The following is a 57492-nucleotide window of genomic DNA, read 5'->3' as shown; positions in this document are numbered from 1 at the left end:
CCGGCGGCTCCGACGGCGTGCTGGGCATCGCCCCGCAGGCCAGGATCCTGCCGGTGCGGGTGATCCTCGAGGACAAGGACCCGCAGCGGAAGAAGGCCCGCACCACGCGCGGCAGCGCCCTCGCCGACGGCATCCGCTGGGCCGCCGACCACGGCGCCGACGTCATCAACCTCTCCCTCGGCGACGACAGCCGCACCGCCCACCCCGAGGCGCAGGAGGACGACGCGATCCAGTACGCCCTGCGCAAGGGGGTGGTCGTCGTCGCCTCCGCCGGAAACGGCGGCGAGCAGGGCAACCGGGCCTCCTACCCGGCGGCGTACCCGGGCGTCATCGCGGTGGCCGCCGTCGACCGCTACGGCTCCCGCGCCGCCTTCTCCACCCGCCGCTGGTACGCGACGGTCGCCGCGCCGGGCGTCGACGTCGTGATAGCCGATCCCAACCGCCGCTACTACGAGGGCTGGGGCACCAGCACCGCCTCCGCGTACGTGTCGGGCACGGCCGCGCTCGTCCGCTCCGCCTACCCCAGGCTCAGCCCCGCCCAGGTGAAGCGGCTGCTGGAGGACACCGCCCGCAGTTCCCCGGCGGGCGGCCGCGACGACGCCGTCGGCCACGGCCTGGTGGACCCGGCGGCCGCGCTGAAGGCGGCGGCGAAGGTCAAGCCCGAGGCCGTCGTGCCGAGCGCCGTCCCCTACACGCGCAAGTACTTCGGCGCCGGTCCCGACGCGGCGAAGGCGGCCGCGGCGGCCGACGGGGACGCCCTGGGCGACGGCATCGCCGTGGTCTTCGCGGTCGCGGGCACCGGACTGGTCGCCGCGGCGGCCCTGTTGTGGCTGCGGCCCCGGCTCACGAACTCCCGGAACGGCCGGCGGCGCGGCTGAAGGAGCCGACCGCCGCCCGCGCGGCCCGTTCCACCAGCGTGATGCCCGCGGCCTGCGTCGTGCTGCCGCGGGAGACCACGGCGACCAGGTACGTCCGCCCGCCGGCCCGGACCCGGCCGATGCTGTTGATGTCCCACAGCCCGGTCGTACTCCGCCGCAACCAGCCGTTCTTGACCTCGTAGGAGCCGTCGGCCGCGGTCGGCACGCCCCAGGCCTGCCCGGCCGCGACGCGTCCCATCAGCCGCCGGACATACGCGCGGGACGCCGCGTCGAGGGCGCCGTCGGCGCCGAAGACCCCTTGCAGCAGCGTGAGCTGGTCGGCCGCCGTGGTCTGGGTCAGCCCCCACAGCGGCCCGCTGCCCGCCGTGGTCGAGGTGAGCCCGAGGCGGTGGTTGGCGGCGTCCAGCCCGGCGCCCCGGCCTATCGCCCGCCACAGCGCGGTGGCCGCCGCGTTGTCGCTGTCCTCGATCATCACCTCGGCCCAGGCCTTCTCCTGCGCCGTCAGGTCCCGCCCTGCGTCCTGGGCCTGGAGCAGCAACGCCGCCAGGATGTCGACCTTGACGATGCTCGCCGTGTCGTACAGCCCGTCCCCGTGCACCGCACGGCCGCCCGTGGCGGTGTCCAGCACCGCCACCGAGTAGCGCGCCCGCGGGTCCCCGGACACGTCCCGCAGCGCCGTCGCCAGTACCTCGCTCCACACCATCCGGGGCTCCTCGCTCACCTTCACGATCGCCACGTTCGCCGCCCCGCCGGCCCCGGCCCCGGTCGTGATCACCGCCGCCGTGCGCGGCGGCGACGCCGCCCCGTACGTCGCCGTGCCGAGCACGGCGCACGCCAGCAGCGCGGTCGCCGTCACCGCGCGCACGGTGCCGCGAGGGGCGCGGGAGGCAGGGCCGGCGACGTCCGTGCCGCCGGGACGAAGTGCGGCGGGGTTCTCGTAAGCCATGCCCAGGGAAGCTAGGGACGGAAACTGCGCGGTCCGTGAGAGGCGGATGAAGGGGGCGTAAGAAATCGCGGCCCGGCAGCCCCGATACCCTCGGGAGGTGGCTCTCAAGAACATCCCCGACTCCGGCTTCTCCGACGACGACGGCACCGCCGACCCCCGGCTCGCGGCGGCGCTCGCCGCGTACGACGCCGATCCGTCGGCCGAACCCGAGGTGCTGGCGGCGCTCCCCGGCGCGCGCTTCCTGGTGCCGGTGGTGGCGCTGCTCGGGGAGGTCGAGGAGGGACCGGGAGGGCTGCGCCGCGAGAAGACCAGCGACATGGCGGTGCCGACCCTCCAGGCGGCCGACGGCCGCAAGGCGCTGCCGGCCTTCACCTCCACCGAGGCCCTCGCGCGCTGGCGGCCGGACGCGCGGCCGGTGGCGGTGCCGCTGGGCCAGGCGCTGCAGGCGCTGGCGCACGAGAAGGCCGACACCCTGCTGATCGACATGGCCGGGCCCGTGCCGTACGCGCTGACCGGCGGCGCGCTGCGCGCCGTCGCCTCGGGCCGCGCGGACGCGGACCCGCTGGCGGACCCCGCGGTCCGCGATGCCCTGCGGGCCGCGGTGGGGACGGCGCCGGAGGTGGTCCGTGCCCACCTCGTCCCCTCGGCGGACGCCGACGGCACGCTGGGGCTGGTCCTGGACGCGGGCGCCGACGTGCCGCAGGTCGCGCAGCGCGTCGCGGCGACGCTCGCGGCGGACGAGGTGCTGCGCGGCGCGCTGGTGCGCGGCATCGAGCTGGCGCTGCTCCCGGCGGACACCCGGCTGCCCGGCGAACCGCTCTTCACACGCTGACGGCGCCGCCCCACCGGGGGCGACGCCGTCTCGAACGTTCGGGAGGTGCGGCCGGCCTAGCCGTGGACGGGGCCGGTGAACTTCTCGCCGGGGCCCTCGCCCGGAGCGTCGGGGACGACGGACTCCTCACGGAAGGCGAGCTGCAGCGACTTCAGGCCGTCCCGCAGCGGGGCGGCGTGGTAGGAGCCGATCTCGGTCGCGCCGGCGGTGACCAGGCCGGCCAGGGCGGTGATCAGCTTGCGTGCCTCGTCGAGGTCCTTGTGCCGGTCGCCGTCCTCCGCGAGGCCGAGGTTCACCGCCGCCGCGCTCATCAGGTGCACCGCGACCGTGGTGATCACCTCGACCGCCGGGACGTCCGCGATGTCGCGGGTCATCGTGTCGAAGTCGGGGCGGTCCGCGGAGGGGGACTGGTGCTGGGGGCTGGCGTCACTCATGCCTCACACGATAGGGCCACGTCGGCCGATTACGGTCTGCGGTCGGACACTGGTATGCTTGACGATCGACCGGCTGGACACCCCGTGGACGTCACGGAAACGGAGCGCTTCAGCCCACAAGTGGAGGCTCCGATCTCCCACCTTGCCGGCCCCTCGAGGGCGGCGGGTCACCGGTCAGGTGCCGTGTCCCCGGAAGAGGACGCGGTGCCCGACGCGCCCCGCGGAATGCCGCGGCGGTGCTCCCGGTTGTGAGGAGCATCCGCCTGTGACCCGTATGGGGCGTTTTTCACGCCTCCTCACGGGCCGGACCAAGTTTTCAGACGTTACGCGCCTGTCAATCCAGTCAGTCGCGTGGTGCTACCGAGGAGGCCCCATCAGCGCCGAGCCCCGCATCAACGACCGGATTCGCGTCCCCGAGGTGCGACTCGTCGGTCCCAGTGGCGAGCAGGTCGGCATCGTGCCGCTTGCCAAGGCACTGGAGCTTGCGCAGGAGTACGACCTCGACCTGGTCGAGGTGGCGGCGACCGCACGCCCGCCGGTCTGCAAGCTCATGGACTACGGCAAGTTCAAGTACGAGTCGGCCATGAAGGCCCGTGAGGCGCGCAAGAACCAGGCGCACACGGTCATCAAGGAGATGAAGCTCCGGCCGAAGATCGACCCGCACGACTATGACACCAAGAAGGGTCACGTCGTCCGGTTCCTCAAGCAGGGCGACAAGGTCAAGATCACGATCATGTTCCGCGGTCGTGAGCAGTCGCGCCCGGAGCTGGGCTTCCGACTGCTGCAGCGGCTCGCCGACGACGTCCAGGACCTGGGCTTCGTGGAGTCCTCGCCGAAGCAGGACGGCCGCAACATGATCATGGTTCTCGGTCCGCACAAGAAGAAGACCGAGGCGATGGCCGAGGCCCGCGAGGCGCAGGCCGCCCGCAAGGCCGGTCGCCTGCCGAAGGACCCCGACGAGCCGGAGCAGGAGCAGGAGCTCGAGCTCGAGCACGAGCAGGACGCTCCCGCCGACGCCAGCTGACGCCGTCTGACGGCGTTGCCAGGACCCGGAGTTCGCTCCGGGTAACGCAATGAAGGACTGACGCTCTCCGTCCGCCCCCGGGCGGACGGGAGGGCCAGCGACGAGGAGACTACGGCGCATGCCGAAGAACAAGACCCACAGCGGTGCGAGCAAGCGATTCAAGATCACCGGCTCCGGCAAGGTGATCCGCGAGCGCGCCGGCAAGCGCCACCTGCTTGAGCACAAGCCGTCGACGAAGACCCGTGCCCTCACCGGCACTGTCGTCCTGGCCAAGCCCGACGCCAAGAAGATCAAGAAGCTTCTCGGCAAGTGACGGCACGCCCCCTTCGACCAGGGGGCGCGATGCTGGACCGGGACCCATTCGTTTTCGGGCCGTGTGAGCACCCCCACGGTCCCTTAGAAGGAGTTATCTAGTGGCACGCGTCAAGCGGGCAGTCAACGCCCAGAAGAAGCGCCGGGCGATCCTCGAGCAGGCCAGCGGTTACCGCGGCCAGCGGTCCCGCCTGTACCGCAAGGCGAAGGAGCAGGTCACCCACTCCCTCGTCTACAACTACAACGACCGCAAGAAGCGCAAGGGCGACTTCCGTCAGCTGTGGATCCAGCGCATCAACGCCGCTGCCCGCGCCAACGGCATCACCTACAACCGCTTCATCCAGGGTCTGAAGGCTGCCAACGTCGAGGTGGACCGCAAGATCCTCGCCGAGCTGGCCGTGAACGACGCCAACGCGTTCGCCGCGCTGGTCGAGGTGGCCCAGAAGGCCCTGCCGAGCGACGTCAACGCCCCCAAGGCGGCCTGACCCACGCTCTTCCGGACCCGCAGGCCCTGCGCCTGCGGGTCCGTGCTGCGTTCCGGAGCGCCGCGCCGCGCTTCCGGCCGGACACCGACGACCGAAGTGAGTGCACCGCCCATGCCCGGCCCCGAGCTGACCTCCCTGCGATCCCCCCGAGTCGTCGCCGCGCGGCGCCTCGCCAAGCGCAGCTTCCGCGGCAAGGAGCGGCGCTTCCTCGCCGAGGGACCGCAGGCCGTGCGCGAGGCCATGGCACACCTGGTCGAGGTCTACGTCACCCCCGAGGCCGCCGCCCGGCACGAAGGGATCGTCGCCGCGGCCCGCGCCGCCGGGGTGCCCGTGCTCACCGCGACCGACGAGGTCGTCGCCGAGATGTCGGACACCGTCACCCCGCAGGGGGTCATCGGGCTGTGCCGCTTCCTGGACACCCCGTTCGAGGAGGTGCTGCGCGCCCGGCCGAAGCTCGTCGCCGTCCTCGCCCATGTGCGCGACCCCGGCAACGCCGGCACCGTGCTGCGCTGCGCGGACGCCGCGGGCGCGGACGCGGTCGTCCTCACCGACGCCTCCGTCGACCTGTACAACCCCAAGGCCGTACGCGCGTCCGTCGGCAGCCTCTTCCACCTTCCGGTCGCCGTCGGCGTTCCCATGGAGACCGTCGTGGACGGCCTGCGCGGGGCCGGGGTACGGCTGCTCGCCGCCGACGGCGCGGGGGAACGCGACCTCGACGCCGAACTCGACGAGGGCACGATGGGCGGCCCCACCGCCTGGATCTTCGGAAACGAGGCCTGGGGCCTGCCGGAGGAGACCCGCGCACTCGCGGACGAGGTGGTGCGCGTCCCCATCCACGGCCGCGCCGAGAGCCTCAACCTCGCCACGGCCGCCGCCGTGTGCCTCTATGCCTCCGCTCGCGCGCAGCGTGCTCCCGGAGGGTGCCGCTCCGTAACGATGAGCTAGTAGTGTGACGCCCCGGGGACCGCCCTGGAGAGGGGGTTACGGGGATGGACGTCAGGATGAACGGCGGCACGCCGCCGAGCGCGCCGGAGGGCTGGCCGACCGTCCTGACCGAACTCGGCGTCACAGCCGACGAGCTCCCGGACGGCCTCGTCGTCGCCGACGAGCACGGGATCGTGCTCTGCTTCAACGCCGCCGCCGCCCGGATCACCGCGCTCGACCCCGCCGACGTCCTCGGCCGCCCGATCGAGCAGGCGCTGCCCCTGGAGGACCTGGACGGGCGCCGCTGGTGGCAGCTCACCGACCCGTACGCGGGCCTGGCCACCCGCACCGGGCAGCCCGAGCGCAACCTGCTGCTCCCCGGCGGCCGCGAGGTGCTGGTCTGCGCCCGGTACGTCCGCGACCACCCCACGGGACCGGTGCGCCGGCTGGTCGTCGCGCTGCGCGGCACCGAGGCGCGGCGGCGCACCGAGCGCAGCCACGCCGAGCTGATCGCCACCGTCGCGCACGAGCTGCGCTCCCCGCTCACCTCGGTCAAAGGCTTCACCGCCACGCTGCTGGCGAAGTGGGAACGCTTCACCGAGGACCAGAAGAAGCTCATGCTGGAGACCGTGCACGCCGACGCCAACCGCGTCACCCGGCTGATCGCCGAGCTGCTCGACATCTCCCGCATCGACTCCGGCCGCCTGGAGGTGCGCCGGCAGCCGGTCGACATCGCCGCGGCGGTGCGCCGCCACGTGGACGCCCTCGTCGCCGCCGGACAGCCCGCGGACCGCTTCGCCGTACGGGTCGCGCAGTCGCTGCCCTCGCTGTGGGCCGACCCCGACAAGGTGGACCAGATCCTGGGGAACCTGCTGGAAAACGCCGTGCGCCACGGCGAGGGAACTGTCACCATTGACGTAGCACCCTCGTCGTCTCCGCGCGAGCGCGGATGGTCCGGAACAGCGGTGACCGTGAGCGACGAGGGACCCGGCATCCCGGAGGAGTCCATGAACCGCGTCTTCACCCGCTTCTGGCGGGGCAGCAAACGCGGCGGCACGGGCCTGGGGCTGTACATCGTCAAGGGCATCGTCGAGGCCCACGGCGGCTCGATCACGGTGGGTCGCGCGCCCGGCAAGGGCGCCCAGTTCCGATTTACCCTGCCCGTCGGGGCGCCGGCCTTCGCGGCCTGAGCATCGCGTGGTGATCCACCGGCCCCGACGGGCGTGACCAGCCTCTCCCCGTGGCCCCGATAGACTCGACCCTTGGCATTCAGCGGTCGGGCGAGCAGGTCGGCCACGCCATCACCCACATCGGAACGGGAAGAAATGTCGGCACCGAACAAGTCGTACGACCCTGTCGAGGTCGAGGCACTGAAACCGGAAGAGATCGAGCGCCGGCGCGACGAGGCGCTCGCCGCCATCGCCGAGGCCGCCGACCTCGACGCACTGCGCGAGGTCAAGGTGGCCCACACCGGGGACCGCTCGCCGCTCGCCCTGGCCAACCGTGAGATCGGCGCACTGCCGCCGCACGCCAAGGCGGACGCGGGCAAGCGCGTCGGCCAGGCCCGCGGAGCGGTCAGCCAGGCACTCAAGGCCCGGCAGGAGGTGCTGGAGAGCGAGCGCGACGAGCGCGTGCTGGTCGAGGAGGCGGTGGACGTCACCCTGCCGTACGACCGCGTCCCGCGCGGCGCCCGCCACCCGCTGACCACGCTCTCCGAGCGCATCGAGGACGTCTTCGTGGCCATGGGCTACGAGGTGGCCGAGGGCCCCGAGGTCGAGGCCGAGTGGTTCAACTTCGACGCCCTGAACATCTGGGCGGACCACCCGGCCCGCACCATGCAGGACACGTTCTTCGTCGAGGGCGACAAGCCCGCCGGGACCGGTCCCGAGGAGAGCGGCGTCGTGCTGCGCACGCACACCTCCCCGGTGCAGATCCGCTCCCTGCTCGACCGCGAGCCCCCGGTCTACGTGATCTGCCCCGGCCGGGTCTACCGCTCGGACGAGCTGGACGCCACGCACACCCCGGTGTTCAACCAGGTCGAGCTGCTCGCCGTGGACGAGGGCCTGACCATGGCGGACCTCAAGGGCACCCTGGACCACATGGTCCAGTCCCTGTTCGGCGAGGACATCACCACCCGGCTCCGCCCGAACTACTTCCCCTTCACCGAGCCGTCCGCCGAGATGGACATGGTCTGCTACGTCTGCCGCGGCGAGTCCGTCGGCAACCCGGACCGTCCCTGCCGCACCTGCGGCAGCGAGGGCTGGATCGAGCTCGGCGGCTGCGGCATGGTCAACCCCCGGGTGCTCACCGCCTGCGGCGTCGACCCGGAGAAGTACAGCGGCTTCGCCTTCGGCTTCGGCATCGAGCGCATGCTGATGTTCCGTCACAACGTCGAGGACATGCGAGACATCGTCGAGGGTGACGTGCGCTTCACCCTTCCGTTCGGGATGGAGATCTGATGCGGGTCCCGCTTTCTTGGCTGCGGGAGTACGTCGACCTGCCGACCGGCGAGTCCGGCCGCGACGTCCAGGCCAAGCTCATTTCCGCCGGTCTCGAGGTCGAGACCGTCGAGCAGCTCGGCGCCGGCCTCAAGGGCCCGCTGGTGGTCGGCAAGGTGCTCACCATCGAGGAGCTGAGCGGCTTCAAGAAGCCGATCCGCTTCTGCACCGTCGACGTCGGCACCGCCAACGGCACCGGTGAGCCGCAGGAGATCGTCTGCGGCGCGAGCAACTTCGCCGTCGGCGACAAGGTCGTCGTCATCCTCCCCGGCGGCGTGCTGCCCGGGAACTTCGAGATCTCCGCGCGCAAGACCTACGGGCGCAACTCGCACGGCATGATCTGCTCCGCCCGCGAACTCGGCATGGGCGACGACCACGACGGCATCATCGTCCTGCCGCCGGAGCACGAGGCCGGCACCGACGCGATCGAGCTGCTGGAGCTCGTCGACGAGGTGCTGGACATCGCGGTCACCCCCGACCGCGGCTACTGCCTGTCGCTGCGCGGCGTCGCCCGCGAGGCCGCCATCGCCTACGGTCTGCCGCTGCGCGACCCGGCACTGCTCGACGTGCCCGGCCCGAACTCCTACGGCTACGAGGTGAAGGTCTCCGACCCGGCCGGCTGCGACCGCTTCACCGCGCGCACCGTCACCGGCCTGGACCCGGAGGCCGGCTCGCCGATCTGGCTGCAGCGCAGGCTGCAGAAGGCCGGCATGCGCCCGATCTCACTCGCCGTGGACGTCACCAACTACGTGATGCTGGAGCTGGGTCAGCCCCTGCACGCCTACGACCGGACCCGCATCGAGGGCGTCATCGGCGTCCGCCGGGCGCAGCCGGGCGAGAAGCTGACCACGCTCGACGGCCAGGTCCGCGTCCTCGACCCCGAGGACCTGGTGATCACCGACAACCGGGGGCCGATCGGCCTGGCCGGTGTCATGGGCGGCGCCAACACCGAGATCGACGACGCCGGCGCCTCGACGACCGACGTCGTCATCGAGGCCGCGCACTTCGACCCCGTCGCCATCGCCCGCACCGCGCGCCGCCACAAGCTGTCCTCCGAGGCGTCCAAGCGCTTCGAGCGCGGTGTCGACCCGCAGGCGGCGGCCGCCGCCGCCCAGCGCACCGTCGACCTGCTGGTGCTGCTCGCGGGCGGTACCGCCGAGGCGGGCGTCACCGAGGTCATCGCGCCCTCCGCGCCGCACACCATCACCATCCCCGCCGACCACCCGGACAAGGTGGCGGGCATGGCGTACGGCCGCGAGACCGTGGTGCGCCGCCTCCAGCAGGTCGGCTGCGACGTCTACGGCGCCGACGAGCTGATCGTCACCGTGCCGTCGTGGCGGCCCGACCTGCGCGACCCCAACGACCTCGCCGAGGAGGTCATCCGGCTGGAGGGCTACGAGAACCTGCCCTCCACCCTGCCGAACCTGCCCTCCGGCCGCGGTCTGACCGAGTCGCAGAAGCTGCGCCGCCGGGTCGGCCGTGCGCTCGCCGGGGCCGGCTACACCGAGGTGCAGAACTACCCGTTCCTCGGCGAGGCCGTCTTCGACCAGCTCGGCCTCGACGCGGACGACCCGCGCCGCATCACCGTCAAGCTGGCCAACCCGCTGTCGGACGAGGAGCCGGCGCTCCGCACGACCATGCTCCCCGGTCTGCTCCACGCCCTGCGCCGCAACGTGGGGCGCGGCGCGCACGACCTCGCGCTCTTCGAGACCGGCCTGGTCTTCCGCCCCAGCGGCGAGGAGCCCGCGCCGCCGCGGCTGCCGGTCGACCGGCGCCCGACCGACGCCGAGATCGCCGCGCTCGACGCCGCCCTCCCGCGGCAGCCGAGGCGCGTCGCGGTGGTCCTGGCCGGTGCCCGCGAGCAGGCCGGCTGGTGGGGCCAGGGCCGTCCCACGCAGTGGGCCGACGCCATCGAGGCCGGGCGGGTCGTCGCCGCCGAGGCCGGGGTCCAGCTGATCGTCCGCCAGGACCAGCAGGCACCCTTCCACCCGGGCCGCTGCGCCGCGCTCCTCGCGGTCGTCGACGGCGAGGAGGTGCTGGTCGGCAACGCCGGAGAGCTGCACCCCCGCGTGATCAAGGCACTCCACCTGCCGGAGCGGACCTCCGCCATGGAGGTCGACCTCGACCGTCTGGAGCGCGCCTCCGGCGGCCCCGTCGTCGCGCCCCGGGTGTCCACCTTCCCGGTGGCCACCCAGGACGTCGCCCTGGTGGTGGACGGCTCCGTCCCGGCCGCCGAGGTGGAGGGCGCCCTGCGCTCGGGCGCCGGCGAACTGCTCGAATCGCTGCGGCTGTTCGACATCTTCACCGGTGAGCAGATCGGCGCGGGCAAGAAGTCGCTGGCCTACAGCCTGCGCTTCCGCGCCCCGGACCGCACGCTCACCGCGGAGGAGGCCTCCGCCGCCCGTGACGCGGCCGTCGCCGCCGCGGCGGAACGCACGGGAGCGGCCCTGCGCGGCGCCTGACACCCGCGACGTCGCGTTCCAGTGGGGCGTTCCCGGTCCGCCGGGGGCGCCCCACCGGCGTTCCCGCCGGTCACGTAGCCCGATCGGGTGAAATGACTCCCCTGGGTACCCGGTTCGTCGCACCGAGTCGCCACAATCGTTCGGAACCAGGGCCCACTCGACGCGGGGGCTGTGTCGTCGCCGGCCGCGTCAACGGCTTCAGGGGGAGCCCCGAGGCATGATCCGACCCAGGGCGGTGAGCCGCCGGAGCGGCAGCAGGGCACGGGGGCTGGCGATCCTGTCGCTTCCCGGTCTGTGGGTGGCCGCGGTGCTGGGCCTGGTGTACGCGGTGCCCGGCGGAGTCCAGTGGGCGCCCGCCGCGGTCGCGGCCCCGGTGATCGCCTGCGCCGGCACCGGACGCCGCCGCTGCGTCCTGGTCAGCGGCGGGCTCGCCGTGGCGGCCGTCGCGGTGCCGGACACCGGACAACGGCTGGGTACCGAGGTCGCCGTCCTCGCCGTCCTGGCCGTCTGCTTCCGGCTCGCCGACCGCAGGGCCCGGCTCGCCGCCGAACTCGAGCGCACCCGGGAGATCGCCGCCGCCGCCCAGCAGGTGCTGCTGCCCCCGCTGCCGCGATGCGTGGGCGGCCTCGCGGTGGCCGGCGACCACCTCTCGGCCAGCCGCGGCGCCCGCGTCGGCGGCGACCTGTACGAGGTGCTCGCCACGCCCTACGGGGTGCGCGCGGTCATCGGCGACGTACGCGGCCACGGCCTCGAGGCCGTCGCAACCGTCGCTGCGCTGCTCGGCAGCTTCCGCGAGGCCGCCCACGACGAGCCGGAACTCGGGGGCGTACTCCACCGCCTGGACCGCGCGCTCCACCGGCACCTGCGGGGGCGTGCGCACGCCGCCGAGGAGTTCGTGACGCTGATGCTGCTCGAACTGGACGAGGACTGCGGCGTCCAGGTCATCAACTGCGGCCATCCGCAGCCGTACCGGCTCTGCCCCGGCCACCCCGGGCAGCCGGGCGCCCGCCCGCTGGAGACCGGCGAACCGTTCCCGCCGCTCGGCCTGTTCGAGCCCGGTCCCGACCCGAAGGCGGTCCCCTGCGGGGAACTCCAGCCCGGCCAGGCGCTCTTCCTGCACACCGACGGCGTGATGGACGCCCGGGACGCCGCCGGGGAGTTCTTCCCCCTGCTGCCGGTCCTGGAAGAGGCCGCCCAGGCGGCCGCCCACGACGGCGCGTTGTCCGCACCGGACCTGGTCGACGCGGTGCGGGCGTCGTTCCTGCGGCACACGCGGGGCCGGCTCACCGACGACATGGCGCTGCTCGTGCTCCACCGGGACGCCCCACGGGTGCCCGTGCAGGCGGGTGCGCAGGCAGGTTCCGCCCGTACCGCAACCGGGGTTCCCGGAGTGCCGCGCCCTTGATCCCGCCCAATCCTTGGTAAACCTGGGTCGATCCGCGAGCAAAACGCCCATTGCCCGCATACCGGCCAGAACGAGGAGAGGGGCAGGCATGGCGACCCCCACCGTCAACGGAGCCGATCTGTCCACGCCCACGGGAGAACTGATCGCCGTGGTCGGGCCGCCCGGGCCGCAGCGGTCCGCGCTGCAGCTCGCCCTCAACAACGCACCCTGGAGCCGGGGTCCCTCCGTCACGACGACCGTCATCAGCCGCGGCGCGTGGAGCGAGCTTCGGCGGGTGGCGGCGGCGGGGATCACGGTCGTCGCGGCGTGCGACAGCGTGGTGGCGGTGGATGCGGGGGCGCACCGGGTGGTGCTGCTGCCCGATCCCGATGGCGTCGCGTGACGTTGTGCGTTGCCCTGTGCGGCCGGTTGTTGTGTGCGGGTTGTTTGCGCCTGCGGGCGGCTGCGCCGGGCTGCCCGGGGGGTGCCCCCTGCGCCCGGTGGTTGTGTGCGGGTTGTTTGCGCCTGCGGCGGGCTGTCTCCCGCCCTCCCGCCCGTTTGCCCGGCGCGGTCAGTGACCGCCTCGCACCGTGTGCCTGGGTCGGTGCCGCGCCGGCGCACGTCCTCAACGCTCGCGGTTTACCCCCACATCATTCCGCGCCGCACTTAACCGCTCGTCTTTTCCGGGCGCACCCCGCCACACCCCCTCCGGCCGTGTGGGCGCATGACGGCCGGAGGGGGGTAGAGGGAGGGCGCCCCTCCCCGCACCGCTGGGACTGCCCCCAGCAGGGGCGTCCTCCGACTGGAGGCCGAGACAGGGTGCGCGCACCGGTGGCACGGCCAACCCGGCGCCCCCTCGCCCTTCCGTCGTGTCGGCGCATGACGGCCGGAGGGTGGTGAGGAGCGGTCCGGGTGGCCGCATGCGCCTTACTGAACGCCCGCGGCCGTCAGGCCTCCATGGGGAACGGAGCAGATCGGACCGGCCGGGTTATCGGAGCACGGATCGCACTGCCAAGCGGCCCGTTGTCGTGCGCGCGTTCCCGCCCTCCCTCAGTCTTCAGCCGACGGCCGCCTCAATCGCTGCGGGATGGCGTCCCGCCAAGTGATGTAGCCGATCATGCTGGCGGAATCCGCAGGTAGCGTCCCGAATCGTGCTCGCCGGAGGCCGTGTTGAGGCTCCCCGAGCCGGGACCAGCGGTGATCGCACGACGCCGCGCATGGGCACGTGCCGGACGGCGCCGAAGCGGGGGCGACGGACTACACCACGACGGGGGACACGACCCGCTGTGGCCGGTGTGGTTCCAAGACTGAACCTGGTTACGGGTCGGCCGCTCGCCGGAGGTCGGAGTGCGTCCCCAACCCGCCACTTGTCGTGCTCCGCGACAAGTCGGCCTCTGTTGCCTTGACGCAGGCAAACCCTGCGAGCGCCGGTGGGCGAGTTGCGCCAGCAGTCCCGTAGGACGTGCCCCCGGCCACCTGGGCGCGCACCCTTGTCTCGGCCTGCGGCCGGGGGACACCCTGCTGGGGGCAGCTTCCAGCGGTGTGGGGAGGGGTGCACCCCCTCACCACCCTCCGGCCGTTGGTCGCCGAACCGACCGAGGGGGCGGGGTCGTAGGGGTGGGCGTTCTGGACGCTGACGTGTATTTGTTGTGCGGCATCCGGGGCAGCAAGGGCGGGTGCCCGTCATGCACATAAATATGCGGTACAGAATGCCCACCCCGGAGGCCCCGTCCCCGGCCCACCACGCACGCGCGCAGGCCCGCACCAATCGCGCCGGGCAATCGGGAGGGCGGGCGGGCGAACCGCCCGCCGCAGGCGCAAACGACCCGCACACGACAACCGGCCGCAACAACCGACCCCCGCACCACCCCCCCCCGCGGACACGCCGACGTGACTGTGGTCATTGACAAGGGAGTTGAGCAAACGTTGTCATGAGCATATGCCGTCCCTGATCGGGCGTCGGGAGATCCTCGACCATGCCCGGACACAGCTGACCGCCGGTCCGGGCGTACTGCTCCACGGAGCGGCCGGGATCGGCAAGTCCGCCCTGCTCGCGGTGCTGACCGGCGAGGCCCCGCCGGAAGGCTTCGTGCTGCGGGCCGTGCCCGTCGAGGAGGACGCCAAGCTGCCCTTCGTGGCGTTGATGGACCTCTTCGCCCGGGTGCCCGAGGAGTACGTCGACGGGCTGAGCGCGGGCCCCCGGGCCGCCCTGCGGGCGGCGTTGCTGCGGGGGCGCGAGCCGGTGGCGACGCCGAGCCGGCTGGCCGTGCGCGACGCGGCCGTGGAACTGCTGCGTGCGCTCGCGGCGGCCGGCCCCGTGCTGATCGTCGTCGACGACCTCCAGTGGCTCGACACGCCGAGCGCGGAGGTCCTCTCGCTCGCGCTGCGCCGGCTCCCCGCGGGCGAGGACGTGCGGTTCCTGGCCGCCGAACGCGTCGTGGAGGGCGAGGAGCCGCTCGGGATGAGGTGCTGCCCGCCGGGGACCACGGCGCTGCTCGTGCCGCCGCTGTCCGACGGCGACGTGGCCGAGCTGCTGCTGGACGACACCGGGGCGGAGCTGCCGGAACCCGCCGTGCGCGCCGTCCAGGACACGGCCGCGGGCAATCCGCTGTACGCCCTCGAGCTCGGGCGGGTCCTGCTGCGGGACGGCATGCCCTTCGAGGCGGGGGACGCGCTGTCCGTACCGCCGCGGCTGCGCGACCTGTTGCTGGACCGGGTGCGGTTGCTGCCCGCCTCCGCCCGGCAGACGCTGCTCGTCGCGAGTGCCGCGGCCCGCCCCACGCTGCCGCTGCTCGGCGCCGCGGGCATCCCGGACCCGGAGGGCGACCTGGCCACCGCGGAGACCCTGGGGGTCGCCGCGGCCGACGCCGAGGGAACGATTCGCTTCCAGCACCCGCTGATCCGCGCCGCGGTCTACGCCGACGCCCCGGAGCACGGCCGGCGCACCGCGCACAAACTGCTGTCCCGTGTGGTGCCCGAGCCCGTGGAGCAGGCCCGGCACCTGGCCCTGGCCCACCCGCACGCCGACGAGACCACCGCGGCCACGCTGACGGCGGCCGCCGAATCCGCGCGCCGCCGCGGCGCCCCCGCCACCGCCGCAGAACTGGCCGCCCTGGCCGCCCGCCGTACCCCCGAGGACCGCCCCGCGGAGCGCGCCGACCGGCTGCTGGCCGCCGCAGAGTACGCCAGCGACGCCGGGCTGCGGGGCGACGCCGGCCGGGCCGCGGAGACCGTGCTCGCCGAGGCCGCCTCCGCACGGCAGCGCGTACTGGCCCGGCTGATCATGCTCGGCAACGCCGGGCAGGCGCTGGGCGCCACGGGCCGTCTCATCGCGGACGGACTGGTGGAGGCCGAAGGGCATCCGGAGCTCGAGGCCCGGCTGCACCAGTGGGCCGCCCTGCGGCACCTCATCGGCGGACGGCCCGCGCAGGCCTCCGCCCATGCCCGCCGCGCCGCCGACATGGCGGTTCAGGCGGACGCCGTCGACACCCGCGTGGCCGCCCTGGCGCTGCTCGCCCGGCTGCACGCGCTGCACGGAGAGGCGGAGTCCGCCGAGGCCGCGCTCGGTGAGGCGTTCGGCCTCCCCGTGCCTCCCGACGGGCCCGGCGCCCGCGAACTGGTGCGCACCCGCGCGATCCTGGCCGCCGACGCCGACCGCATCACCGAGGCGGAGCACGAGATGTCCGGCCTCCTCGGCAGGACCGGCGAGTACGCCTCCGTCGAGGAGACCGCCGCGACGCTGGTGGCGCTGATCCGCATACAGGTGCGGTCCGGACGGTGCCGCGAGGCCCTGGACAACGTCGCCCGCTGCGCCGTGCTCCCCGTCCGGACCGGCAACGACTCACCGCCCGTGCTGTACGCCGCCGCGCTCGCCGAGACCGCCGGGGGACGCCTGGAGCGCGCCCTGGAGCTCACCGACCGCACGATCAGGGCCTGCATGACCGACGGGGACCAACTCTTCCTGCTGCGGGCGCTGGGCGTCCGCGGCCGGGCCCAACTGCTCGCCGGGGGACGGGAGAACACCGCGGCGGCCGTCGAGACCCTGCGGCAGGTGCGCAGGATGGGGGAGACGATGGGCATCGCCGACCCGGTGATGCTGCGCTGGTACGGGGACCTCGCCGAGGCGACCGTCATCCTCGGCGACACGGACTCCGCCGCCGAGATCCTGCGCGCGGCCCGGCGCCGCGCCGGGGCACGGCCGTCCGTCAGCGTGCAGTCCGCCCTGGACCGCGCCGAGGGGCTGCGCGACTGTGTGCTGGGCCGTTCCAAGCGGGGGGTCATCCGCATCCAGGCCGCCGCGGACCGGCTGCGCGGCCGTTCGCTCCCCATCGACCTCGCCCGCACGCTGATCGTGCTGGGTGCCGCCGAGCGCCGTCCGCGGCGGGCGCCGGCGGCCCGCGGCGCCCTGGCCGAGGCCCTGGAGATCAGCTCCGCCGTCGGCGCCGCCCCGGTCGAGGCCCGGGCCAGGGCGGAACTGGCCCGGCTCGACGCGCGGCGGGAGACGACGGCGCGGACGCCGAACTACACGTAGTCGTAGAAGCCGTGGCCGCTCTTGCGGCCCAGCCGGCCCGCGTCGACCATGCGCTGGAGCAGCGGGGGAGCCGCGTACAGCGGCTCCTTGAACTCGTCGTACATCGACTCGGCGACCGAGGCCACGGTGTCCAGCCCGATCAGGTCGGAGAGCTTGAGCGGGCCCATCGGGTGGGCGCAGCCCATCTCCATGCCGTTGTCGATGTCCTCGCGGCTGGCGATGCCGGTCTCGAACATCCGGATCGACGACAGCAGATACGGGATGAGCAGCGCGTTGACCACGAAGCCCGCGCGGTCCTGGGCCCGGATCGGGTGCTTGCCCAGCACGTCGGTGACGAGCTTCTCGGCACGCACCAGCGTCTGGCCGTCCGTGGTGAGGGCGGGGATCAGCTCGACGAGCTTCTGCACCGGCGCCGGGTTGAAGAAGTGGATGCCGATCACCTGCTCCGGGCGGGAGGTCGCCACGGCGAGCTTCACCAGCGGGATGGAGGAGGTGTTCGAGGCCAGGATCGCGTCCCGGCGGGTGACCACCTGGTCGAGCACCTGGAAGATCTCGGTCTTTACCTGCTCGTTCTCGACGACGGCCTCGATGACGAGGTCGCGGTCGGCGAAGTCGCCCAGGTCGGTGGTGAAGGTGAGGCGCTCCAGCGTCGCGTCGCGCTCCTCCGCGGTGATCTTGCCGCGCTCCGCCGCCTTGTGGAGCGAGTTCGTCAGCCGGGTACGGCCCAGTTCCAGGGCCTCGCCGGTGGTCTCCGCCACCCGGACGTCCAGTCCGGCCCGGGCGCACACCTCGGCGATACCCGCGCCCATCTGGCCACAGCCCACCACACCGACAAAACGGATGTCGTCGTTCAACGCCCAGCCTCTCCCTGATCGCGAGATGGAGACCCGGACCGTCGTGAGGTCCGGACCAGCCCGCTCGACATTACACCCGGCCGGCGTACCGGTCCGGGTCCCCGCAGGGGCCGTTCCGCCCGGCCCCGGAGCCCCGGTGACCGGGCCCGACGGCGCGCGGCGGCACTCCTGCGCCGGAGGTGACGAGGGCGCCGCACGGGACGGACGGGGCCCCGGGGGAACGCCGGACCCGTCCGGCTCCCGGTAGGTTGCCGGTCGGACCGATTCGGCCCAGTATCAGCGAAATATGAATATGACGGGGAATCAGGGGACAGTCATGCGCCGACTCTCACGCAGGACCTTCGCTGCGGGCGCCGCCGGGGCGCTCGGCGCCGTCCTCGCCGGGGGTGAGGCCGCGAGGGCGGTGGACGGTGCGGGCAGTGCGGCCGGGGCCGCGCCCGCGGGGGCGGCGGCACCGTCCGGGGCGGTGGACGGCCCCGGCGCGCGGGGGCAGTTCCGCGGCATGTGGCTGGCGACGGTCGCCAACCGCGACTGGCCCTCCGCGCCAGGGCTGTCGGCCCGTCAGCAGCACGACGAACTCCTCGGCTACCTCGATGTGGCCGTCGAGCGGCGCCTCAACGCGGTCGTCATGCAGGTCCGGCCGACCGCCGACGCGCTGTGGCCGTCCCCCTACGAGCCCTGGTCGGCGTATCTGACCGGTGTCCAGGGGCGGGACCCGGGCTGGGACCCGCTCGGCACGGCCGTGGCGGAGGCCCACGCGCGGGGGCTGGAACTGCACGCCTGGTTCAACCCGTTCCGCGTCGCCACCCACAACGACCCGGGACGGCTCTCCCCGGACCACCCGGCCCGCGTCAATCCCGACTGGACCGTCGCGTACGGCGGCAAGCTCTACTACAACCCCGGGCTTCCCCAGGTCCGCGGCTTCGTCCAGGACGCCATGCTCGACGCCGTCCGCCGCTACCCCGTCGACGGGGTGCACTGGGACGACTACTTCTACCCCTATCCGGTCGCCGGTCGGTCCTTCGCCGACGACGACGCCTTCGCCCGGTACGGGGAGGGATTCGAGGACCTCGCCTCCTGGCGGCGCGACAACATCGACCTGCTCGTCAGTGAGACCGCCGCGCGCATCCGGGCGATGCGCCCCGGGACCCGCTTCGGCGTGAGCCCCTTCGCGGTCTGGCGCAACGGGGTCACGGACCCGCGCGGCTCCGCCACCCGCGGCGGGGTCCAGACGTACGACGACCTCTACGCCGACACACGCGGCTGGGTCCTCAAGGGCTGGATCGACTACATCGTGCCGCAGGTGTACTGGAACATCGGCTTCGACGTCGCCGACTACGCCGCGCTCGTGCCCTGGTGGGCCGACGTCGTCGACGGCACGGGCGTCCAGCTCTACATCGGCGAGGCGCTGTACCGCGCGGGCGCCGCGGGCGAGGCGGCTGCCTGGCAGGACCCGGCCGAACTCTCCCGCCACCTCGACCTCGCCCGCAACCACCCGCAGGTGCTCGGCAACGTCTTCTTCTCCGCCAAGGAGGTCGCGGCCGACCCCATCGGCGCGATGTCCCGGGTCGTCGCCGACCACTACCCGACGCGTGTCCGCACACCCCGCACCGGTCCGGGGGCGTAGGCGCGCACCATCGGGGCCGCGGCCGCGTGGTCCGCGGCCGCGGTCCGGCACGATGCCGTGCGGACGGCTCAGTGGGCGGGGGTCGCGCCCCGCCCGTGCTCCACCGTCGAGTCCGGTCCGGGGGACAGGATGCACTCGTGCCCGTCGTCGTACCGGACGCGGTACGGCGGCTCGCCGCCCTGCCCCATGACCTCGACGATCTCGGCCACCTTGTCGTGCTGGCCGACGACCCGCCCGTGCTGCCTGACCCGGTCACCCTTGTTCGCGTGCATCGGTAGACCTCCTGTGAACTCGGCGGTCCGCAGCCTTGCCCCTCCAGTCTAGGTTCGGGCGTCCGCTCCGCACCCCCGGGAAGGGGTCCGGGTCTCAGTCCGGCCGCAGCCCGAGTTCCGCGAGCATGCGCGGGTCCGGGGTGCGCCGGTAGCCCGCCCACAGCGGGCCGCCGCAGGTGTGCAGCACCGCGTCCACCGCGGCGGCGAACGGCTCGCGCGGGCCGCCGCGGACGAGGTCGCGGTAACCGCCCAGCAGGAGCCCCGCGAGTTCGGGGTCGGCCTCGCGCAGCCGTCGAGGCAGCCACTTGCCGCCACCGCGCCAGTGGCCGCGGGCGGCGAGCAGGAGCTCTGCCGCGCCCTCCAGCAGGGCGGCGGCCACGGCGAGGAGTTCCTCCTCGTCGCGCGCGCCGAGCAGGTCGTCGCGCAGGTCGGTGACGGAGTAGCGCCGGTGGTCGCGCGCCGCGTCCGTGACCGCGGGCGGTCCGGCGGCGAGGATCCGCTCCGCGGTGTCGCGCAGCCGCGCGGCGGTCCCGTCGCGGTCGAGCAGGACGACGCCCCGCGCGCACATGAACGCCATCGTGCCGCTGCCGCGGTCCCGGTCCCAGCCCATGAAGGCCCGCGCCGACTCGGGGGTGTGCACGAAGAGCTCGACCGGCCAGGAGCCCCAGGTCAGCGATTCCGCGTGGCACCCGGCGGGCGGGTCGAGGACGACGACCACGTCCAGGTCGGACGTCGCCGTCCCCTCCCCGCGGGCGGTGGACCCGCCCAGGAAGCCGGCGAGGGCGTCGGGGAAGCGTTCGGCGAGAAGGGCGCGGGCCGCGCCGAGTGGATCTTCCATGCGCGGACCCTATGCCCTTCGCCGCGGCTTCAGAACGGGTAGTGCGCCTGCTGGGTGGCCAGGGTGACCCAGCGGGTGTTGGAGAACGCCTCCAGGCCCCAGCGACCGCCGAAGCGGCCGTAGCCGGACGCCTTGAAGCCGCCGAAGGGCGCCTGCGGTTCGTCGGCCACCGACTGGTCGTTGACGTGCACGATGCCGGTGCGCAGCCGGCGGGCCACGGCGAGCCCGTGGGTGCCGTTCTCGGTGATGACGCCCGCGGTCAGGCCGTGGTCGGTGTCGTTGGCCAGGGCCACCGCCTCGTCGTCGTCGGCGAAGGGCGCCACGGTCACGACGGGACCGAAGGCCTCGCCGTAGTAGATCTCCGCGTCCTTGGGCACGCCCTGCAGCACGGTGGCCGGGTGCACCGCGCCGTCCGGCTCGCCGCCCCCGGCCAGCACGGTGGCGCCCTTGGCGACCGCGTCCCGCACGAGCGCGGCGACGCGCTGTGCGGAGGCCCCGCTCACCAGCGGCCCGATCACGGTGTGCGGGTGCGAGGGGTCGCCCGAGGGCAGCGTGCCGACCTTGGCGGCGAACTTGGCCGTGAACTCCTCGGCGAGGCTCTCGTGGACGAGGATCCGGTCACCGGACATGCAGATCTGCCCGGAGTTGAGGAAGACGCCGAAGACGGCGGCGTCGACGGCGTAGTCCACGTCCGCGTCGTCCAGCACGAGGATGGCGTTCTTGCCGCCGAGCTCCAGCACGGCCGGCTTGAGGTGGCGTGCGGCGTGGGTGCCGATGATCCGCCCGACCTCCGTCGACCCGGTGAAGTTGACCATGCGGACCCTCGGGTCGGCGATCAGCGCCTCCGCGACCTCGGCGGCGTCCTCACGGGCGTTGGTCACCACGTTCAGCACGCCGTCCGGCAGCCCGGCCTCGCGCAGCACGTCCGCGACGAACAGGCCGCAGGCCACCGGGGCGTCCTCGCTGGGCTTCACCACGACGGTGTTCCCGGCCGCCAGCGGCGCGGCGACCGCGCGGACGCCGAGGATGATCGGGGCGTTCCACGGCGCGAAGGCGCCCACGACGCCGACCGGTTCGCGCACCGCCATGCCGAGGACGCCCTCCTCCTGCGCGCTCAGCACCTCGCCGCGCGGCGCGGTGACGGCAGCGGCCACCTCGCGCAGGATGTTGGCGGCCAGCCCGACGTTGAAGTACGCCCAGGGGCGGGTCCCGCCGGCCTCGAGCGCCATGATCTCCGCGGCCTGCTCCGTGCGGGCCTCCAGCAGGTCGGCCGCGGTCAGGAAGATCCTGCGCCGCGCGAACGGGCTGAGCGCCGCCCACTGCGGGAACGTGGCCTCGGCGGCGTCCACCGCCCGGGTGACGTCCTCGACGCCCCCGGCGGCGACGGTCGCGTACACCTCGCCGGTGAAGGGGCTGACGTCCTCGGCCGTGCGTCCGGAGACGGCCGGGACGTCCTTGCCGCCGATCAGCAGTTCGCGGGAGATGGTCATGGCAGCCCCTGTTCTGGCGCGCGAACATCCTCGTTCGCACAGTGAACTATCGTTCATTGACCGTTCGGGCACTGAGTCTGCGACGCGCCCTCCGCGCTGTCAACGGACCGGGACGGGCTTTGTGGACGGGGCGGGAGGGTGCCGTGCCGGGCGGCCGGGCGGCCGGCACGGCAGCGGGGCGTGAACCGGAGCCGCCGCCGCCGGGTCGACGGCGGTTCCGGGCGCTGTCGCGGATCCCGCGGTTTCGGGAACGAGGGCGGAGAGCCGTCCGGAGTGGACATGGGGCGGACGACACCCCCCCCGCGGTATGCACCGCCCGGCAGCCCGTCAGGGTCGCCGCGGGGCGGCTCACCCGCCGCCCTGGAGCGGGGCCCTGCCACGCCGACGGGCGAACCGGGCGGCCGGCTCGCCGGCCCTGAGTCCGCTCCCACCTCTTGGGGCGCGTGCTGTCCAGGGGGCCCGGTGTGGGCGCCGTGGCCACCTCCCGGATCCGGGGCGGCCGGGCCGAAGGGCGGTGTGCTGTCTCCCCGCCGGTCGCATCGACGCCCGCGACGAGGCTGAGGGCTCGCGGCTTGCGGGAGGCGGCGCAAAAGACGACGCCGGCCGCCGTGAGGGGGCCGGCGTCGTCGCGGGGGTGTCAGGCGTCGGCGCGGCGGGCGCGCTCGGCGTCGCGCTCCTTGAGGCGCGCGGTCTCCTTGCGGACCTCGGCCTGGGTGGCGCGCTCCTTCTGCAGCCACTCGGGCTCGTCCTGCTTCAGTGCCTCGATCTGCTCCGTGGTGAGCGCCTCGGTGACTCCGCCGCGGGCGAGGCCGGAGATGGAGACGCCGAGCTTCGAGGCCACGACCGGGCGCGGGTGCGGACCGTCGCGGCGGAGCTGCCGGAGCCACTCGGGCGGGTCGGCCTGGAGCGCGTTGAGCTCGTCGCGCGACACGACGCCCTCCCGGAACTCGGCGGGGGTGGCCTCGAGGTACACACCCAGCTTCTTCGCCGCGGTGGCGGGCTTCATGGTCTGGGCGGAATGGTGCGACGTCATGCCCCCAGGATATCGATCGCGGGCGCGGCCCCCGACCGGTGCCGGGGTAGCCTGGCCGGATGACCGGCTCGGATGCTCCCCCCTCGTTCCGCCTCGCCTATGTCCCGGGTGTGATCCCCGCCAAGTGGGTGCGGATCTGGCAGGAGCGGTTGCCGGACATCCCGCTGGAGCTCGTCATGGCCACGGCCGCCGACGCCCCCGGGATGCTCCGCGCCCTGGACGCCGACGCGGGCTTCGTACGGCTGCCGATCGACCGCGCGGACCTCAGCGCCATCCCCCTCTACACGGAGACCACGGTCGTCGTCGTCCCGAAGGACCACTTGATGGCGGCCGCCGAGGAGGTGTCGGTCGGCGACCTCGCCGACGACGTGGTCTTCCACCCCCTCGACGACACCCTGGACTGGGAGGAGTTCCCCGGGCGGCCGGCGATCGAGCGCCCGGCCACGACCGCGGACGCCATCGAGCTCGTCGCGGCGGGCGTGGGCCTGCTGGTCGTCCCCCAGTCGCTGGCGCGCCTGCACCACCGCAAGGACCTCACCTACCGCGCGGTCGTCGACGCCCCGCAGTCGCGGGTGGCCCTGTCGTGGCGCGAGGACACCACGACGGACCGGGTCGAGGACTTCATCGGCATCGTGCGCGGCCGCACCGTCAACAGCACCCGGGGCCGTACCCAGCCCCAGGCGCAGCCGAAGAAGCAGCGCTCGGACGAGGGGACGGCGCGGCGCAAGCCCGCCGCCGCCAAATCCTCCGGCCGCGGGTCCGCGAAGACGCCCCGCCCCACCGCGAAGCGCGGCAAGCCCCGCCGGCGTTCGTAGCCGGCCGGGGCGGGCCCCCGCAGGGGAGTCGGTCCGCCTCCATGCGAGCGTGCGCGGGGCAGGGCAGCCCATCGCGCTGCGGGCGCCGCCGCCGCGGAGCCGAAACCGTCCACGGCGCCGGTCGGGCCCGGCCGCCCGTGCAGAGTTCGCCCGGTGTTCTCCGGGCGGCGCGCGCCCGCCACCGGGTGGAGGGGTGCGCGCCAACCGGGGCCCCGAGACTCGCCGCGCCCCCGTCGTGGCGGACCCGAAAAGCTTTGCATAAAAGTTCCGAGCCCCGTATAGTCATGCCATCGACGAGGAGGGTCCATGGCATTCCGGGCAGCGGTGGCGGGAGCGAGCGGGTACGCGGGCGGGGAGATCCTGCGCCTGCTGCTGAACCACCCCGAGATCGAGATCGGCGCGCTCACCGGGAACACCAACGCCGGGCAGCGCCTCGGCGGCCTGCAGCCGCACCTTCTGCCGCTGGCGGACCGCGTCCTGGAGGCCACGAGCGCGCAGGTGCTGGCCGGGCACGACGTCGTCTTCCTCGCGCTGCCGCACGGGCAGTCGGCCACCGTCGCCGAACAGCTCGGGGACACCGCGCTCGTCGTCGACTGCGGTGCCGACTTCCGACTGGAGGACGCCGCGGACTGGGAGCGGTTCTACGGCTCCCCGCACGCCGGCACCTGGCCGTACGGCCTTCCCGAGCTGCCGGGTGCCCGCGCCGCGCTGGAGGGGTCCAAGCGCATCGCGGTGCCGGGTTGCTACCCCACCGCGGTCTCGCTCGCGCTCTTCCCCGCGTACGCGGCGGGCCTGGTGGAGCCCGAGGCCGTCGTCGTCGCCGCGTCCGGCACCTCCGGCGCGGGCAAGGCGGCCAAACCGCACCTGCTGGGCAGCGAGGTCATGGGCAGCATGACCCCGTACGGCGTCGGCGGCACCCACCGGCACACCCCCGAGATGATCCAGAACCTGTCGGCCGTGGCCGGGGAGCGGGTCTCCGTCTCGTTCACCCCGACGCTGGCGCCGATGCCCCGCGGCATCCTCGCCACCTGCAGCGCCAAGGCCAGGCCCGGCACCACCGCCGAGGCCGTACGGGCCGCCTACGAGAAGGCGCTGGCCGACGAGCCGTTCGCGCACCTGCTGCCGGAGGGGCAGTGGCCCGCCACCGCCTCCGTGTACGGCTCGAACGCCGCGCTGATCCAGGTGGCATACGACGAGGCCGCCGGCCGGGTCGTCGTCGTCAGCGCCATCGACAACCTCACCAAGGGGACCGCCGGCGGCGCCGTGCAGAGCATGAACATCGCGCTCGGCCTGCCCGAGGGGCTGGGACTGAGCACCGCGGGGGTCGCGCCATGACCCCCCGCCCCGCCGCCCGCGCCCGCCGCGCGGTGGCCGAACTGCTCACCCGGGCCGCGCCCTGCGACGCGGGCGCCGACGCGTACGGCCCGGCCGCGGTGACCGGGCCGCACACCGACATCACGGCGAAGGCCGCGCCCCTGCGGTGCGTCGGCCCAGAAGCGGACAAGGAGACGACACAGTGAGCGTCACGGCAGCACAAGGGTTCACGGCGGCGGGCATCGCCGCCGGGATCAAGGAGAACGGCAACCCGGACCTCGCCCTCGTGGTGAACGAGGGTCCGCGGCTCGCCGCGGCCGGCGTCTTCACCTCCAACCGCGTCAAGGCCGCCCCCGTCCTGTGGTCGGAGCAGGTCCTGAGGGGCGGCCGGGTCTCCGCCGTCGTCCTCAACTCCGGTGGCGCCAACGCCTGTACGGGCCCCGCGGGCTTCCAGGACACCCACGCCACCGCCGAGGCGGTCGCCGGCGCCCTCGGGCAGAGCGCGGGGGAGGTCGCCGTCTGCTCCACCGGGCTGATCGGCGTCCGGCTGCCGATGGACAAGCTGCTGCCGGGCGTCGCCAAGGCGGCGGCAGAGCTCTCCGCCCACGGCGGCGAGAAGGCCGCCATCGCGATCAAGACCACCGACACCGTCCACAAGACCGCCGTGCACGAGGGCGAGGGCTGGACCGTCGGCGGGATGGCCAAGGGCGCCGGCATGCTCGCCCCGGGCCTGGCCACCATGCTGGTCGTCCTGACCACCGACGCCGACCTGGACTCCGCCGCCCTCGACGAGGCACTGCGCGCCGCCACCCGCACCACCTTCGACCGGGCCGACTCCGACGGCTGCATGTCGACCAACGACACGGTGCTGCTGCTCGCCTCCGGCGCGTCGGGCGTCACCCCCGCCGCGGAGTCCTTCACCGCCGCCGTCGAGGAGGTCTGCGCCGACCTCGCCCGGCAGCTGATCCGGGACGCCGAGGGCGCCTCCAAGGACATCAAGATCGAGGTGATCAACGCCGCGACCGAGGACGACGCCGTCGAGGTGGGCCGCTCCATCGCCCGCAACAACCTCCTCAAGTGCGCGATCCACGGCGAGGACCCCAACTGGGGCCGGGTGCTCTCGGCGATCGGCACCACCTCCGCGGCCTTCGAGCCGGACCGTCTCAACGTGGCGATCAACGGCGTGTGGGTGTGCAAGTCCGGCTCCGTCGGCGAGGACCGCGAACTGGTCGACATGCGCTACCGCGAGGTCCACATCACCGCCGACCTCGCCGCGGGCACCGAGACCGCCACCATCTGGACGAACGACCTCACCGCCGAGTACGTCCACGAGAACAGCGCCTACAGCTCATGAGCGCCCGCAAGCACACCGCCCTGCCGAAGGCGCAGATCCTGATCGAGGCGCTGCCCTGGCTCACCCGGCACCACGGCAAGACCGTCGTCGTGAAGTTCGGCGGCAACGCCATGGTCGACGAGGAGCTGAAGGCGGCCTTCGCCCAGGACGTCGTCTTCCTGCGGCACGCCGGCCTCAAGCCGGTCGTCGTGCACGGCGGCGGCCCGCAGATCAGCGCGCAGCTCGACAAGCACGGCCTGGTCAGCGAGTTCAAGGCGGGGCTGCGGGTCACCACCCCGGAGGCCATGGACGTCGTCCGCATGGTGCTCGCCGGGCAGGTGCAGCGCGAGCTGGTCAACCTGCTCAACCAGCACGGCCCGCTCGCCGTCGGCCTGACCGGCGAGGACGCCCACACCATCAGCGCGACCCGGCACCGCCCGGTGATCGATGGCGAGGCCGTCGACATCGGCAGGGTCGGGCAGATCACCGAGATCGACACCGGAGCCATCCGGGCCCTGCTGGACGACGGGCGCATCCCGGTCGTCTCCTCCATCGCCCGCAGCGCCGACACCGCCGACGGGACAGGGGTCTACAACGTCAACGCCGACACCGCCGCCGCGGCGCTCGCGGCCGCGCTCGGTGCCGAGACGCTGATGGTCCTCACCGACGTCGAGGGCCTGTACGAGGACTGGCCGCGCAGCGACGAGGTCATCAGCCGGCTCACGGCGAGCGAGCTGGAGAAGCTGCTGCCCGAGCTGTCCAGCGGCATGGTGCCCAAGATGGAGGGGTGCCTGTACGCGGTGCGCAACGGGGTCCACACCGCCCGGGTCATCGACGGCCGGGTCCAGCACTCGATCCTGCTGGAGATCTTCACCGACGAGGGAATCGGCACGATGGTGGTGCCCGACCCCGTCGACGCGGCGGGCGGCGACACATCGGAGAACGAAGGGGGACGGGCATGACCGGGACCGGCGGCCAGGGGAACGAGGCGCTCACACGGCGCTGGCAGGGCTCCCTGATGGACAACTACGGCACCCCGCGGCTGCCCCTGGTCCGCGGCGAGGGCGCGCGGTACTGGGACGCCGACGGCAAGGAGTACCTGGACTTCCTCGGCGGCATCGCCGTCAACGCCCTCGGCACCGCCCACCCCGCGGTCGTCCGCGCCGTCTCGGAGCAGATCGCGACCCTCGGCCACGTCTCCAACTTCTTCATCGCCGAGCCCACGGTCGCCCTCGCCGAGCGGCTGCTCCAGCTGTCCGGCCGCCCCGGCCGGGTGCTGTTCTGCAACTCCGGCGCCGAGGCCAACGAAGCCGCCTTCAAGATCGGCCGGCTGACGGGCCGTACGCACATGGTGGCCACCGACGGCGGCTTCCACGGCCGCACCATGGGCGCGCTCGCGCTCACCGGGCAGCCCAAGAAGCAGGAGTCCTTCCGCCCGCTGCCCGGTGACGTCACCCATGTGCCGTACGGGGACGCCGACGCGTTGCGCGCCGCCGTCACCGAGGAGACCGCGCTGGTGATGCTCGAGCCCGTCCAGGGCGAGAACGGCGTCATCGTGCCGCCCGCCGGATACCTGGCCGCAGCGCGGGAGATCACCCGCGCCACCGGCACCCTGCTCGTCATGGACGAGGTGCAGACCGGCATCGGCCGCACCGGCCACTGGTTCGAGCACCAGGCGCAGGGCGTCGAACCGGACGTCGTCACCCTCGCCAAGGCGCTCGGCGGCGGACTGCCCATCGGCGCCACCCTCGCCTTCGGCCCCGCCGCCGACCTGCTGACCCCCGGTCAGCACGGCACCACCTTCGGCGGCAACCCGGTGGCCTGCGCCGCGGCGCTCGCCGTCCTGGACACCATCGCCCAGGAGGGCGTGCTGGAGAACGTCAAGCGCCAGGGCGAGAAGCTGCGCCAGGGAGTCGAGGCGCTGGGCCACCCTCTGGTCGATCATGTGCGCGGTGCGGGCCTCCTGCTGGGTATCGTGCTCACCGAGCCGCTCTCCGCGCAGGTGCAGAAGGCGGCTCAGGACGCCGGACTCCTGGTGAACGCCGCCGTACCCGACACGGTGCGGCTCGCCCCGCCGCTGATCCTCGGTGACGCCGAGGTGGACGCGTTCCTGGGGGCGCTGCCGGGCGTCCTCGACGCCGTACACGCCGCAGAGGGACCGCGATCCGGGGAATGAGTCGACGATGAGCGAGGCGCAGCAACAGGCCGGCGGGGGAGCCGCCGCCGTACCGCAGACCCGGATGGCGCGCCACCGGCGGATCGTGGACATCCTGAACCGGCAGCCGGTGCGGTCCCAGAGCCAGCTCGCCAAGCTGCTCTCCGACGACGGGCTGAGCGTCACCCAGGCGACGCTCTCCCGCGACCTCGACGAACTGGGCGCGGTGAAGATCCGCACCAACAACGGCGAACTCATCTACGCCGTGCCCAGCGAGGGCGGTTTCCGCACCCCCATGGCACCGCTCGGGGAGTCGGTGAAGGAGGAGCGGATGCGCCGCCTCGCCAGTGAGCTGCTGATCTCCGCGGAGGCCTCGGCCAACCTCGTCGTCGTCCGCACCCCGCCGGGCGCGGCGCAGTTCTTCGCGTCCGCGATCGACCAGGCCGAGGTCTACGACATCCTCGGCACCATCGCGGGCGACGACACGGTCATGCTGATCAGCCGCGACCCGGCCGGCGGGCAGGCGGTCGCCGAGCACCTGCTGCGCCTGGCCGCGGGCGGCTAGAGCGGAGGGCCCGGGCCGAGCCCGGGCCCCTGTCCCTCTGCCTTCCCCCGTCCCCGTCAGACGACGGGGCTCAGGCCGCCGTCGAAGTTGATGCCGGTGCCGGTCACGTAGCCGGCCCGGTCGGACAGCAGGAACGCCACCAGGTCCGCGAACTCCTCGGCGCGGCCCACCCGGCCCAGCGGGATGCCGGAGTCGCGGCCCATCGTGGCGTACAGCTCCTCGACGGCGATCCCGCGCTGCTCGGCCTGCCGGGTCCACTGGCCGCTCTCGACGAGGCCGACGAGGACGGCGTTGACCCGGATGTTGTCGGGCCCGAGTTCCTTGGACAGCGCCTTGGTCAGGGCGAGGCCGGCCGCGCGGGAGACCGAGGTCGGGGTGCTGCCCGCGCCGGGGGCCTTGGCCGACACGGCGAGGGTGTTGACGACGCCGCCGCCCCCCGCGGCGCGCAGGTGGGGGAGGGCGAGCCGGGTCAGCCGTACCGCGGCGTGCAGCTTCAGCTGCAGGTCCTCCTCCCACACCGAGTCGTCCTGGCGCTCGAAGAACCCGGCCGCGCTGCGGCCGGCGTTGTTGACCAGGGCGTCGATCCGTCCCCATCGCCCGTCGGCGGCGGCGACGAAGCGCTCCAGGTCCTCGGGACGGGTGACGTCGGCGGGCACGCCCAGCACGTCGGCACCGGTGGCGCCCAGCTCCTTCACCACGTGCTCGATGCGCTCGGAGTCACGTCCGCACAGCGCCACCCTGGCGCCCTCGGCGGCCAGCCGCCGGACAAGGGCCGCGCCGAGTCCGTCGGACCCTCCGGTGACCAGCACGACCTTGCCGTTCAGTTGCAGATCCATGTGACGCATTCTTGCCACCTGGAACAGCTGATCGTCAAGCGCTCAACTTGGCGACGAAACGCCCGAATCCCGTGGTGTGCCAGGTCGTGCCGTCGGCGGCGACCGCGAAGGCCTCCACATCGGGGAGTGCTTCCAGCCACTCGCGGGCCCGGCCGCCCATGGCGTACCCGGCCGTCGCCCAGGTGTCCGCCTCCGTGAGGGAGGCGCACACCACGGTGAGCGACGCCGCCCCCTCGGCGGGCGGGGCCCCCGTGCGGGGGTCGAGGATGTGGCAGCCGCGTTCGGCGGGCCCGGAGGTGGCGACGGCCAGTTCGCCGTCGGCCTCGACGACGGTGGCGAGCCCTCCGGGCCGCAGCGGGTCGGCGATGCCGACCCGCCAGGGGCCGCCGGTCAGCTGGACGTCGCCGCCGCCGTTGAGGCAGACCTTGCCGGCGCCCGCCGCAGTGATCGTCCGGACGGCCCGCTCCACCGCCCACCCCTTGACCAGGCCGGTGGGGTCGAGCGCGGAGCCGGGGCCCTCGTAGCGCGCGGTGAACCAGCCGTCGGTGCGGCGCTCGGCGTCCTCGCACAGCCCCAGGACCTCCCGCACCTCGGGGGAGCACTCCGCGAGGGCGAGTTCACACCGGCCCAGCCGGCTGATCTCGCTGTCGGCGCGGAAGGTGGAGAACACCGCGTCGACCTCGTGCAGGCCCGCCACCGCCTCGTCCAGGGCGGCCCGGACACGGGGGTCGCGGGCGCCGCGCACGTCGAAGGAGAACACCGTCCCCATGCAGTGCTCCACGTGCCGCAGGCGCGGCGGGTTGTCGGACATCGTCAGGCACCGGCCTTGTCCAGGGCGCTCTGCAGCGACTTCCGGTAGCCCTCGCTGGTGAAGGAGGCACCGGAGACGGTGTCGATCTGGGCGCTCTGGGCGGTGACCGCGGCCTGGTTGAGCTCCGGGACGGCGGTGGCGGTGAGCTGGTCGCTGGTGGGGGTGCCGGCGGGGGCCTGGACGGCGGCCGCCGAAACGATCCGCCCGCCCTCGACCGTGATCTTGACCTGGACGGGGCCGTAGCTGGTCTGCGCCGCGTCCCCGGTGACGGTCTTCCGCGCGGGCGCGCCGCCCTGCTTTCCGGGATCCCGCGTACCGCCGGAACCACCGGAACCGCCGGAACCGCCGCCGCCCGCGGGGTCCGAGGCCACCGGCACCGACGGGTCCGGGCCGGCGGGCGAGGGGGCAGCGGAGACCGGCGGCACCTGCTGTGCCGGGCCCCCGGCCTGCGAGGTGAAGGGCGCCGTCGTCGGCTTCAGGGCCAGCAGCAGCACGACCCCGGAGACGGTCGTCACGCTGCTCAGGAGGATCCGGCGCAGCGGGTGCTTCTTCTTCACTCGGACCTCACATCTCGAAGGACTCGTGGTGGATACGTCGTTCCGGCACTCCGGCCTCGCGCAGCGCGGAGTACGACTCCTCGGCCAGCCCCGGGGGGCCGCACAGGTACACGTCGTGCCGGTCGATGTCCGGCAGCATCCGCCGCAGTCCCTGGGCGGTGATCTCCGGGCGGGCGCCGTCGGGTCCGTTCACCGCGTACACCAGGCGTGCGCCCCGCTCGGCCGCGATCTCCTCCAGTTCGGCCCACAGTGCGAGGTCCTGCCTGCTGCGGGCCCGGTAGAGCAGCGTGAGGTCGCCCGGCGCGGCCGGCAGCGTCTCGAACAGCGCCCGCAGCGGGGTGATCCCCGCGCCGCCGGCCAGCAGCAGCACCTTGCCGCCGCGGCGGCGGGAGGCCGTCATGGCGCCGTACGGGCCCTCGGCCCACACCCGCGTGCCGGGCGCGAGCGTGGCCAGCGCGGAGCTGTGGCCGCCCACCGCCTTGACGGTGATCCGCAGCAGGTCGGGCCGCGGCGGTGCCGACAGGGAGTAGGGGTTGGCGCTCCAGCGCATCCCCTCGGCGAGGAAGCGCCAGCGGAAGAACTGGCCGGGCTCGGCGCCGAGGCGGTGCAGCCTGCGTCCCGTGATCAGCACCGAGACCACGCCCGGCGCCTCCTCCACGGTCTCCGCGACCCGCATGCGGTGCCGCATGTTGAGCCGGACGGGCACCAGCACCCGGTACCAGAGGACCAGCGCCGTCACCGACCCGTAGAGCGCGTACCAGACGGCGCGCGCGGCGGCGCTGCCCGCGAACTCGGCACCGGTGGCGAGCTGGTGCCAGAAGGTCAGGTAGACCGCGGCGTAGGTCAGCAGGTGGACGTAGTACCAGGTCTCGTAGCGCAGCCGGCGGCGCAGCACGCCCGCCGAGACGAAGCCGACGACCAGCAGCAGCACGGTGCCGGCGGTCGCCTCGATCATCCGCGGGTAGTCCATGACCACGGCGACCGACTGCTGTACGACCGGCTGCCCGGACTGCTCGGAGTAGCCCCACAGGATCAGCGCGACGTGGGCGACGACGAGGGAGACGGCGTAGCGGCCGCTCATCGCGTGCCAGCGGGCCACCCGGTCGCTGCCCACGCGCCGTTCCAGCGCGGGGACGCGGGCCATCTGCAGGACGACCAGGGCGATGGCGTAGCCGCCGAGCAGGCCGGTGATCCGGCCCGCCGCGGTGAGCCTGCCGGCCGTGGTGGGCTGGACGTAGGGGGTGTTGCCCCACCACAGCCACACGACCCCGGCGGCGCCCGCCCAGGCCAGGAGGAGCAGCGGGATCGCGGGGGAACGGCGGGGCCGGATCCGGCGCATGGCCTGCCGCCTGCCCGCCCTGCTGTTGTGGATCATCGTGGTCGTGGCCGCCATGCGCATGGGTACGCACGGTCTCGCGCCGCTGCTCAAAGACCGGTTTCTCCCCACGTGGCGTGCGGCGTTGTGGTATGGCCGCGCACGCCGGTGAGCGGCCGTGCCGGCGCGGCCGGGGCGGCCTCGGCACGCATGGCGCGGGGAGTCGTCGACACGCGTGTGACCTGCGGCGACACGGCCGATTGACGAAGCATGCAGAGGAGTGCATACTTATACCCAACAGCGTATGCATCATCACCGCCGCCATACGCACTCGACCTCGCGCACCAAAGGAGAGACCCGTGACCGAGCGCGTCGTACTCGCCTACTCGGGCGGACTGGACACCTCCGTCGCCATCGGATGGATCGCCGAGGAGACCGGCGCCGAGGTCATCGCCGTGGCCGTGGACGTCGGCCAGGGCGGCGAGGACCTGGACGTCATCCGCAAGCGGGCGCTCGCCTGCGGCGCGGTGGAGGCCGAGGTCGCCGACGCCAGGGACGAGTTCGCCGACGAGTACTGCCTCCCGGCGATCAAGGCCAACGCCCTCTACATGGACCGCTACCCGCTGGTCTCCGCGCTCTCCCGGCCGACCATCGTCAAGCACCTCGTGGCCGCCGCCAAGAAGCACGGCGCCTCGATCGTCGCCCACGGCTGCACCGGCAAGGGCAACGACCAGGTCCGCTTCGAGGCCGGCATCTCCTCCCTCGCGCCCGAGCTGACCTGCATCGCTCCGGTCCGCGACTACGCGATGACCCGGGACAAGGCGATCGCGTTCTGCGAGGAGAAGAACCTCCCGATCGCCACCACCAAGAAGTCCCCGTACTCGATCGACCAGAACGTCTTCGGCCGTGCCGTCGAGACCGGCTTCCTCGAGGACATCTGGAACGCCCCGATCGAGGACGTCTACGAGTACACCCAGAACCCGGCCGCGGCCCGCGAGGCCGACGAGGTGGTCATCACCTTCAAGCAGGGCGTCCCGGTCGCCATCGACGGCAAGCCGGTCACCGTCCTGCAGGCCATCCAGCAGCTCAACGAGCGCGCGGGCGCCCAGGGCGTCGGCCGGATCGACATGGTCGAGGACCGCCTGGTCGGCATCAAGTCCCGCGAGGTGTACGAGGCTCCGGGCGCGATCGCCCTGATCACCGCCCACCAGGAGCTGGAGAACGTCACCGTCGAGCGCGAACTCGCCCGCTACAAGCGGCAGGTCGAGCAGCGCTGGGGCGAGCTGGTCTACGACGGCCTGTGGTTCTCCCCGCTCAAGCGGGCCCTGGACGGCTTCATCGAGGAGGCCAACCAGCACGTCACCGGCGACATCCGGATGACCCTGCACGGCGGCCGCGCCGTCGTCACCGGCCGCAAGTCCGCCGAGTCCCTGTACGACTTCAACCTGGCGACGTACGACACCGGCGACACGTTCGACCAGTCCCTCTCCAAGGGCTTCATCGAGATCTTCGGCATGTCGTCGAAGATCGCCGCCAAGCGCGACCTGGCCTAGTCAGTAGCCTCGACCACGGCAGCCCGCCTCCTCGCCCGCCCGGGCGGGGAGGCGGCCGCACATCCACCCCCGACGGAAGCGAGCAGAGCAGTGAGCACCAACAGCGGCGACGTCCGGCTCTGGGGCGGGCGTTTCGCCGACGGTCCCGCGGAGGCGCTGGCCAAACTCTCCGCGTCCGTCCACTTCGACTGGCGGCTCGCGCCGTACGACATCGCGGGCTCCCGCGCCCACGCGCGCGTGCTGCACAAGGCGGGGCTGCTCAGCGACGTCGAGCTGACCCGCATGCTCGCCGGGCTCGACCAGCTGGAGTCCGACGTCGCCGACGGCTCCTTCACCGGGACCATCGCCGACGAGGACGTCCACACCGCCCTCGAGCGCGGCCTGCTGGAGCGGCTCGGCCCCGACCTCGGCGGAAAGCTGCGCGCCGGCCGGTCCCGCAACGACCAGGTCGCCACGCTCTTCCGGATGTACCTGCGCGACCACGCCCGGATCATCGGCGGCCTGATCGCCGAGCTGCAGCACGCCCTGGTGCGGCTCGCCGAGACGCACATCGACGTCGCCATGCCCGGCCGCACCCATCTGCAGCACGCGCAGCCGGTGCTCTTCGCCCACCATGTGCTCGCCCACGTCCAGGCGCTGTCCCGGGACGCCGAGCGGCTGCGGCAGTGGGACGTGCGCACCGCCGTCTCGCCGTACGGTTCCGGCGCGCTGGCCGGTTCCTCGCTCGGGCTGGACCCGGAGGCGGTCGCCCAGGACCTCGGCTTCGAGCACGGCTCGGTGGCCAACTCCATCGACGGCACGGCCTCGCGGGACTTCGTCGCCGAGTTCGCCTTCATCACCGCGATGATCGGCGTCGACCTCTCGCGGATCGCGGAGGAGGTCATCATCTGGAACACGAAGGAGTTCTCCTTCGTCACCCTCCACGACGCCTTCTCCACCGGCTCGTCGATCATGCCGCAGAAGAAGAACCCGGACATCGCCGAACTCGCGCGCGGCAAGTCCGGGCGGCTCATCGGCAACCTGACCGGCCTGCTCGCCACGCTGAAGGCGCTGCCCCTGGCGTACAACCGGGACCTGCAGGAGGACAAGGAGCCGGTCTTCGACTCCTGCGACACCCTCGAGGTCCTGCTGCCCGCCTTCACGGGCATGATGGCCACGCTCACCGTCAACCGGGAGCGCATGGAGGAGCTGGCCCCGGCCGGCTTCTCGCTCGCCACGGACATCGCCGAGTGGCTGGTGAAGCAGGGCGTGCCCTTCCGTGTCGCGCACGAGGTCGCGGGGGAGTGCGTCAAGGTCTGCGAGGCCGAGGGCATCGAGCTGGACCAGCTGACCGACGAGCAGTTCGCGAAGATCTCGCCCCACCTCACGGCGGAGGTGCGCACCGTGCTCGACGTCCACGGCGCGCTGGCCGCCCGCGACGGCCGCGGCGGGACCGCGCCGTCGGCGGTGGTCGTCCAGCTCGCCGAGGTCAAGCGGGACCTCGCGGTCCAGCTGGCGTGGGCGCAGGCCAAGAGCTGATTCCGCAAGCGGGGAGCCCGGCCGGGTCCGTCCACCCGGCCGGGCTTCTTCGTCCTCTCGGGTGAGACGTCAATGTCTCATCCGGGTTAACCTTGTCTCATGAGCTTCGATCGTGAGCAGGTCCTGAGGGACGCGGCCGACCTGCTGTCGCGGCGCGCCACCGCCTCCATGGACGAGATCGCCAAGGCCGCCGGCGTCAGCCGGGCCACGCTCCACCGGCACTTCCCGGGCCGGGACGCGCTGGTGCGGGCCCTCGGCGTGCTCGGCATCGAGCAGACCGAGGAGCGCCTGGACGCGGCGCGCATCGAGGAGGGCGACCCGGTCGAGGCCGTCCGCCGGCTCATCGCCGAGGCCGTGCCCGTCTCCGGCTTCCTGGCCTTCCTCTACGGCGAGAACCAGCTCTACGACTTCGCCGAGATCAACGACGGCTGGGCGCGCATCGACGCCCGGGTCGCCGCCCTCTTCCGGCGCGGCCAGGAAGCCGGCGCCTTCCGCTACGACCTGACCCCCGCCTGGCTCGTCGAGGCGCTGTATGCGCTCATCGCCGCCTCGGCCTGGTCCGTCCAGGACGGCCGCATGGCCCGCCTCGACGCCGCCCGCATGGTCACCGACCTGCTGCTCGGCGGCATGCTGCGCACCCCCCGGAGCGACTCGTGACCACCGCCGCATCCGTCACGGCCACCCGCCACGACGACCGCGGCCACCCCGCCCGCTGGCTCGCCCTCGGCGTCCTCACCCTCGCGCTGCTGCTCATCGCCGTCGACGCCACCGTGCTCGGCCTCGCCGTGCCCTTCCTCAGCGCCGACCTGCGGCCCACCTCCACCCAGCTGCTGTGGATCGGCGACATCTACTCCTTCGTCATCGCCGGCCTGCTCGTCTCCATGGGCGGCCTCGGCGACCGCGTCGGCCGCAAGCGGCTGCTGCTCACCGGCACCGCCGCCTTCGGTGCGCTCTCCGTGCTCGCCGCTTACGCCACGAGCCCCGGCATGCTCATCACCGCCCGCGCCCTCATGGGCGTCGCGGGCGCCACCCTCATGCCGTCCACGCTCGCGCTGATCCGCACCCTCTTCCCCGACCCGCGCGAGCGGAGCTTCGCCATCGGCGTCTGGGGCGCCGTCTCGACCGCGGGCGCGGCCCTCGGACCGGTCGTCGGCGGGATACTCCTCGAGCACTTCTGGTGGGGCTCGGTCTTCCTCATCAACCTGCCCGTCATGGCCCTGCTGCTCGTCGTCGGCGCCCGGCTGCTGCCCGAGTCCCGCGACCCCGCGCCCGGGCCCTGGGACCCGCTGAGCGTCCTGCTCTCGCTGTTCGGCATGTTCGGCGTCGTCTACGCCGTCAAGCAGCTCGCCGTGCACGGCCCCGGCGCCGGAGCGGCCGGCGCGGGCCTCCTCGGCGCGGCCTGCCTGTACACCTTCGTGCGCAGGCAACTCGCCCTGCCCAAGCCGCTGCTGGACATGCGGCTCTTCCGGCACCGGGGCTTCTCCGGAGCCGTGCTGGCGGACCTGCTCACCGTGCTCGGGCTCGCCGGGAGCGTCTTCTTCCTCTCCCAGTTCCTCCAGCTCGTCCAGGGCCGCTCCCCGCTCCAGGCGGGCCTGTGCGAACTCCCCGCGACCCTCGGCGCCGCCGCCACCGGACTCGCCGCCGGCGCCGTCGCGCGCCGCTGGTCGGTCCGCGTCGCCGTCGCGGGCGGACTCGGCGCCACCGGACTCGCCCTGCTCGCGCTCCTGGCCCTGCGCCCCGGCACGGGCTACCTCTTCCTCGGCGCCGCCCTGCTGGTCGTCGGCGCCGGAGCCGGGCTGTCGTTCACCGTCACGGCCGACGTCATCCTCTCCAGCGTCCCGCCGCAGCAGGCCGGTGCCGCCTCCGGCGTCTCCGAGACCGCGTACGAACTCGGCGCCGCCCTCGGCATCGCCCTCCTGGGCTCCGTCGTCACCGGCATATCCGGCGGCCCCGCCTCGGCCGACCCCGCCGCCTTCACCGACGGCCTGCGCGCCGCGTCCGGCGCCGGCGGCGCCGTCCTCCTGCTGGCCGCCACCGCCGCCTGGCGGCTGCTGCGCGGCCAGCGGCTCGCGGAGAGCCGGGTCTCCGCGGTGGGCCACTGACCGTTTCGGCGGCGGGGCGAAGCGGCGTGTCCGCGCGGGGGCGTTCGGCGGGGGGTGTTCGGCGGGGGCCGCCTTCGCCGGGCGGGCGACGGACGCCTGGTGCGAGGAGGACGACCGGATCCCCCGCCATCCCGCCGGCGCCCACCACCGCGCACCGGTGCGTCCTGCTCCCGAGGGCCCGGCCGGGTTCCGGTGCCGCGCACCGGGTCAGGCGGCGCCGGGGTCGTCGAGGGAGAAGACCGTGAGCCACTGCGAGCCGGCCGGCCGGTAACCGAGGTCCATCAGCGCCGTCGTCACCGCGCGCATGTGCGCCGCGCCGTACAGGATCCCGGCGGTGAACGGCTCGGTACGGCCCGCCCGGGCGTGGTGCAGACGCGTCAGCGCGTCGATCAGCAGGCGGTCGCGCTGGTGCAGCACCAGGTCGTCCGTCCAGAGCTCCGTCTCCTCGTCGTCACCGGGCAGGTCCTCCAACTGCATGTACCGGGCGAGGAACCGGCGCGTGCCGAGCAGCCGCATGCCCGCGACGTAGGCGGGGACGAGCGCGGCCAGCGGCGCCCGCTCCCTGAGCGGCAGCCGCCGCCACCGGTCGTCGAACTCCGCGCCGCTCATGTCCGGGCAGATCACCGGCACGCCCAGCGTGTCGAAGTCGATGTCCTGGACGACCAGTCCCAGCCGCTCGTGGCCCCCGAGGCTGCGGTACGACCGCGTGAGTGCCCGCGTCGCCGTACTGCCCCGGACGCCCTCGGCGATCACCAGGTCGCAGGAGGCGCGCAGACGGGCCGTCACCTCCTCGTAGAACGCCGGCTCCGCCAGATGGATCATCGGGTACAACTCGAAGACCAGCGCCGTCCCGCGGCTGCGGAAGCGGATGATCGCCGACCGCACCCCCGCCAGCTCCGTCACCTCTATGTACTGCACAGGTCCCCCCGCCCCCGGTGGATCCGTCGATGGGGAGGACGCGCCATGCGGGTCCGCGGGTTGCGGCGGCCGCCGACCGACGACTCCGCCCGCACGGGCCCGATCGCACTCCGTATGCTGCCGGTACCCGCCGCGGGGGAGGGAGCGCCATGAGCACGGACGCACAGCCCGGTCAGGACACCGACGTCCTGGCGGTCCTGAGGGAGTACACCCTCGACTGCCGCCACGAGGAGACCGAGGGCCTCATCGGCGCGGAGCTCGCCCGCGCGGAGGGCGATCCGGAACGGACGGCCCGACTGCACGTCGCACGCGGCCGGTTGCGGCTGCGGCAGTACGAACACCGGGCGGCACTCGAAGAGTTCGCCACGGCCCTGCGCCACGACCCGGAGTGCGGCCCCGCGGCGGGGTGGCGCGTGGCGGCCCTCGACCGCATGGGCCGCCTCGACGAGGCCCTGGCCGAGGGCACGGCCGCCGCGGCACGGCACCCGCGGTCCGCGGACGTCCACACGGCGCTGGGCTGGCTGCACCACGACGCATGCCGCTGGGACGAGGCGCTGGCCGCCTTCGAACAGGCCGTCTCCGTCGGACCGCGCCAGGCGGAGGGCTGGATCGGCGCCGCGTGGACCCGCGTCGAACTGGGCGACACCGCCGCCGCACTGCGGGGCCTGGAGGACGCCGAGCGCGCGCTCGCCGACCCCGTCGAGGTCCGCTGCGCGGCCGTACGCATCGCGGCGAGCCGCGGCGGCGTCGAACTCGCCCACGCCAGGCTGCTCTCCGCCCGCTCCCTGGACCGGGACGACGTCGCCGTGCTGACGGCGGAGGTCCGCTACGAGAGCCGCCTGGGGGACGCCCGGGCCGCGCTGGAGGCCGCCGAGCGCCTCGCCGCCCGGTACGGGCGGCGGCCCGAGGCGCACGTCGAACACGCCCGCTGCCTCATCGACCTCGGACGCACGGACGAGGCGGTCGCGGCCTGCGACCGGGCGCTGGCGCTGGAACCGCACTGGGACCTCGCCTGGGAGTCCAGGGCCGAGGCCCAACGACGGGGCGGCGACCCGGCGGAAGCACTCGCCACGGGACGGCGGGCCGTCCGGGAGTGCCCGTACGCGCCCGGTGTCAGGCTGGAACTCGCCGCCGCCGAACTGGCCGGCGGAGCACTCGACCGCGCCCTGGCCCGTACCGAGGAGGCCCTTGCGCTCGACCCGTGCTCCGACTGGGGGCTGGGCGTCCGGGCCGACCTGCTCAGGCGCGGCGGCGACGTCGACGGGGCGATCGCGGCCGTCCGGCACGCCGCCTCGCTGCGACCCGCGGATCCTCAGGCGCTGCTGCGCCTCTCCGGGGCCCTGGGCGCCGCCGGCCGGTACGACGAGGCACTGGCCGTCGTGACGCGCGCCAGGGAGCTCCACCCCGGCGACACCGCCCTGATGGAGCGCGCGCTGGCCCTGCTGCGCAGCGCCCGCCGCTGGGACGACACGGCGGAGATGATCGCCTCACTGCGCGCGGCGGACCGCACGGGACGTCTGGAGGGCCTGCTCCTGGAGGAACAGGCCTGCCTGTCCTTCGCGCGGCAGAGGTACGCGCGGGCGGCCGAGGAGTGCGAGGCCGCACTCCGGGCGGAACCGGGCCGCGCCTTTGCGGCCCGCCTGCGCGTACAGGCCCTGCACAGCCTCGGCCGTCTCGCCGACGCCGAGGCCGCCGCCCGGCAGGGCGCCGAGGCCGCCGCCGACGACCCCGAGGCCCACGCCCTCCTGGCGACGGTCCTGTTCGCCGCGGAGCGCACCGACGAGGCCCTGGCGGCCGTGGACCGCGCCCTGCGCCTCGACGCCCACTCGGCGGACGCACACGTCGCCAGGCTCGGCGGTCTCCGTGCGGCGGAGCGGTGGAGCGAGGCCGAGACCGCCCTGGAGGAGGCCGTGCGCGGGGGCGTACCCGCCGACGTCGTGGCCGCCCAGCGCGCCAGGACGGCCCTGGGGCGGGAGGACCACGAAGGGGCCCGCTCCGCGGCCGAGGAATGCCTGCGCCTGCGTCCGGACGACGCGGAGGCGCTGGAACTGCTCGCCGCGGCGCACCTCGGCCGCGGTGACCTGCGGGCGGCCGAGGCGGCCGCCCGCCGGGCCGCCGTCGCGTCGCCGCATGCGGCGGCGGGCCCCTGCCTGCTCGCCGCGTGCTTCGGCGAGCAGGACCGCCGGGACGAGGAGTGCGAGGCGTACGAGGAGGCGCTGCGGCGCGAACCGGACCACCGCGACGCGCTGCTCGGCAGGCTCGCCGCCCTGCGGGCGCTCGGGCGCTGGGACGAGGCCGAGCGGGCCGCCGAGGACGCCGCCGGGCTCCGGCCCGACGACCCCGAGGTGCTGATCGCCGTCGGATGGCTGTACTCCGCGATGGAACGCCCCGGTGAGGGCCTGCCGTTCGCCCGCGGCGCCGCGGAACTCACCGACGACGCCTCCGACGCCGTGGACCTGCTGGGCTGGCTCCTGCGCCGTTCACGGCACTGGGACGAGGCCGAACAGGTGCTGCGGCGCGGCGTCGACCGCCGCCCCGCGGCACCGGACGCCCACATGGAGCTGGCCTACTGCCTCTGGGACCAGGACAAGGACACGGAGTGCCTGGAGAGCGTCGACCGCGCCCTCGCCCTGCGTCCCGACCGGGTCCGCACCCTCACCTTCAAGGTGGAGGTGCTGTGCTCGCTGCGGCGGTGGAACGAGGCGGAGGCCGTCGCCCGCCGGGCGCGCGGCAGCCATCCGGAGATCGCCGCCGCGCACGTCGCGACCGCGCAGGTGCTCGCCGACACCTACCGCCGGGAGGAGGCGCTGCCGCATCTGCGGCGGGCCCTGCAGCTCGACCCGGAGCACGAGTGGGCGTGCCGGCTGCTGGTCGACACCCTTGCCGGGCTGGGCCGCTGCGAGGAGGCGGAGCAGGCCGCGGAGGCGCTGCTCGGCAGGGTCCCGGACGCGGTGTCCGTGCGGTGCCGCCTCGCCGTCGTGCTCCGTGAGCGGCACCGGTACGACGAGGCCCTGGCCCAGTGCGAACGCGCCGTGGCCGACGCTCCGTACAGCGTGGCCGCCCACGACCAACTGGTCACCACGCTGCGCGAATGCGGCAGCCTCGACGAGGCCGAGCGTCGCGTCGAGGAGTTCACCCGCGTCCGACCGCATCTGGCGTCGCTCCGCTTCCAACTGGCCGCGGTGCACGCGGAACGCGGCGACCACACCCCGGCCGGGCAGGTCCTGGAGGAACTGCTGGAATCCGCCTCAGGACCCCTCGGGCGGGCGGAGGCCCGTGCCGCCACCGGCTGGGTCGCGCTGATGGACCAGCGCCCGCTGGACGCGGCCGACGCCTTCGCGGAGGTTCTGCGCGGCCGGCCGCACGACCACGACTTCCGGCTCGGCCGCGCCTGGTCGCTGGTGCGCCTGGCGGACCTCGGCCCCGGCGGCCCGCACGCCGAAGGACGCCTCGCCGAGGCGGCCGCCCACTGCCGGGCCGTCGGCCGCGAGGACCCGCGAAACGCCGCCGCCCACACCTGCCTCGGGCTGATCGCGCACCGGCGCGGGGAGCCGGCCGCCGCCGAGCGGCACTTCGCCCGCGCCGTGGAACTGGACCCGTACGGGCGCTCCCACACCGAACTGGGCGCGCTCTACGTGCAGCTCGGCCGGTACACGGAGGCCGAGGCCGTGCTGCGCCGGGCCGTGGAGCTTGACTGGTACGACGTACAGGCCCACGTCGAACTGGGAAGCCTCGCGCTGCACCGGGCCCGGGAGGGCGGGGGCGACGCCATGACGGCGGAGGCGGCCGGCGCGTTCCGCCGGGCGGTCGCCGTGGACCCCGACAGCGGCAGCGCGGCCCTCGGGCTCGCGGTGGCGCTGGCGGAGGGCGCGGGGGACCTCGGCGCCGCCGAGGAGGAACTACGGCGCGTGCTCGGCCGGCGCGGGGTGCGGGACCAGCCGCAGTGGCAGCTGCGGCTCGCGCTCGCGCGCCTGCTGGTGCAGGCCGGCGACGCCGAGCAGAACGCCGACCGCCACCGCGACGCGGGCCAGGAGGCGCGGGCCGCCATCCGGCTGGCCGAGCGCGAGGCCGAACCGCACTTCGTGGCAGGGGTCGTGGAGCAGCGCCTGGGCACGCAGACCGTCGACGTCCGGCTGAAACTGCTCCACCGGCGACGCGCCCAGCGCTTCCTCACCCGCTGCCGCCGCCTCGACCCGGCGCACCAGGACGCGGAGCGGGCGCTGCGGCTGCTGGAGGAGGACGCCCGCGCCGCCCGGGGGAGCCGGCTGAGCAGCGCGGTCCTGGTGCTGGTGGCCACCGCCGTGCTCGGCGCGGCCTGGGTGGACTTCCTGTGGAAGCACCATGTCACCGCCGTGATGCTCACGACGCTCACCCCGGTCCTGGCCGGGCTCATCGCGGTCGGGTTCCTGCTGCCGGTGCTGATCCGGCTCAAACTGCCCGGCGGGATGGAGGCCGACCTGTCGGCGAGCATCGGCCAGATCTCCCGGGGCCCGCGTGGCGAGGTCGCGCTCACCCCGGCGCGGACGCCCGCGGGCAACGGGCCGGTCGGCCGGATGCCGCGCCTGTGAGGGGGAGAGGGCGTGGGGGAGGGGGCTACGCCGCCGTCGCGTGGTCCGTGGCCTTGGACGCCTTCGCCTTGGTGGCGTAGATGTCGACGTACTCCTGGCCGGACAGCCGCATCACATGGCTCATCACCTCGTCGGTGACGGCGCGCAGCACGTAGCGGTCGCGGTCCATGCCCTCGTAGCGGGAGAACTCCAGCGGCTTGCCGAAGCGGACGGTGAAGCGGTGCACCCGCGGGACACCGGCGCCGCCCGGCTGGATCCGGTCGGTGTCGACCATCGCGAACGGGACGACCGGCGCGCCGGTCATCAGCGCCAGCCGCGACACGCCCGTGCGGCCGCGGTAGAGACGGCCGTCGGGGGAGCGGGTGCCCTCGGGGTAGATGCCGAAGACGCGGCCCTCGTCCAGGATGCGACGGCCGGTCATGAGCGCGGCGACGCCGCCGTGACCGCCGTCGCGGTCCACGGGGATCATGCCGACGGAGGTGAAGAAGGCCGCCATCAGCCGGCCCTTGACCCCGGGGGTGGTGACGTACTCGTCCTTGCCGATGAAGAAGACCTGACGCTTCACGACCAGTGACAGGAACATCGAGTCGATGAAGGTGACGTGGTTGCCGGCGAGGATCACGGGGCCGTCACCAGGGATGTGCTCCGCGCCCTCGACCCGGGGGCGGAACAGGACGCGCATCAGTACTCCGAGCAGTGCCTTGAGGATGATGCGGAACAACGGGTCCTCCGGTCGTGGTCGGCGGGAGTCCGGCCGGACGCCCGCGGGGTTCGCTCACCAGTGTGCGGCACCTCCGCCGAGGACGATACTTCCGCCACGGCGCGACACGCACACCGGGTTCACACGACCGGTACGCATTGTTGACGTGCGTTTCCGTCACGTTCCGTCGCTCGCCGCTCGAAGGAAACACGTGCCCGCCTACGATGCGCGCGTCGCTTGGCAGGATCCGGACGGACGTTCGGCCGACACGAGGGAGCGCACATGACGCACGAGCAGCAGGGCGGCCGGGAGCAGGGCAGGGGGCCCGGGCGCCGGGCACTGATCGGGGCCGCGGCGCTCGGCGCCGGCGTCACCGTGCTCGGCGGCGCGGGCACCGCCGTGGCCGGCGAGCGGGGCACCTCGCACGGCGGCTCGCACGGCTCCGTCCCCGTCCTCCCCCTGCCGGTCCCGACCGTCGTCGGCCACCGCGGCGCGAGCGGCTACCGCCCCGAGCACACCCTGGGCTCCTACCAGCTCGCCCTGGACCTCGGCGCCGACGTCATCGAGCAGGACGTCGTCCCCACCAAGGACGGGCACCTCGTCTGCCGCCACGAGCCGGAGATCGGGGGCACCACGGACGTCGCCGACCACCCCGAGTTCGCCTCCCGCCGGACCACCAAGACCCTCGACGGGGTCGCCACCACCGGCTGGTTCACCGAGGACTTCACCCTCGCCGAGCTGAAGACCCTGCGCGCGGTCGAGCGGCTGCCCGCACAGCGGCAGCACAACACCGTCTACAACGGCCACTGGGAGGTGCCCACCTTCGAGGAGGTGCTGCGCTGGGCCGACGAGCAGGGCCGCCGTCGCGGCAAGGCGGTGTGGCTGCACGTCGAGACCAAGCACCCCACCTACTTCCGCGGCATCGGCCTCGGCCTGGAGGAGCGGCTCGCCAAGCTGCTGCGCCGCTACGGCCGCGACAAGCGCAACTCCCCGCTGTTCCTGCAGTCCTTCGAGCCCGGCAGCATCCAGCGGCTCGGCGCGCTCGGCCTGCGCAACCCCAAGGTCGTCCTGCTGGACGCGGCCGGCACCCGCCCGTACGACTTCGTCGCCGCGGGCGACCCGCGCACCGTCGCCGACCTGGTCACCCCGGCCGGCCTGAAGTGGATCGCCGGTTTCGCGCAGGGCATCGGCCCCACCCTGAACCTGATCATCCCGCGCGACGCGGCCGGCAAGCTCGGCACGCCCACCACGCTGGTGCGCGACGCCCACAAGGCCGGGCTGATACTGCACCCCTACACGATGCGCAACGAGAACAGCTTCCTGCCCGCCGACTTCCGGGTCGGCACGGACCCGAACGCCTACGGCGACGCCTTCGGCGCCTTCAAGGTCTACTTCGAGCAGGGCATCGACGGCATCTTCTCGGACAACTGCGACACCGCGCTCCTGGCCCGCGCGGACTTCGTCGGCCGGAAGTGATCGTCAACACGAGGTGATCCCCTCCCGCGCACGGGTGGTTCCCCCGCCAGGGGGCAACCACCCGGCGCGTCGGGGATGTCCCGGCGGGCATGACCCCGCGCGTACGACACGAAGAGCTGACCGCCATCCGCCCGCTGCTCGCGGCCGAGGCGGCGGCCGAGTCCGTCCCCGCCTGCGTCGAGGCGGCAGACCTCGAACAGTCCGTGTGGCTGCGGCTGCTGGAGCTCCCCGAGCCGCCCCCCGACCCCGCCCGCTGGCTGCGCCGGGCGGTGCGGGCCGAGGTCCGCCTCGCCGTGCGCCGGGCCCGCCGGGAGACGCCGTACGGCCCCGGCCGCCATCTCGCCGCCGAGGCCCTGCCGAGCACCGAACAGCAGGTGCTCGCCGCCGAGCAGCGCCGCACCCTGCTGGCCGCCGCGCGCCGGCTGCCCGGGCGCTGCCCCGAGCTGGTATCCGCCCTGATCTCCCGTTCCGATCCCACTTACCGTGAAATCTCCCGGGAGTTGGGAATCTCACAGGGCAGCCTCGGGCCGATGCGTTCCCGGTGCCTGAGTTGCCTGCGTACGATCCTCGCAACCGGGGTTGCATCACCCGTACGACGGGGTAATGCACCGTAAACAGTCGGCGTATGGACGCTTGTGCACGGCCGCGCCGCCTTCCGGAAACGATTCAGGGCAACGTCCCGTGCCGCACCCTCACCCCCCGCGGCCCGGGCGGACTCGAAGGAGAGGCCAGCGCACATGGGCATGAGCGTGACCATCTCTGCGGCTACCGGCGACGACGCCGAGAAGATCCTCAAACTGCAGTACCTCTGCTACCAGGACGAAGCCGCACTGTACGGGGACTACGGCATAGAACCGCTGACCCAGACCCTCGAGGCGCTGCGCGCCGAACTCGCGGGCGGGATCGTGGTGGTGGCCCGGCTGGGCGAGGAGGTGGTGGGTTCGGTCCGCGGCTCCGTGGACGAGGACGGCACCGCGCGGCTCGCCAAGCTGATCGTCCACCCCCGCATGCAGCGGCACGGACTCGGCGGCCGTCTGCTGCGGGCCATCGAGGAGCGCCTGGCCGCCGAGAGCGAGGCCAAGCGCTACCGGCTCTTCACCGGGCACCGCAGCGAGGTCAACCTGCAGCTGTACCGCAAGCTGGGCTACGCGCAGATCGGCAGCGTCGAACCGGTCACGCGCCATCTGAGCCTGGTGCACATGGAGAAGCCGGCCGCCCGGCCCGAGACCTACGCCGCGAGCGCCTGAGCCCGCGTCAGGATCCCGGAGCCTGCTGTGGCCGCGCCGGCCGGCGCAGCCACAGCAGGCCGGTCACCGGCACGACGACGGGCAGGAACAGATAGCCCATGCCGTAGTCGGACCACACGGTCTGGTCGGGGAACGCCCCGGAGTCGACCAGCGTCAGCGTGCCCACGGTCAGCACGCCGGCCAGCTCCAGCGCGCAGCTGACCAGTGCCACCTTCCGCGCGCTCTCGCCGCCCCGCCACAGGGCCACCGTGATCACCGCGTAGACGACGCCCGCCAGCAGGGAGAGCAGGTACGCCAGCGGCGCCTGGTCGAACTGCATGCTGATCTGCACGATCGCGCGCGAGAGCGCGGCGACGGTGAAGACGCCGTACAGCGAGAGCAGCAGCCGGCCCGGCCCGCGGCCGATCCCGCGCCCGGCGGCGGCCGGCGCGGTGGCGTCCTTCGCGGTCTCAGGCACTGATGCCTCCCCAGATGTCGTGGAGCCGCACCTCCAGCACGGCCAGGATCACCCCGCCCGCGGCCACGATCGCCGAGCCCCAGCGGGTGCGCTCGGTCAGCGACATGAAGCCCGCCGCCGGGACGGTGCAGGCCGCGCCGATCAGGTACGCCACGAAGATCGTCGTGCCGTCCACCGGCTTCTCACCGCCGGTGAGCTTGACCACACCTATCACCAGCTGGACGAGCGCCAGCACGGCCACCAGGGCCATGCCGATGAAGTGCCAGTCCTTGGTGGGCTGGTCGCGGAAGGCCGCGAAACCGCACCAGGACGCCAGGAGCAGCGCCGTGGCCGAGACCGCGATCGTGAGCGCGTCGAGCATGGCGTGACTCTATTACGGGCGGGAAACGCCGGCTCCCGGCCCCCCGGCCTGTCCACATTCCGGACTCCGGGACCGGATATTGGTACGCCGCACGGGCGTCTGCTTTACTGGGGCACATGACCACGACGAACCGCCGCTGCCGCGCGACCGAGGCGATGACGCCCGGTGTTCGTCGTATGTGTCGAATGTGCGCACGCTGAGGGCCCACGCCATCTGAGTCTCGCGCCCCGAAGCGAGACCCGCCCCTCCTGCAACGGACCGCACACCCCCATGCACACGGAACTGCAGCAGACCTTCCGCCGCTGCCGGCTGGCGCACGACCCCCAGCCGCCCGGCACCCACTGCTGACCTTCTCCCGCGCTCCCCGAGGGGCGCAGCCATGCCCTGTCCGCGGTCCATACACCCCCGTGTGCGGCTTTCGTCCGCCGCGCACTCGACAGTGACGGAAACCCAGTGATCACCACAACGGGCCTGACCAAGGTCTACCGCTCCCGCGACCGGGAGACGGTGGCCCTCGACGGCGTCGACCTGCACGTCCGCGAGGGTGAGGTGTACGGCGTCGTCGGACGCAGCGGCGCGGGCAAGAGCACGCTCATCCGCTGCGTGAACCTGCTGGAACGACCCACCTCCGGCACCGTGGAGGTGGCCGGCCGCGACCTGACCGCGCTCGCCGGCCGCTCCGACCGCGCGGGCTCCGCCCTGCGGACCGCCCGCACCGGCATCGGCATGGTCTTCCAGCACTTCAACCTGCTGTCCTCGCGCACCGTCCGGGACAACGTCGAACTGCCCCTGGAGATCCTCGGCGTCTCCGGCCGCGAGCGCCGCCGCAAGGCCCTCGAACTGCTCGACCTGGTCGGCCTCGCCGACAAGGCCCGCGCCTACCCGGCGCAGCTGTCCGGCGGCCAGAAGCAGCGGGTCGGCATCGCCCGCTCCCTGGCCGGCGACCCCAAGGTGCTGCTCTCCGACGAGGCCACCTCGGCGCTCGACCCCGAGACCACCCGCTCGATCCTGCAGCTGCTGCGCGACCTCAACCAGCAGCTCGGCCTGACCATCCTGCTCATCACCCACGAGATGGACGTGGTCAAGGCCATCTGCGACTCCGCCGCTCTGATGAAGGGAGGCCGCATCGTGGAATCCGGCAAGGTCACCGACCTGCTCGCCACGCCCGGCTCCGAACTCGCCCACGAACTCTTCCCGGTCGGCGGCGAGCCGTCCGGCGAGGGCCGCACCGTGGTCGACCTGACCTTCCACGGCGAGGCCGCCACCGAGCCCGTCATCTCCCAGCTCTCCCGCACCTACAACATCGACATCTCGGTGCTCGGCGCCGCGCTGGAGACCATCGGCGGCCGCCAGGTCGGCCGGATGCGGATCGAACTGCCCGGCGCCTTCGAGGACAACGTCGTGCCGATCGGCTTCCTCCGGGAGAAGGGCCTCCAGGTCGACGTCGCCCCGGTCGCCGGCGACGAGCTGGTCAAGGAGGGCGCGAAGTGAGCTGGGCCGAGATGCAGCCGCTGCTGTCGCAGGCGTGTTGGGAAACCCTGATCATGGTCGGCTGGTCCACGCTGATCGCGGTGGCCGGGGGACTGCCGCTGGGCGTCCTGCTGGTGCTGACCGACCGCGGCGGACTGCTGCGCAACGCGACGGTCAACAAGGCCGTCGGCGTGGTCGTGAACCTCGGCCGCTCACTGCCCTTCCTCATCCTGATGATCTCGGTGCTGCCCTTCACCCGCTGGGTGATCGGCACCACCATCGGCGCCGAGGCCATGGTCGTCCCGCTCTCCATAGGCGCCATCCCGTTCCTCGCGCGGCTGGTGGAGACCGCCGTCCGCGAGGTCGACGGCGGACTCGTCGAGGCCGTCCAGGCCATGGGCGGCAGCACCTGGACCGTCGTCCGCAAGGCCCTGCTGCCCGAGTCGCTGCCCTCCCTGATCGCCGGGCTCACCACCACGGTGATCGCCCTCATCGGCTACTCCGCCATGGCCGGCACCATCGGCGGCGGCGGCCTCGGCGACCTCGCCATCCGCTACGGCTACCAGCGTTTCGAGACCTCCCTGATGCTCGTCACGATCGGCGTCCTGATCGTCATCGTGACCGCCGTCCAGCTCGCCGGCGACCTCGCCGCCCGCGGCGCCTCCCACCGCGGCCGCACCTCCACCACGCCCCGGCTGCGCCTGCTGCGCCCGGCCGCGGCCACCGAAGCCTCCTGACACCGCAAGGCAACACCGTTCCAGAAAGGCACTTTTCGTGCGTACCAGCATCAAGATCACGACCGCCGTCCTCGCCGCCGCCGGCCTCACCCTCGGCCTGACCGCCTGCGGCGGGGACTCCGGCACGAAGAAGGACAGCGCGAGCGACCCGCTCGTCGTCGCCGCGAGCCCCGTCCCGCACGCGGAGATCCTGAACTTCGTCAAGGACAACCTGGCGGCCAAGGCCGGGCTCAAGCTCGAGGTGAAGGAGTTCAGCGACTACGTGACGCCGAACACCGCCACCGAGGACGGCTCCGTCGACGCCAACTACTTCCAGAACCAGCCCTACCTGGACGACTTCAACAAGAAGAAGGGCACCCACATCGTGCCCGTCGTCACGGTGCACCTGGAGCCGCTGGGCCTGTACTCCGACAAGCTGAAGTCCGCCGACGCGATCAAGAACGGCGCCACGATAGCCGTCGCCAACGACGCGGTGAACGAGGCCCGCGGCCTCAAGCTGCTCGCCGCCAATGGCCTGATCACCCTCAAGGACGGCGTCGGCAACGAGGCCACCCCCGCCGACATCACCGGCAACCCGAAGAACCTCAAGTTCAAGGAGCTGGAGGCCGCCCAGCTGCCGCGCTCCCTGCAGGACGTCGACGCCGCCGTGATCAACGGCAACTACGCCATCTCCGCGGGCCTCAAGCCCGCCGACGACGCCCTGGTGCTGGAGTCCGCCGAGAACAACCCCTACGGCAACTTCCTCGCCGTCAAGGAGGGCAACGAGAAGGACCCGCGCGTGCTGAAGCTGAAGAAGCTGCTCACCACGCCCGAGGTGAAGAAGTTCATCGAGGACACGTACGCCGGTTCCGTCATCCCGTCCTTCTGACCCACCGGACCCGAACGGGGGTGGGCGCCGCGGTCACCGCGCGCCCCCCTCGGCGGTCCCCAGCCAGTCCAGCCGCAGCCGCTCGGCTCGCGGCAACCGGGCCACGATCAGGTCGTACGAGTCCTCGACCAGCTCGCGCACCATCGCGTCGGGCAGCGAACCGTCCAGCGTGACCGTGTTCCAGTGGCGCTTGTTCAGATGCCATCCGGGCGCGATCGCCGCATGCTCCGCACGCAGCCGCACCGCCAGGTCGGGGTCGCACTTCAGGCTCACCTTCAGCGGTTCGTCCCGCAGCGCGCTGATGGCGAAGATCTTCCCGCCGACCTTGAAGACGGTCACCTCCGTGTCCCGCGGGAAGGGGTTCTCCTCCGCCGCTCCGTTGAAGCCGAGGCAGAACCCCCTGAGCCGATCCGCGTCCATCCGCCCATTCAACAGGGCGTCACCGACAGACCCGCACGGACCCGCGAGGTCAGCGCCGCCGCACCCAGTACACGTCCGTGGTGTACGGCATCTCCACCGCCGCGTTGCCGCGCGTGGCGTCGTGCCCGGCCAGCACCGCCTCCACCTCGGCCCGCACCCGCTCCTGCTCCGCCGGGTCCATCACCGCGATGTGGCTGGAGGACGTCATCCGCTCCACCACGTCGGAGACCGTCGTCGAGTGCAGGTTCGGCCAGTGCCGCTCGTGCACCCGCGACCAGCCCGCGCGGTCGGTGAAGGCCTTGCGCCAGCCGTCGTCCAGCGGGCTCGGCAGGTCACGCGGCGCCAGCCGGAAGACGATGTCCTGGTAGTCCCGCACCCACGGGACCGAGGTGTCGTAGGTGTTCCACACCAGCGCCAGCGAACCGCCCGGCCGCAGCAGCCGCTCGACCTCCGCCAGGGCCTCCTCCTCCTGGAACCAGTGCCAGGACTGCGCCGCCACCACCGCGTCCGCGCACCCGTCCGGCAGGCCCGTCGCCTCGGCCGTCCCGGCGGTCACCCGTACCCCCGGCAGCAGCTCCGCGAGCCGCTCCCGCATCTCCGTCACCGGCTCGACCGCGATCACCTCCGCGCCCGTCAGGGCCAGCAGGCGGGTGAACTTGCCGGTGCCGGCGCCCAGGTCGACCACCGTACGGCCGGCCTCGAGGGGCAGCGCGTCCGCCAACTCGGCCAGGGCCGCCATGGGGTACGAGGGCCGCGACCGCTCGTACACACCCGCGGCCCGCTGATATCCGACTCCTGCTGCGTGGTGCACCGTCACGCGGGCAGACGCTAGCAGCACCCTGTGACCACGGGCGTAGCGGACCTGCGGAAAAGCCGGGGAACAGCACACCAACTGCTCCCGTCGTGCGGATGGTTGGACGTACCCTGGGGCGACGGCCGCGCAGGCCCCGCGGCGACCCGGTCCTGCGGGTGAACCGGTGGATGCTGCATGCTGTGCACTTCACACATGCCCTGGCTACGGAGCGTCGAATGACCAGCTTCCCGGAGATCTCCATCAGTACGGAGCGGCTGGTGCTGCGTCCGTACGAGGAGTCCGACATCCCCGCCATGGTGGAGATGATGAACGACGAGTCCGTGATCGCCTGGACCTCCGTGCCGTATCCCTACACCGAGGCGGACGCCCGCTCCTTCATCGCCGAGTTCGCCCCCGCCGAGCGCGCGGAGGGCCGCGGCATCGTGCTCGCCGTCACCGAGTTCCTCACCCAGCGGCTGGTCGGCACCGTCCACCTGCAGCGTACCGACTGGCGCATCCGCAGCAGCGAGGTCGGTTACATGATCGCCCCCTGGGCACGCGGCGAGGGCTACGCCGCCGAGGCCGTGCAGGCCACCGCCCAGTGGCTCTTCGACGACCAGAAGTTCGAGCGCCTGGAACTGCGCACCGCCGCCGACAACGCCGCCTCGCAGCAGGTCGCGCAGAAGATCGGCTGCATCAGCGAGGGCGTGCTGCGAGGCGCCGGCCTGGTCCGCATCCGGCCGGAGGGCGAGACCGACGGCCGCTGGGAGGAGATCCGCACCGATCTCATCGTGTGGAGCCTGCTCCCGGAGGACCTCGACGGCCTCGCGGAGGAGTCCGCCGACGGCTCCGACTACGCGGCGTACGCCGACTGGCAGTGAGCACCCGCTAGCGCAAGATCCTGGCCGGGGTACTGTGCACACCCCGGGATCACCTCACCCGGGCACCACACCGCGACGCGCCCAGGAGGCAGGACGACGATGGCCGACCGTGTCACGGTGATCGGGTGGGACGGCTCACCACCCGGCGAGGCGGCGCGCTCCGCCCTGTCGGCCGCCACGCTGGTGGCCGGGACCCGGCACCACCTGGCCCTGCCCTTCGTGCCGGAGGACGCCGAGCGGATCGTGCTGGGCAGCATCGACCTGGCCGCCCGCCGCATCGCGCGGCACCGCGGCACCGCGGTGGTCCTCGCCGACGGCGACCCCGGATTCTTCGGAGTCGTCCGCGCCCTGCGCACCCCCGAGTACGGGCTGGAGGTCGAGGTCGTCCCCGGCGTCACCTCGGTCGCCCAGGCCTTCGCGCGGGCCGGGATGCCCTGGGACGACGCCCGGGTGGTCGTCGCGCACACCCGCACCCTGCGGCGGGCCGTCAACGTCTGCCGCGCCCACCCCAAGGTCGCCGTGCTCACCGCCCCCGGCGCCGGACCGGCCGAACTCGCCCTGCTGCTCGGCGACGAGCACCGCACCTTCGTGATCTGCGAGGCCCTCGGCACCGAGCACGAGCAGGTCACCGTCCTCACCTCCGACAAGGTGGCCGACCACACCTGGCGCGACCCCAACGTCGTCCTCGTCGTCGGCGCCGCCCCGGCCGCCGCCCCCGCGCCGGTGCCCGTCCCGGTGTCCGCGCAGTCCGGCTGGCTCGCGGGCGGCGACCCCGCCACGGCCGACCGCGTACGGGGCTGGGCGCTGCCCGCCGAGCGGTACGTCCCCGGGGACGGCCCGGCGCACCTGCGCGCCCTGCAACTGGCCCGGCTCGGACCGCGGGCGGGCGACCTGCTGTGGGACATCGGCGCCGGCGGCGGCGCCGTCGCCGTGGAGGCGGCGCGCTTCGGCGCGGCCGTCATCGCGGTGGAGGACGACGCGGCGGCGTGCGAGCGGATCGAGGACACCGCACGGGACTTCGGGGTGCAGGTGCGGGTCGTCCACGGCCGGGCCCCGCACGTGCTGGAGGACCTTCCGGAACCGGACATCGTGCGCATCGGGGGCGGCGGACCGGAGGTCGTGGCCGCCTGCGCCGCGCGCCGTCCGGAGCGAATCGCCGCGAGCGCGGCGAACCGGGACGAGGCCGAAGCCGTCAGCCGCGCCCTCGACGAGGGCGGATACACCGTGGAATGCGCGTTGTTGCAGGCAGTCGAGCTGGACGACGAGTGGTCCGAGCGGGAGCGCACGGTGGTCTTCGCGCTCCTCGGACACCGCAGGTGAGCCAGTGGGTTGCGCCCGCATTGGCACCGGTTTGAGGTGAACCCCCCTGAGCACGCGCGGACACACGCACGGTAGGCTGACGGACCGCTGTGCCGTTGTCGCGCATTGACGTCGCGTGAGGGCTGATCAGTAATGGTCAGTACCGGTCAATCGCCGTCGTCGTGCCGGTTGCCGCCCACGCTCGTTCTCTCTGTGGGCAGTGTGCTCGGCGCAGCGATGGAAGGAGCGAAACCGATGGGCGAGGGGCACGCATGACTGACACCGGCCAGGTCCCGGGTGAGGGACTGCCGGAGAACGCAGGCGAAGAAGCGGTTCTGCAGCCGCACGCCGACCTTCCCGGCAGTGGCGCGCAGCAGCAGTCCGTCCCCTCGTGGGACGTCGATCCGCTCACCGCGCCGGTTCCTCCCGAGTACCACTACCTCGACCAGCCGTCCGGCCCCGCGCCGGTCGACGAGGAAGAGGAGATGCTGCTGATGCCGGGTCTGCAGGGGTCCTGGGCCGACCCGCAGCCCGTGCCGCCGCAGCCGGTCCCGGTCGCCGTACCCGTCCCGGCGCCCGCTCCCATGGCCCCGCCCGTGCAGGTCCCCGCGCAGGCCGCCGCCCCCACCCCCGTGCCGGTCGAGCACGCGGTGCCCGTGGCGCCCCAGGGCATCGAGCACGACGCCCACGAGAGCGGCGGCCGTGACTCCGTCTCCCTCGACTACTCCGCGGTCCGCACCGAGGTGCCGCTCGTACCGGGGGCCCCGGTCCCGGAGCAGCTGCCGGCGGAGCAGGCCGCGCCGTTCCTGGCGGAGCAGCCGGTGCCCGTGGCGGCGGAGCCCGTCGCGCAGCCCGCACCCGCCGAGGACGCGGTCCAGGTCCAGGCCCCGGAGGCCGAGCCGGCTCCGCAGCCCCAGGTGCCCGTGCAGGCGCAGGTGCAGGAGGCCGCCCCGGTCGCCCCCGTACCGCCGCGGCGCCCCCTCCACATGGGCCCGCCGATCCCGGACCCGTCCAACGGCGGCGGCATCGTGCGCTCCCTGGCCGACCGCGGTCCGGCCACCCCGCCGCCGGCGCCCGCACCGGCGCCTGCGCCGCAGCCGGTCCCGGCGCCCATGCGTCAGTCCGGGCCGCCCACCACGGGGCCCGAGTACCTGGACATCCCCCGCGACGAGGCCCCGGCGCCCGAGGTGGTCGTGGCGGAGCCCGAACCGGTCGCCGTCGTGGCGGAGGCCGAGCCGGTCGCCGTCGTGCCCGAGCCCGTGGCCGTCGTGCCCGCGCCCGAGCCGGTGGCCGCCCCCGTGCCGCCGCTGGAAGCCCCGGACGAGCCGCTGCCGTTCGGCATGGAGCCGGCCGCCGAGGCGCCCGTGGCACCGGTCGTCGTCCCGGAGGCGCCCGAGCCGGTCGTGGTACCGGAGCCGGTCGTGGTGTCCGAGCCCGAACCGGTCGTCGAGACCGTGGCGGAGCCTGTGCCCGCCCCCGTGCCCGTCGTGGAGCCGGAGCCGGAGCCCGAGCCCGAGCCGGAGGCGCCCGTCGTCGAGCCTGCGCCCGCCGCTGTCGTGCTGGAGGAGACCCCGCTCGCCGCCGCCGTGGAGCCGGAGCCCGAGGCCGTGCCCGCGGCCGAGGCGGAGCCGGCACCCGAGGAGCCCCAGGCCTCGGAGGCGCCCGAGGCGCCGGTGGCCGACGAGGAGGAGGACCCGGAGCTGCTGCTGCCCCCCGCCGAGGGCTACGACCCCGCAGTTCGGGACGCCGTCCACCGCGTCATCCGTGAGCGCCGGGACATCCGCAACGGCTTCCGCAAGGACCCGATCCCGCACGAGGTGCTGATCCGCGTGCTGGAGGCGGCGCACACCGCGCCGAGCGTCGGCCACTCCCAGCCGTGGGACTTCGTCGTCATCCGCTCCGCCAAGACCCGGGAGCGCATGCACGAACTCGCCATGCAGCAGCGCGACGCCTACGCCAAGTCCCTCCCCAAGGGCCGCGCCAAGCAGTTCCGCGAGCTGAAGATCGAGGCGATCGTCGACACCCCGGTCAACATCGTCGTCACCGCGGACCCGACCCGCGGCGGCCGCCACACGCTGGGCCGCTACACCCAGCCGCAGATGGCCCCGTACTCGTCGGCGCTCGCCGTGGAGAACCTCTGGCTCGCCGCCCGCGCCGAGGGCCTCGGCGTCGGCTGGGTCAGCTTCTTCGACGAGCGCGAGATGGTCCGCGAACTCGGTCTGCCCGAGCACCTCGAGGTCGTCGCGTACCTCTGTGTCGGCTACGTCGACGAGTTCCCCGAGGACCCGGAACTGGTGCAGTCCGGCTGGTCCAAGCGGCGCCCGCTGTCCTGGGTCGTCCACGAGGAGGAGTACGGCAACCGGGCCCTGCCCGGCGAGGAGCCGCACAACCTCCTGGAGGAGACGCTGCGAGGCATCCGCCCGCTGGACGCGAAGGCGCTCGGCGAGGCCTGGGAGCGGCAGAAGCGGATGACCAAGCCGGCCGGCGCGCTCGGCATGCTGGAGATCATCTCCGCGCAGCTCAGCGGACTGTCCCGGCAGTGCCCGCCGCCGATCCCCGAGCCCGCGGCCGTCGCGATCTTCGCCGGGGACCACGGGGTGCACGCCCAGGGCGTCACGGCCTGGCCCCAGGAGGTCACCGGCCAGATGGTCGCCAACTTCCTCGGTGGCGGGGCGGTGTGCAACGCCTTCGCCAACCAGGTGGGCGCCGAGGTCTGCGTGGTCGACGTCGGCGTCGCCTCCGACCTCCCCAGCACCCCCGGTCTGCTGCCCCGCAAGATCCGCCCCGGCACCGCCGACATGACGGCCGGGCCCGCGATGTCGCGCGAGGAGGCACTGCGCGCGATCGAGGTCGGCATCGAGACCGCCCGCGACCTCGTCGCCGCGGGCAACAAGGCGCTGCTCACCGGGGAGATGGGGGTCGCCAACACCACCGTCTCCGCCGCCCTGATCTCCGTCTACACCGGGGTCGACCCGGCGGAGGTCACGGGGCGCGGCACCGGCATCAACGACGAGATGCACGCCCGCAAGATCGACGTCGTACGGCGCGCCCTCGAACTCCACCAGCCCGACCCGTCCGACCCGATCGAGGTCCTCGCGGCGATCGGGGGCCTCGAACACGCGGCCATGGTGGGCCTGCTGCTCGGCGCGGCCTCCTTGCGGACCCCGGTCATCCTCGACGGCGTCAGCGCCGGCGCGGCCGCCCTGGTGGCCCGCGCCATCGCCCCGGAGGTCCTCGCGGCCTGCATCGCGGGCCACCGCAGCGCGGAGCCCGGCCACCGGGCGGCGCTGACGAAGCTGGGCCTGCGGCCGCTGGTCGAACTCGACCTGCGGCTCGGTGAGGGCACGGGTGCGCTGTTGGCGCTGCCGTTGGTGCAGAGCGCTGCGCGCGCGATGCATGAGGTGGCGACGTTCGACTCTGCGGGGGTCACGGAGAAGTCCTGACGCGGTCGGGGGTGCGGGGGGTTGTTGTGTGCGGGTTGTGTGCGCCTGCGGCCGGCTGTCTCCCGCCCTCCCGCCCGTTTGCCCGGCGCGGTCAGTGACCGCCTCGCACCGTGTGGCTGGGTCGGTGCCGCGCCGGCGCACGTCCTCAACGCTCGC

Annotated in this window: 51 protein-coding genes (1 of these 51 only partly in view); 34 read left to right on the top strand and 17 right to left on the bottom strand. The window is 73.7% G+C overall.

Features of this window, described 5'->3' with window-relative positions:
- Positions 1-878, top strand: partial view of a type VII secretion-associated serine protease mycosin gene (gene mycP / locus CHF15_RS40320; protein ID WP_089228914.1) — the 3' portion only. 316 nt of this gene lie to the left of the window's left edge; 878 of the gene's 1194 nt are visible here — the last part of the coding sequence; its start codon lies off the left edge, out of view; it ends in the stop codon at positions 876-878.
- Here mycP and CHF15_RS40315 read toward each other — a convergent pair.
- Positions 844-1824: a serine hydrolase gene (locus CHF15_RS40315; RefSeq protein ID WP_378360639.1), complete on the bottom strand. Its 981-nt coding sequence runs from the start codon at positions 1822-1824 to the stop codon at positions 844-846. The two genes, mycP and CHF15_RS40315, sit on opposite strands and share 35 nt — an antisense overlap.
- Positions 1825-1921: 97 nt before the next feature.
- On the opposite strand from CHF15_RS40315, the gene CHF15_RS40310 reads away from it, so the two are divergent.
- On the top strand, positions 1922-2656 hold the full coding sequence (locus tag CHF15_RS40310; RefSeq protein WP_089228913.1) for an SseB family protein: 735 nt from the start codon (positions 1922-1924) through the stop codon (positions 2654-2656).
- A gap of 56 nt (positions 2657-2712) precedes the next feature.
- Here the strand turns inward: CHF15_RS40310 and CHF15_RS40305 are convergent, their stop codons facing one another.
- On the bottom strand, positions 2713-3090 hold the full coding sequence (locus CHF15_RS40305; RefSeq protein ID WP_018564308.1) for a DUF1844 domain-containing protein: 378 nt from the start codon (positions 3088-3090) through the stop codon (positions 2713-2715).
- Positions 3091-3427: 337 nt separating this feature from the next.
- On the opposite strand from CHF15_RS40305, the gene infC reads away from it, so the two are divergent.
- From infC to CHF15_RS40255, 10 genes are all read left to right on the top strand, one after another.
- The gene (gene infC / locus CHF15_RS40300; protein WP_375815623.1) at positions 3428-4114 is read left to right on the top strand and encodes a translation initiation factor IF-3; all 687 of its coding nucleotides are present in this window, start codon (positions 3428-3430) and stop codon (positions 4112-4114) included.
- Positions 4115-4232: 118 nt separating this feature from the next.
- Positions 4233-4427, top strand: a complete 195-nt coding sequence (gene rpmI / locus CHF15_RS40295) for a 50S ribosomal protein L35 (RefSeq protein ID WP_018564306.1) — start codon at positions 4233-4235, stop codon at positions 4425-4427.
- A 100-nt stretch (positions 4428-4527) separates the two neighbouring features.
- Positions 4528-4911, top strand: coding sequence for a 50S ribosomal protein L20 (gene rplT, locus CHF15_RS40290; RefSeq protein WP_018564305.1), 384 nt, complete (start codon positions 4528-4530; stop codon positions 4909-4911).
- A 111-nt stretch (positions 4912-5022) separates the two neighbouring features.
- Positions 5023-5856 (top strand): TrmH family RNA methyltransferase, encoded by an 834-nt coding sequence (locus CHF15_RS40285; protein ID WP_089228912.1) that lies wholly within the window; start codon positions 5023-5025, stop codon positions 5854-5856.
- A gap of 56 nt (positions 5857-5912) precedes the next feature.
- Positions 5913-7025 carry a sensor histidine kinase gene (locus CHF15_RS40280; protein ID WP_375815624.1) on the top strand — a complete coding sequence of 371 codons (1113 nt, stop codon included), beginning with the start codon at positions 5913-5915 and terminating at the stop codon, positions 7023-7025.
- A gap of 135 nt (positions 7026-7160) precedes the next feature.
- The gene (gene pheS, locus CHF15_RS40275) at positions 7161-8294 is read left to right on the top strand and encodes a phenylalanine--tRNA ligase subunit alpha (RefSeq protein WP_089228910.1); all 1134 of its coding nucleotides are present in this window, start codon (positions 7161-7163) and stop codon (positions 8292-8294) included.
- On the top strand, positions 8294-10795 hold the full coding sequence (gene pheT / locus CHF15_RS40270) for a phenylalanine--tRNA ligase subunit beta (protein WP_089228909.1): 2502 nt from the start codon (positions 8294-8296) through the stop codon (positions 10793-10795). Before pheS ends, pheT begins: the two co-directional genes overlap by 1 nt.
- Before the next feature lie 217 nt (positions 10796-11012).
- Entirely contained in the window at positions 11013-12200 is a 1188-nt protein-coding gene (locus CHF15_RS40265; RefSeq protein WP_089228908.1) for a PP2C family protein-serine/threonine phosphatase, read from the top strand.
- An 88-nt stretch (positions 12201-12288) separates the two neighbouring features.
- Positions 12289-12582, top strand: a complete 294-nt coding sequence (locus tag CHF15_RS40260; RefSeq protein WP_089228907.1) for a hypothetical protein — start codon at positions 12289-12291, stop codon at positions 12580-12582.
- A 1536-nt stretch (positions 12583-14118) separates the two neighbouring features.
- A complete protein-coding gene (locus CHF15_RS40255; protein ID WP_089228906.1) occupies positions 14119-16710 on the top strand; it encodes an AAA family ATPase in 2592 nt (863 codons plus the stop codon).
- On the opposite strand, the gene CHF15_RS40250 is transcribed toward CHF15_RS40255, so the two are convergent.
- Positions 16701-17564, bottom strand: a complete 864-nt coding sequence (locus CHF15_RS40250) for a 3-hydroxybutyryl-CoA dehydrogenase (protein WP_089228905.1) — start codon at positions 17562-17564, stop codon at positions 16701-16703. The genes CHF15_RS40255 and CHF15_RS40250 overlap by 10 nt on opposite strands.
- Before the next feature lie 316 nt (positions 17565-17880).
- Here CHF15_RS40250 and CHF15_RS40245 point away from each other — a divergent pair, with 316 nt between their 5' ends.
- Positions 17881-19191, top strand: coding sequence for a glycoside hydrolase family 10 protein (locus tag CHF15_RS40245; protein WP_410169689.1), 1311 nt, complete (start codon positions 17881-17883; stop codon positions 19189-19191).
- Positions 19192-19259: 68 nt separating this feature from the next.
- Here the strand turns inward: CHF15_RS40245 and CHF15_RS40240 are convergent, their stop codons facing one another.
- The 4 genes from CHF15_RS40240 to CHF15_RS40220 form a co-directional block, all read right to left on the bottom strand.
- Positions 19260-19463, bottom strand: a complete 204-nt coding sequence (locus CHF15_RS40240; protein ID WP_089228903.1) for a DUF1918 domain-containing protein — start codon at positions 19461-19463, stop codon at positions 19260-19262.
- Between the two features lie 94 nt (positions 19464-19557).
- Positions 19558-20301, bottom strand: a complete 744-nt coding sequence (locus CHF15_RS40235) for a nucleotidyltransferase domain-containing protein (RefSeq protein ID WP_089228902.1) — start codon at positions 20299-20301, stop codon at positions 19558-19560.
- Positions 20302-20330: 29 nt separating this feature from the next.
- The gene (locus tag CHF15_RS40230) at positions 20331-21791 is read right to left on the bottom strand and encodes an aldehyde dehydrogenase family protein (RefSeq protein ID WP_089228901.1); all 1461 of its coding nucleotides are present in this window, start codon (positions 21789-21791) and stop codon (positions 20331-20333) included.
- Positions 21792-22428: 637 nt separating this feature from the next.
- A complete protein-coding gene (locus CHF15_RS40220) occupies positions 22429-22824 on the bottom strand; it encodes a DUF5997 family protein (RefSeq protein ID WP_089228899.1) in 396 nt (131 codons plus the stop codon).
- Between the two features lie 59 nt (positions 22825-22883).
- Here CHF15_RS40220 and CHF15_RS40215 point away from each other — a divergent pair, with 59 nt between their 5' ends.
- From CHF15_RS40215 to CHF15_RS40185, 7 genes are all read left to right on the top strand, one after another.
- Positions 22884-23639, top strand: coding sequence for a LysR family substrate-binding domain-containing protein (locus CHF15_RS40215; RefSeq protein WP_089228898.1), 756 nt, complete (start codon positions 22884-22886; stop codon positions 23637-23639).
- A gap of 306 nt (positions 23640-23945) precedes the next feature.
- Positions 23946-24974: an N-acetyl-gamma-glutamyl-phosphate reductase gene (gene argC / locus CHF15_RS40210; RefSeq protein WP_089228897.1), complete on the top strand. Its 1029-nt coding sequence runs from the start codon at positions 23946-23948 to the stop codon at positions 24972-24974.
- A complete protein-coding gene (locus tag CHF15_RS40205; protein WP_089228896.1) occupies positions 24971-25159 on the top strand; it encodes a hypothetical protein in 189 nt (62 codons plus the stop codon). The genes argC and CHF15_RS40205 overlap by 4 nt, the downstream gene beginning before the upstream one ends.
- Positions 25156-26307 carry a bifunctional glutamate N-acetyltransferase/amino-acid acetyltransferase ArgJ gene (argJ, locus tag CHF15_RS40200; protein ID WP_089228895.1) on the top strand — a complete coding sequence of 384 codons (1152 nt, stop codon included), beginning with the start codon at positions 25156-25158 and terminating at the stop codon, positions 26305-26307. The genes CHF15_RS40205 and argJ overlap by 4 nt, the downstream gene beginning before the upstream one ends.
- Positions 26304-27248 carry an acetylglutamate kinase gene (gene argB / locus CHF15_RS40195; protein WP_089228894.1) on the top strand — a complete coding sequence of 315 codons (945 nt, stop codon included), beginning with the start codon at positions 26304-26306 and terminating at the stop codon, positions 27246-27248. The genes argJ and argB overlap by 4 nt, the downstream gene beginning before the upstream one ends.
- Complete coding sequence (locus tag CHF15_RS40190) at positions 27245-28462, top strand: acetylornithine transaminase (protein ID WP_089228893.1); 1218 nt, start codon at positions 27245-27247, stop codon at positions 28460-28462. The genes argB and CHF15_RS40190 overlap by 4 nt, the downstream gene beginning before the upstream one ends.
- Positions 28463-28469: 7 nt before the next feature.
- Complete coding sequence (locus CHF15_RS40185) at positions 28470-29006, top strand: arginine repressor (RefSeq protein WP_089228892.1); 537 nt, start codon at positions 28470-28472, stop codon at positions 29004-29006.
- Between the two features lie 56 nt (positions 29007-29062).
- On the opposite strand, the gene CHF15_RS40180 is transcribed toward CHF15_RS40185, so the two are convergent.
- The 4 genes from CHF15_RS40180 to CHF15_RS40165 are packed head-to-tail and all read right to left on the bottom strand — an operon-like array spanning position 29063 to position 32603.
- The gene (locus tag CHF15_RS40180; protein WP_089228891.1) at positions 29063-29842 is read right to left on the bottom strand and encodes an SDR family oxidoreductase; all 780 of its coding nucleotides are present in this window, start codon (positions 29840-29842) and stop codon (positions 29063-29065) included.
- A gap of 34 nt (positions 29843-29876) precedes the next feature.
- On the bottom strand, positions 29877-30653 hold the full coding sequence (locus CHF15_RS40175) for an FAD:protein FMN transferase (RefSeq protein ID WP_179280194.1): 777 nt from the start codon (positions 30651-30653) through the stop codon (positions 29877-29879).
- A gap of 2 nt (positions 30654-30655) precedes the next feature.
- Entirely contained in the window at positions 30656-31210 is a 555-nt protein-coding gene (locus CHF15_RS40170) for an FMN-binding protein (RefSeq protein WP_089228890.1), read from the bottom strand.
- 7 nt (positions 31211-31217) lie between these two features.
- Positions 31218-32603, bottom strand: coding sequence for a ferredoxin reductase family protein (locus CHF15_RS40165; RefSeq protein ID WP_089228915.1), 1386 nt, complete (start codon positions 32601-32603; stop codon positions 31218-31220).
- Positions 32604-32884: 281 nt separating this feature from the next.
- Here CHF15_RS40165 and CHF15_RS40160 point away from each other — a divergent pair, with 281 nt between their 5' ends.
- The 4 genes from CHF15_RS40160 (at position 32885) to CHF15_RS40145 (ending at position 37698) form a co-directional block, all read left to right on the top strand.
- Positions 32885-34078 (top strand): argininosuccinate synthase, encoded by a 1194-nt coding sequence (locus CHF15_RS40160; RefSeq protein ID WP_089228889.1) that lies wholly within the window; start codon positions 32885-32887, stop codon positions 34076-34078.
- A gap of 90 nt (positions 34079-34168) precedes the next feature.
- Positions 34169-35596, top strand: coding sequence for an argininosuccinate lyase (argH, locus tag CHF15_RS40155; protein ID WP_089228888.1), 1428 nt, complete (start codon positions 34169-34171; stop codon positions 35594-35596).
- Positions 35597-35695: 99 nt separating this feature from the next.
- Positions 35696-36253: a TetR/AcrR family transcriptional regulator gene (locus CHF15_RS40150; RefSeq protein WP_089228887.1), complete on the top strand. Its 558-nt coding sequence runs from the start codon at positions 35696-35698 to the stop codon at positions 36251-36253.
- Entirely contained in the window at positions 36250-37698 is a 1449-nt protein-coding gene (locus CHF15_RS40145; RefSeq protein ID WP_089228886.1) for an MFS transporter, read from the top strand. Before CHF15_RS40150 ends, CHF15_RS40145 begins: the two co-directional genes overlap by 4 nt.
- Positions 37699-37905: 207 nt before the next feature.
- Here the strand turns inward: CHF15_RS40145 and CHF15_RS40140 are convergent, their stop codons facing one another.
- Entirely contained in the window at positions 37906-38616 is a 711-nt protein-coding gene (locus CHF15_RS40140; protein WP_089228885.1) for a hypothetical protein, read from the bottom strand.
- Between the two features lie 149 nt (positions 38617-38765).
- Between CHF15_RS40140 and CHF15_RS40135 the strand changes: the two genes are divergently transcribed.
- Positions 38766-43184: a tetratricopeptide repeat protein gene (locus CHF15_RS40135; protein WP_107418614.1), complete on the top strand. Its 4419-nt coding sequence runs from the start codon at positions 38766-38768 to the stop codon at positions 43182-43184.
- 25 nt (positions 43185-43209) lie between these two features.
- Here CHF15_RS40135 and CHF15_RS40130 read toward each other — a convergent pair whose 3' ends face one another.
- Positions 43210-43866, bottom strand: coding sequence for a lysophospholipid acyltransferase family protein (locus CHF15_RS40130; protein ID WP_086020787.1), 657 nt, complete (start codon positions 43864-43866; stop codon positions 43210-43212).
- A 300-nt stretch (positions 43867-44166) separates the two neighbouring features.
- Between CHF15_RS40130 and CHF15_RS40125 the strand changes: the two genes are divergently transcribed.
- From CHF15_RS40125 to CHF15_RS40115, 3 genes are all read left to right on the top strand, one after another.
- The gene (locus CHF15_RS40125) at positions 44167-45360 is read left to right on the top strand and encodes a glycerophosphodiester phosphodiesterase (RefSeq protein WP_089228883.1); all 1194 of its coding nucleotides are present in this window, start codon (positions 44167-44169) and stop codon (positions 45358-45360) included.
- Positions 45361-45449: 89 nt separating this feature from the next.
- The gene (locus tag CHF15_RS40120) at positions 45450-45974 is read left to right on the top strand and encodes a sigma-70 RNA polymerase sigma factor region 4 domain-containing protein (protein ID WP_089228882.1); all 525 of its coding nucleotides are present in this window, start codon (positions 45450-45452) and stop codon (positions 45972-45974) included.
- A gap of 123 nt (positions 45975-46097) precedes the next feature.
- Positions 46098-46607 carry a GNAT family N-acetyltransferase gene (locus tag CHF15_RS40115; RefSeq protein WP_089228881.1) on the top strand — a complete coding sequence of 170 codons (510 nt, stop codon included), beginning with the start codon at positions 46098-46100 and terminating at the stop codon, positions 46605-46607.
- Between the two features lie 7 nt (positions 46608-46614).
- On the opposite strand, the gene CHF15_RS40110 is transcribed toward CHF15_RS40115, so the two are convergent.
- Together CHF15_RS40110 and CHF15_RS40105 are read right to left on the bottom strand one after the other, a co-directional pair.
- Positions 46615-47064, bottom strand: a complete 450-nt coding sequence (locus CHF15_RS40110; protein ID WP_089228880.1) for a hypothetical protein — start codon at positions 47062-47064, stop codon at positions 46615-46617.
- Positions 47057-47425, bottom strand: coding sequence for a hypothetical protein (locus CHF15_RS40105; protein ID WP_089228879.1), 369 nt, complete (start codon positions 47423-47425; stop codon positions 47057-47059). Before CHF15_RS40105 ends, CHF15_RS40110 begins: the two co-directional genes overlap by 8 nt.
- A gap of 453 nt (positions 47426-47878) precedes the next feature.
- On the opposite strand from CHF15_RS40105, the gene CHF15_RS40100 reads away from it, so the two are divergent.
- The 3 genes from CHF15_RS40100 to CHF15_RS40090 are packed head-to-tail and all read left to right on the top strand — an operon-like array spanning position 47879 to position 50500.
- Positions 47879-48916, top strand: coding sequence for a methionine ABC transporter ATP-binding protein (locus CHF15_RS40100; protein WP_089228878.1), 1038 nt, complete (start codon positions 47879-47881; stop codon positions 48914-48916).
- On the top strand, positions 48913-49632 hold the full coding sequence (locus CHF15_RS40095; protein WP_089228877.1) for a methionine ABC transporter permease: 720 nt from the start codon (positions 48913-48915) through the stop codon (positions 49630-49632). Before CHF15_RS40100 ends, CHF15_RS40095 begins: the two co-directional genes overlap by 4 nt.
- 37 nt (positions 49633-49669) lie before the next feature.
- Positions 49670-50500, top strand: coding sequence for a MetQ/NlpA family ABC transporter substrate-binding protein (locus CHF15_RS40090; protein WP_089228876.1), 831 nt, complete (start codon positions 49670-49672; stop codon positions 50498-50500).
- 33 nt (positions 50501-50533) lie between these two features.
- Here the strand turns inward: CHF15_RS40090 and CHF15_RS40085 are convergent, their stop codons facing one another.
- Complete coding sequence (locus CHF15_RS40085) at positions 50534-50920, bottom strand: MmcQ/YjbR family DNA-binding protein (RefSeq protein WP_089228875.1); 387 nt, start codon at positions 50918-50920, stop codon at positions 50534-50536.
- A 49-nt stretch (positions 50921-50969) separates the two neighbouring features.
- A complete protein-coding gene (locus CHF15_RS40080) occupies positions 50970-51737 on the bottom strand; it encodes a class I SAM-dependent methyltransferase (RefSeq protein WP_179280193.1) in 768 nt (255 codons plus the stop codon).
- Between the two features lie 212 nt (positions 51738-51949).
- Here CHF15_RS40080 and CHF15_RS40075 point away from each other — a divergent pair, with 212 nt between their 5' ends.
- The 3 genes from CHF15_RS40075 (at position 51950) to cobT (ending at position 57336) form a co-directional block, all read left to right on the top strand.
- A complete protein-coding gene (locus tag CHF15_RS40075; protein WP_089228873.1) occupies positions 51950-52594 on the top strand; it encodes a GNAT family N-acetyltransferase in 645 nt (214 codons plus the stop codon).
- 99 nt (positions 52595-52693) lie between these two features.
- Complete coding sequence (gene cbiE, locus CHF15_RS40070) at positions 52694-53914, top strand: precorrin-6y C5,15-methyltransferase (decarboxylating) subunit CbiE (RefSeq protein ID WP_089228872.1); 1221 nt, start codon at positions 52694-52696, stop codon at positions 53912-53914.
- A gap of 251 nt (positions 53915-54165) precedes the next feature.
- Positions 54166-57336: a nicotinate-nucleotide--dimethylbenzimidazole phosphoribosyltransferase gene (gene cobT / locus CHF15_RS40065; RefSeq protein WP_089228871.1), complete on the top strand. Its 3171-nt coding sequence runs from the start codon at positions 54166-54168 to the stop codon at positions 57334-57336.
- The last annotated feature ends 156 nt before the right edge of the window (positions 57337-57492 follow it).

This window comes from Actinacidiphila glaucinigra (genome assembly GCF_900188405.1).
Taxonomy (GTDB): Bacteria; Actinomycetota; Actinomycetes; order Streptomycetales; family Streptomycetaceae; genus Actinacidiphila; species Actinacidiphila glaucinigra.
This window is presented reverse-complemented; position numbering and strand designations above follow the sequence as displayed.

Bases quoted from the DNA above. Each gene is read 5' to 3' on its own strand.
- CHF15_RS40315 (WP_378360639.1), bottom strand. From the start codon at position 1,824: ATGGCTTACGAGAACCCCGCCGCACTTCGTCCCGGCGGCACGGACGTC.
- CHF15_RS40305 (WP_018564308.1), bottom strand. From the start codon at position 3,090: ATGAGTGACGCCAGCCCCCAGCACCAGTCCCCCTCCGCGGACCGCCCC.
- rpmI (WP_018564306.1), top strand. From the start codon at position 4,233: ATGCCGAAGAACAAGACCCACAGCGGTGCGAGCAAGCGATTCAAGATC.
- CHF15_RS40285 (WP_089228912.1), top strand. From the start codon at position 5,023: ATGCCCGGCCCCGAGCTGACCTCCCTGCGATCCCCCCGAGTCGTCGCC.
- CHF15_RS40280 (WP_375815624.1), top strand. From the start codon at position 5,913: ATGAACGGCGGCACGCCGCCGAGCGCGCCGGAGGGCTGGCCGACCGTC.
- pheS (WP_089228910.1), top strand. From the start codon at position 7,161: ATGTCGGCACCGAACAAGTCGTACGACCCTGTCGAGGTCGAGGCACTG.
- pheT (WP_089228909.1), top strand. From the start codon at position 8,294: ATGCGGGTCCCGCTTTCTTGGCTGCGGGAGTACGTCGACCTGCCGACC.
- CHF15_RS40265 (WP_089228908.1), top strand. From the start codon at position 11,013: ATGATCCGACCCAGGGCGGTGAGCCGCCGGAGCGGCAGCAGGGCACGG.
- CHF15_RS40260 (WP_089228907.1), top strand. From the start codon at position 12,289: ATGGCGACCCCCACCGTCAACGGAGCCGATCTGTCCACGCCCACGGGA.
- CHF15_RS40255 (WP_089228906.1), top strand. From the start codon at position 14,119: ATGCCGTCCCTGATCGGGCGTCGGGAGATCCTCGACCATGCCCGGACA.
- CHF15_RS40245 (WP_410169689.1), top strand. From the start codon at position 17,881: ATGCGCCGACTCTCACGCAGGACCTTCGCTGCGGGCGCCGCCGGGGCG.
- CHF15_RS40240 (WP_089228903.1), bottom strand. From the start codon at position 19,463: ATGCACGCGAACAAGGGTGACCGGGTCAGGCAGCACGGGCGGGTCGTC.
- CHF15_RS40235 (WP_089228902.1), bottom strand. From the start codon at position 20,301: ATGGAAGATCCACTCGGCGCGGCCCGCGCCCTTCTCGCCGAACGCTTC.
- CHF15_RS40230 (WP_089228901.1), bottom strand. From the start codon at position 21,791: ATGACCATCTCCCGCGAACTGCTGATCGGCGGCAAGGACGTCCCGGCC.
- CHF15_RS40220 (WP_089228899.1), bottom strand. From the start codon at position 22,824: ATGACGTCGCACCATTCCGCCCAGACCATGAAGCCCGCCACCGCGGCG.
- CHF15_RS40215 (WP_089228898.1), top strand. From the start codon at position 22,884: ATGACCGGCTCGGATGCTCCCCCCTCGTTCCGCCTCGCCTATGTCCCG.
- argC (WP_089228897.1), top strand. From the start codon at position 23,946: ATGGCATTCCGGGCAGCGGTGGCGGGAGCGAGCGGGTACGCGGGCGGG.
- CHF15_RS40205 (WP_089228896.1), top strand. From the start codon at position 24,971: ATGACCCCCCGCCCCGCCGCCCGCGCCCGCCGCGCGGTGGCCGAACTG.
- argB (WP_089228894.1), top strand. From the start codon at position 26,304: ATGAGCGCCCGCAAGCACACCGCCCTGCCGAAGGCGCAGATCCTGATC.
- CHF15_RS40190 (WP_089228893.1), top strand. From the start codon at position 27,245: ATGACCGGGACCGGCGGCCAGGGGAACGAGGCGCTCACACGGCGCTGG.
- CHF15_RS40185 (WP_089228892.1), top strand. From the start codon at position 28,470: ATGAGCGAGGCGCAGCAACAGGCCGGCGGGGGAGCCGCCGCCGTACCG.
- CHF15_RS40180 (WP_089228891.1), bottom strand. From the start codon at position 29,842: ATGGATCTGCAACTGAACGGCAAGGTCGTGCTGGTCACCGGAGGGTCC.
- CHF15_RS40175 (WP_179280194.1), bottom strand. From the start codon at position 30,653: ATGTCCGACAACCCGCCGCGCCTGCGGCACGTGGAGCACTGCATGGGG.
- CHF15_RS40165 (WP_089228915.1), bottom strand. From the start codon at position 32,603: ATGGCGGCCACGACCACGATGATCCACAACAGCAGGGCGGGCAGGCGG.
- CHF15_RS40150 (WP_089228887.1), top strand. From the start codon at position 35,696: ATGAGCTTCGATCGTGAGCAGGTCCTGAGGGACGCGGCCGACCTGCTG.
- CHF15_RS40135 (WP_107418614.1), top strand. From the start codon at position 38,766: ATGAGCACGGACGCACAGCCCGGTCAGGACACCGACGTCCTGGCGGTC.
- CHF15_RS40130 (WP_086020787.1), bottom strand. From the start codon at position 43,866: ATGCGCGTCCTGTTCCGCCCCCGGGTCGAGGGCGCGGAGCACATCCCT.
- CHF15_RS40125 (WP_089228883.1), top strand. From the start codon at position 44,167: ATGACGCACGAGCAGCAGGGCGGCCGGGAGCAGGGCAGGGGGCCCGGG.
- CHF15_RS40120 (WP_089228882.1), top strand. From the start codon at position 45,450: ATGACCCCGCGCGTACGACACGAAGAGCTGACCGCCATCCGCCCGCTG.
- CHF15_RS40115 (WP_089228881.1), top strand. From the start codon at position 46,098: ATGGGCATGAGCGTGACCATCTCTGCGGCTACCGGCGACGACGCCGAG.
- CHF15_RS40105 (WP_089228879.1), bottom strand. From the start codon at position 47,425: ATGCTCGACGCGCTCACGATCGCGGTCTCGGCCACGGCGCTGCTCCTG.
- CHF15_RS40085 (WP_089228875.1), bottom strand. From the start codon at position 50,920: ATGGACGCGGATCGGCTCAGGGGGTTCTGCCTCGGCTTCAACGGAGCG.
- CHF15_RS40075 (WP_089228873.1), top strand. From the start codon at position 51,950: ATGACCAGCTTCCCGGAGATCTCCATCAGTACGGAGCGGCTGGTGCTG.
- cbiE (WP_089228872.1), top strand. From the start codon at position 52,694: ATGGCCGACCGTGTCACGGTGATCGGGTGGGACGGCTCACCACCCGGC.
- cobT (WP_089228871.1), top strand. From the start codon at position 54,166: ATGACTGACACCGGCCAGGTCCCGGGTGAGGGACTGCCGGAGAACGCA.